The organism is Asticcacaulis sp. (genome assembly GCF_047605585.1).
Taxonomy (GTDB): domain Bacteria; phylum Pseudomonadota; class Alphaproteobacteria; order Caulobacterales; family Caulobacteraceae; genus Asticcacaulis.
Genome location: NZ_JASGFK010000002.1, coordinates 629,877 through 687,547 on the forward strand (window position 1 = coordinate 629,877; position 57,671 = coordinate 687,547).

At 55.4% G+C, this 57,671-nt stretch carries 48 protein-coding genes and 2 tRNA genes (2 of these 50 cut by a window edge); 22 read left to right on the plus strand and 28 right to left on the minus strand.

What is annotated here, in order from left to right:
- The 10 genes from QM647_RS08740 to QM647_RS08785 form a co-directional block, all read right to left on the minus strand.
- Positions 1 to 498, minus strand: partial view of a lysophospholipid acyltransferase family protein gene (locus tag QM647_RS08740; RefSeq protein WP_414995122.1) — the 5' portion only. 246 nt of this gene lie to the left of the window's left edge; 498 of the gene's 744 nt are visible here — the first part of the coding sequence; its start codon is at positions 496 to 498; the stop codon falls past the left edge of the window.
- 72 nt (positions 499 to 570) lie between these two features.
- Positions 571 to 1,629, minus strand: coding sequence for a GGDEF domain-containing protein (locus QM647_RS08745; protein WP_414995123.1), 1,059 nt, complete (start codon positions 1,627 to 1,629; stop codon positions 571 to 573).
- Between the two features lie 131 nt (positions 1,630 to 1,760).
- Positions 1,761 to 3,227 (minus strand): DEAD/DEAH box helicase, encoded by a 1,467-nt coding sequence (locus QM647_RS08750; RefSeq protein ID WP_414995124.1) that lies wholly within the window; start codon positions 3,225 to 3,227, stop codon positions 1,761 to 1,763.
- 183 nt (positions 3,228 to 3,410) lie between these two features.
- Entirely contained in the window at positions 3,411 to 5,489 is a 2,079-nt protein-coding gene (parE, locus tag QM647_RS08755; RefSeq protein WP_414995125.1) for a DNA topoisomerase IV subunit B, read from the minus strand.
- A gap of 138 nt (positions 5,490 to 5,627) precedes the next feature.
- Positions 5,628 to 6,278, minus strand: coding sequence for a TorF family putative porin (locus QM647_RS08760; protein WP_414995126.1), 651 nt, complete (start codon positions 6,276 to 6,278; stop codon positions 5,628 to 5,630).
- A gap of 352 nt (positions 6,279 to 6,630) precedes the next feature.
- Complete coding sequence (locus QM647_RS08765; RefSeq protein WP_414995127.1) at positions 6,631 to 7,332, minus strand: TorF family putative porin; 702 nt, start codon at positions 7,330 to 7,332, stop codon at positions 6,631 to 6,633.
- A 271-nt stretch (positions 7,333 to 7,603) separates the two neighbouring features.
- Positions 7,604 to 9,007 carry an ammonium transporter gene (locus QM647_RS08770; RefSeq protein ID WP_414995128.1) on the minus strand — a complete coding sequence of 468 codons (1,404 nt, stop codon included), beginning with the start codon at positions 9,005 to 9,007 and terminating at the stop codon, positions 7,604 to 7,606.
- 381 nt (positions 9,008 to 9,388) lie between these two features.
- Positions 9,389 to 10,795 (minus strand): type I glutamate--ammonia ligase, encoded by a 1,407-nt coding sequence (gene glnA / locus QM647_RS08775; RefSeq protein ID WP_414995129.1) that lies wholly within the window; start codon positions 10,793 to 10,795, stop codon positions 9,389 to 9,391.
- A gap of 62 nt (positions 10,796 to 10,857) precedes the next feature.
- The gene (locus tag QM647_RS08780; RefSeq protein ID WP_018080099.1) at positions 10,858 to 11,196 is read right to left on the minus strand and encodes a P-II family nitrogen regulator; all 339 of its coding nucleotides are present in this window, start codon (positions 11,194 to 11,196) and stop codon (positions 10,858 to 10,860) included.
- Positions 11,197 to 11,787: 591 nt separating this feature from the next.
- Positions 11,788 to 12,294, minus strand: a complete 507-nt coding sequence (locus QM647_RS08785; protein WP_414995130.1) for an antirestriction protein ArdA — start codon at positions 12,292 to 12,294, stop codon at positions 11,788 to 11,790.
- Positions 12,295 to 12,562: 268 nt separating this feature from the next.
- On the opposite strand from QM647_RS08785, the gene QM647_RS08790 reads away from it, so the two are divergent.
- Both QM647_RS08790 and QM647_RS08795 read left to right on the plus strand, forming a co-directional pair.
- Positions 12,563 to 14,977 carry a DUF4238 domain-containing protein gene (locus QM647_RS08790; protein WP_414995131.1) on the plus strand — a complete coding sequence of 805 codons (2,415 nt, stop codon included), beginning with the start codon at positions 12,563 to 12,565 and terminating at the stop codon, positions 14,975 to 14,977.
- 235 nt (positions 14,978 to 15,212) lie between these two features.
- A complete protein-coding gene (locus QM647_RS08795) occupies positions 15,213 to 19,844 on the plus strand; it encodes a hypothetical protein (protein ID WP_414995132.1) in 4,632 nt (1,543 codons plus the stop codon).
- Positions 19,845 to 20,006: 162 nt separating this feature from the next.
- Here the strand turns inward: QM647_RS08795 and QM647_RS08800 are convergent, their stop codons facing one another.
- The 5 genes from QM647_RS08800 to QM647_RS08820 form a co-directional block, all read right to left on the minus strand.
- Complete coding sequence (locus tag QM647_RS08800) at positions 20,007 to 21,116, minus strand: Fic family protein (protein ID WP_414995133.1); 1,110 nt, start codon at positions 21,114 to 21,116, stop codon at positions 20,007 to 20,009.
- Between the two features lie 449 nt (positions 21,117 to 21,565).
- Entirely contained in the window at positions 21,566 to 21,892 is a 327-nt protein-coding gene (locus tag QM647_RS08805; protein ID WP_414995134.1) for a ribbon-helix-helix domain-containing protein, read from the minus strand.
- Complete coding sequence (locus QM647_RS08810) at positions 21,889 to 23,025, minus strand: hypothetical protein (RefSeq protein WP_414995135.1); 1,137 nt, start codon at positions 23,023 to 23,025, stop codon at positions 21,889 to 21,891. The genes QM647_RS08805 and QM647_RS08810 overlap by 4 nt, the downstream gene beginning before the upstream one ends.
- Before the next feature lie 256 nt (positions 23,026 to 23,281).
- The gene (locus QM647_RS08815) at positions 23,282 to 24,565 is read right to left on the minus strand and encodes a type II toxin-antitoxin system HipA family toxin (protein ID WP_414995136.1); all 1,284 of its coding nucleotides are present in this window, start codon (positions 24,563 to 24,565) and stop codon (positions 23,282 to 23,284) included.
- Positions 24,562 to 24,909 (minus strand): helix-turn-helix domain-containing protein, encoded by a 348-nt coding sequence (locus tag QM647_RS08820; protein WP_414995137.1) that lies wholly within the window; start codon positions 24,907 to 24,909, stop codon positions 24,562 to 24,564. The genes QM647_RS08815 and QM647_RS08820 overlap by 4 nt, the downstream gene beginning before the upstream one ends.
- A 378-nt stretch (positions 24,910 to 25,287) precedes the next feature.
- Between QM647_RS08820 and mobQ the strand changes: the two genes are divergently transcribed.
- Both mobQ and QM647_RS08830 read left to right on the plus strand, forming a co-directional pair.
- A complete protein-coding gene (gene mobQ, locus QM647_RS08825) occupies positions 25,288 to 26,280 on the plus strand; it encodes a MobQ family relaxase (RefSeq protein WP_414995138.1) in 993 nt (330 codons plus the stop codon).
- Positions 26,270 to 26,746, plus strand: a complete 477-nt coding sequence (locus tag QM647_RS08830) for a hypothetical protein (RefSeq protein WP_414995139.1) — start codon at positions 26,270 to 26,272, stop codon at positions 26,744 to 26,746. The genes mobQ and QM647_RS08830 overlap by 11 nt, the downstream gene beginning before the upstream one ends.
- 18 nt (positions 26,747 to 26,764) lie before the next feature.
- Here the strand turns inward: QM647_RS08830 and QM647_RS08835 are convergent, their stop codons facing one another.
- Complete coding sequence (locus QM647_RS08835; protein ID WP_414995140.1) at positions 26,765 to 27,160, minus strand: hypothetical protein; 396 nt, start codon at positions 27,158 to 27,160, stop codon at positions 26,765 to 26,767.
- A 174-nt stretch (positions 27,161 to 27,334) separates the two neighbouring features.
- Between QM647_RS08835 and QM647_RS08840 the strand changes: the two genes are divergently transcribed.
- Together QM647_RS08840 and QM647_RS08845 are read left to right on the plus strand one after the other, a co-directional pair.
- Positions 27,335 to 28,285, plus strand: a complete 951-nt coding sequence (locus tag QM647_RS08840) for a hypothetical protein (RefSeq protein ID WP_414995141.1) — start codon at positions 27,335 to 27,337, stop codon at positions 28,283 to 28,285.
- Positions 28,286 to 28,300: 15 nt separating this feature from the next.
- Positions 28,301 to 28,495 (plus strand): hypothetical protein, encoded by a 195-nt coding sequence (locus tag QM647_RS08845; RefSeq protein WP_414995142.1) that lies wholly within the window; start codon positions 28,301 to 28,303, stop codon positions 28,493 to 28,495.
- 148 nt (positions 28,496 to 28,643) lie between these two features.
- Here QM647_RS08845 and QM647_RS08850 read toward each other — a convergent pair whose 3' ends face one another.
- Together QM647_RS08850 and QM647_RS08855 are read right to left on the minus strand one after the other, a co-directional pair.
- A complete protein-coding gene (locus QM647_RS08850; protein WP_414995143.1) occupies positions 28,644 to 29,186 on the minus strand; it encodes a hypothetical protein in 543 nt (180 codons plus the stop codon).
- On the minus strand, positions 29,183 to 30,763 hold the full coding sequence (locus tag QM647_RS08855; protein ID WP_414995144.1) for a type IV secretory system conjugative DNA transfer family protein: 1,581 nt from the start codon (positions 30,761 to 30,763) through the stop codon (positions 29,183 to 29,185). The genes QM647_RS08850 and QM647_RS08855 overlap by 4 nt, the downstream gene beginning before the upstream one ends.
- A gap of 89 nt (positions 30,764 to 30,852) precedes the next feature.
- Here QM647_RS08855 and QM647_RS08860 point away from each other — a divergent pair, with 89 nt between their 5' ends.
- From QM647_RS08860 to QM647_RS08870, 3 genes are read left to right on the plus strand one after another with little or no spacing between them, the layout of a single operon-like run.
- The gene (locus QM647_RS08860) at positions 30,853 to 31,086 is read left to right on the plus strand and encodes a hypothetical protein (protein ID WP_414995145.1); all 234 of its coding nucleotides are present in this window, start codon (positions 30,853 to 30,855) and stop codon (positions 31,084 to 31,086) included.
- Positions 31,076 to 31,870 carry a hypothetical protein gene (locus tag QM647_RS08865; RefSeq protein ID WP_414995146.1) on the plus strand — a complete coding sequence of 265 codons (795 nt, stop codon included), beginning with the start codon at positions 31,076 to 31,078 and terminating at the stop codon, positions 31,868 to 31,870. Before QM647_RS08860 ends, QM647_RS08865 begins: the two co-directional genes overlap by 11 nt.
- Positions 31,870 to 32,322: a hypothetical protein gene (locus tag QM647_RS08870; RefSeq protein WP_414995147.1), complete on the plus strand. Its 453-nt coding sequence runs from the start codon at positions 31,870 to 31,872 to the stop codon at positions 32,320 to 32,322. Before QM647_RS08865 ends, QM647_RS08870 begins: the two co-directional genes overlap by 1 nt.
- Before the next feature lie 28 nt (positions 32,323 to 32,350).
- Here QM647_RS08870 and QM647_RS08875 read toward each other — a convergent pair whose 3' ends face one another.
- Positions 32,351 to 32,947: a tyrosine-type recombinase/integrase gene (locus tag QM647_RS08875; protein WP_414995148.1), complete on the minus strand. Its 597-nt coding sequence runs from the start codon at positions 32,945 to 32,947 to the stop codon at positions 32,351 to 32,353.
- A gap of 272 nt (positions 32,948 to 33,219) precedes the next feature.
- Here QM647_RS08875 and QM647_RS08880 point away from each other — a divergent pair, with 272 nt between their 5' ends.
- Together QM647_RS08880 and QM647_RS08885 are read left to right on the plus strand one after the other, a co-directional pair.
- Entirely contained in the window at positions 33,220 to 33,612 is a 393-nt protein-coding gene (locus tag QM647_RS08880; protein ID WP_414995149.1) for a hypothetical protein, read from the plus strand.
- Positions 33,603 to 34,001: a hypothetical protein gene (locus QM647_RS08885; protein WP_414995150.1), complete on the plus strand. Its 399-nt coding sequence runs from the start codon at positions 33,603 to 33,605 to the stop codon at positions 33,999 to 34,001. The genes QM647_RS08880 and QM647_RS08885 overlap by 10 nt, the downstream gene beginning before the upstream one ends.
- 1 nt (position 34,002) lies before the next feature.
- Here QM647_RS08885 and QM647_RS08890 read toward each other — a convergent pair whose 3' ends face one another.
- The 4 genes from QM647_RS08890 to QM647_RS08905 form a co-directional block, all read right to left on the minus strand.
- A complete protein-coding gene (locus QM647_RS08890) occupies positions 34,003 to 34,860 on the minus strand; it encodes a hypothetical protein (protein ID WP_414995151.1) in 858 nt (285 codons plus the stop codon).
- A 463-nt stretch (positions 34,861 to 35,323) separates the two neighbouring features.
- The gene (locus QM647_RS08895; RefSeq protein WP_414995152.1) at positions 35,324 to 40,663 is read right to left on the minus strand and encodes an RHS repeat-associated core domain-containing protein; all 5,340 of its coding nucleotides are present in this window, start codon (positions 40,661 to 40,663) and stop codon (positions 35,324 to 35,326) included.
- A gap of 303 nt (positions 40,664 to 40,966) precedes the next feature.
- Entirely contained in the window at positions 40,967 to 41,278 is a 312-nt protein-coding gene (locus tag QM647_RS08900) for a hypothetical protein (RefSeq protein ID WP_414995153.1), read from the minus strand.
- A complete protein-coding gene (locus tag QM647_RS08905) occupies positions 41,278 to 41,499 on the minus strand; it encodes a hypothetical protein (RefSeq protein ID WP_414995154.1) in 222 nt (73 codons plus the stop codon). The genes QM647_RS08900 and QM647_RS08905 overlap by 1 nt, the downstream gene beginning before the upstream one ends.
- Before the next feature lie 461 nt (positions 41,500 to 41,960).
- Between QM647_RS08905 and QM647_RS08910 the strand changes: the two genes are divergently transcribed.
- The 3 genes from QM647_RS08910 to QM647_RS08920 all read left to right on the plus strand — a co-directional run bounded on the left by QM647_RS08910 (position 41,961) and on the right by QM647_RS08920 (position 43,542).
- A complete protein-coding gene (locus tag QM647_RS08910) occupies positions 41,961 to 42,155 on the plus strand; it encodes a hypothetical protein (RefSeq protein WP_414995155.1) in 195 nt (64 codons plus the stop codon).
- A 260-nt stretch (positions 42,156 to 42,415) separates the two neighbouring features.
- Positions 42,416 to 42,874: a hypothetical protein gene (locus QM647_RS08915; protein WP_414995156.1), complete on the plus strand. Its 459-nt coding sequence runs from the start codon at positions 42,416 to 42,418 to the stop codon at positions 42,872 to 42,874.
- A gap of 14 nt (positions 42,875 to 42,888) precedes the next feature.
- Positions 42,889 to 43,542 carry a hypothetical protein gene (locus QM647_RS08920; protein WP_414995157.1) on the plus strand — a complete coding sequence of 218 codons (654 nt, stop codon included), beginning with the start codon at positions 42,889 to 42,891 and terminating at the stop codon, positions 43,540 to 43,542.
- 214 nt (positions 43,543 to 43,756) lie between these two features.
- On the opposite strand, the gene QM647_RS08925 is transcribed toward QM647_RS08920, so the two are convergent.
- Positions 43,757 to 43,840 (minus strand) — tRNA-Leu (locus tag QM647_RS08925).
- 53 nt (positions 43,841 to 43,893) lie between these two features.
- A complete protein-coding gene (locus QM647_RS08930) occupies positions 43,894 to 45,288 on the minus strand; it encodes a tyrosine-type recombinase/integrase (protein ID WP_414995158.1) in 1,395 nt (464 codons plus the stop codon).
- Between the two features lie 293 nt (positions 45,289 to 45,581).
- Here QM647_RS08930 and QM647_RS08935 point away from each other — a divergent pair, with 293 nt between their 5' ends.
- Positions 45,582 to 46,820, plus strand: a complete 1,239-nt coding sequence (locus QM647_RS08935; protein ID WP_414995159.1) for a dicarboxylate/amino acid:cation symporter — start codon at positions 45,582 to 45,584, stop codon at positions 46,818 to 46,820.
- On the opposite strand, the gene QM647_RS08940 is transcribed toward QM647_RS08935, so the two are convergent.
- Positions 46,817 to 47,605, minus strand: a complete 789-nt coding sequence (locus tag QM647_RS08940; protein WP_414995160.1) for a hypothetical protein — start codon at positions 47,603 to 47,605, stop codon at positions 46,817 to 46,819. The genes QM647_RS08935 and QM647_RS08940 overlap by 4 nt on opposite strands.
- Positions 47,606 to 47,880: 275 nt before the next feature.
- Between QM647_RS08940 and tig the strand changes: the two genes are divergently transcribed.
- Positions 47,881 to 49,224, plus strand: a complete 1,344-nt coding sequence (gene tig, locus QM647_RS08945) for a trigger factor (RefSeq protein ID WP_414995161.1) — start codon at positions 47,881 to 47,883, stop codon at positions 49,222 to 49,224.
- Positions 49,225 to 49,283: 59 nt separating this feature from the next.
- Here tig and QM647_RS08950 read toward each other — a convergent pair whose 3' ends face one another.
- Positions 49,284 to 49,745 (minus strand): GyrI-like domain-containing protein, encoded by a 462-nt coding sequence (locus QM647_RS08950; RefSeq protein ID WP_414995162.1) that lies wholly within the window; start codon positions 49,743 to 49,745, stop codon positions 49,284 to 49,286.
- A gap of 228 nt (positions 49,746 to 49,973) precedes the next feature.
- Between QM647_RS08950 and QM647_RS08955 the strand changes: the two genes are divergently transcribed.
- Positions 49,974 to 50,606, plus strand: a complete 633-nt coding sequence (locus QM647_RS08955; RefSeq protein WP_414995163.1) for an ATP-dependent Clp protease proteolytic subunit — start codon at positions 49,974 to 49,976, stop codon at positions 50,604 to 50,606.
- A gap of 57 nt (positions 50,607 to 50,663) precedes the next feature.
- Here QM647_RS08955 and QM647_RS08960 read toward each other — a convergent pair whose 3' ends face one another.
- Positions 50,664 to 51,344: an HAD-IB family hydrolase gene (locus tag QM647_RS08960; RefSeq protein ID WP_414995164.1), complete on the minus strand. Its 681-nt coding sequence runs from the start codon at positions 51,342 to 51,344 to the stop codon at positions 50,664 to 50,666.
- Between the two features lie 275 nt (positions 51,345 to 51,619).
- On the opposite strand from QM647_RS08960, the gene clpX reads away from it, so the two are divergent.
- The 5 genes from clpX to QM647_RS08985 all read left to right on the plus strand — a co-directional run.
- Positions 51,620 to 52,879 carry an ATP-dependent Clp protease ATP-binding subunit ClpX gene (clpX, locus tag QM647_RS08965; protein WP_414995165.1) on the plus strand — a complete coding sequence of 420 codons (1,260 nt, stop codon included), beginning with the start codon at positions 51,620 to 51,622 and terminating at the stop codon, positions 52,877 to 52,879.
- Positions 52,880 to 53,160: 281 nt separating this feature from the next.
- Positions 53,161 to 55,554 (plus strand): endopeptidase La, encoded by a 2,394-nt coding sequence (gene lon, locus QM647_RS08970; RefSeq protein WP_414995166.1) that lies wholly within the window; start codon positions 53,161 to 53,163, stop codon positions 55,552 to 55,554.
- Positions 55,555 to 55,926: 372 nt separating this feature from the next.
- On the plus strand, positions 55,927 to 56,202 hold the full coding sequence (locus QM647_RS08975) for an HU family DNA-binding protein (protein ID WP_414995167.1): 276 nt from the start codon (positions 55,927 to 55,929) through the stop codon (positions 56,200 to 56,202).
- Positions 56,203 to 56,337: 135 nt separating this feature from the next.
- Positions 56,338 to 56,413, plus strand: a tRNA-Val gene (locus QM647_RS08980).
- 671 nt (positions 56,414 to 57,084) lie between these two features.
- Positions 57,085 to 57,671, plus strand: the 5' portion of a protein-coding gene (locus QM647_RS08985; RefSeq protein WP_414995168.1) for a hypothetical protein. It continues 226 nt past the right edge of the window; 587 of the gene's 813 nt are visible here — the first part of the coding sequence; its start codon is at positions 57,085 to 57,087; its stop codon lies off the right edge, out of view.

Consider the following 57,671-nt stretch of genomic DNA (forward strand, 5'->3'; position numbering starts at 1 on the left):
GTGCCAGACGCCGGAGCGATAGCGGCGATAAGTGCCGGGCGCATTAAGATGGCCTTCGGGGTAGATCAGGATATGGCGGCCGTCTCGGGCCGCGTCGGCGGAGCGGTTGGTCAGCGCATTTCTGGCTTCGATCCCACCGCAGTTATTGACCACGATGGCGCCGAGCTTGGACAACAGGGTGCTCATCAGCGGGAATTTTTCGAGATGATCGCCGGTAACGAAGGCTAGGTCGTCAAACTGTGAATAGATGCAGAAGCCATCGCCCCAGCTGTGATGCTTACAGGCAAAAATCAACGGCTGATCGGGGATATGCTCGCGGCCACGCACTTCCAGACGGATGCCGGCAAAGATCCGCATGGCCTGGACCATTCGGCGGGTATAGCGGCGGATAATCCACTGCACCGGCTTGCGGCCGGGAAACAGGGTCAGGACCAGCGCCATCAGGCTGTAGACGATAGACAGGCACCAGTAGGCGACGGCGAAGAGAAAACTGCGCATGGCGATCCCACAAAAAGACAACCAATTTGAACACTGTTCAAATTGGTTGTCAATGTGGATCGGTCAGTCAGATCAGGCGGCGGAAGAGGCCGATGTTGTGTCTTCGGCGATGGTGACGCGGTTGCGGCCAGCATTCTTGGACATGTAAAGCGCCTTGTCGGCCCGGTCGAGCAGGTCGAAAGCGTCTTCGCCATATTCACGCTGGGCCACACCGGCGGAGATGGTCACCGTACCTAGGTCTTCGTTGGTGGAACGGCGCTTGAGCACACGCGAGGCGATTTCCGTGCGTGCCTCGTTAAGCAGTCTTTCGACCGTATCGCTGGTTTCGCCGGGGAAGAGCAGGCCGAATTCCTCGCCGCCATAACGGGCGGCCAGGCGCGGCGGCCGGCCGATGCGGGCCAGAACAGAGGCTACATAACGCAGGACCTGGTCGCCGGTCTGGTGCCCCCAGGTATCGTTGAAGCGCTTGAAGTGGTCGATATCGATGACTGCCAGGGTCAGCGGGGCACCTGGATCGTCACCTTCGCAATGGCGATCGAGGGATTCGTCAAATGACTTGCGGTTGGCCAGATTGGTCAGCGCGTCGGTCATGGCCTCCATACGCACCTGATCCAGATGCTTACGCAGGCGATTGACTTCGCGGGAAGATTCGGTGAGGCGGCCTTCGAGCAGGGAATGATGATCGAGGACCGTGGTGGTGGCTTCGGTCAGGCTGTCAATCAGGCCCTTAAGGGCCAGTGCATCGACTTCGCTCATCGAGCGGCGGGCGCCTTCCAGGGTTTCGCCGTAGGTCTTCTGTGCTTGCTGGGCTTCGACAATCACTTCGGTGATGGAGGCCAGTTCGCGCGTTAGCTTGAGCCCGGCGTCGCGGACTTCGTCGTTCAGCTTCAGGCGGGCAATGAACTTGGTGGCCAGGCTTTCAGAAACGTCTTCGGTAATGGTTTCGCCGGCAGCGACCAGTCGCATGATTTCCTGCGCCAGAGGGGACTCCGGATCACCGGCGACGTAAAGCCAAAGCTCGTAATTCAGCGGGGTGGGCCATACGCCATGATCCTGCATCAGGCGCAAGGCTTCCGCAGCCAGCGCATAGGCGGCAGGACTTCTTACGCTGATCTCTATGTCGTTGTTCATTCGTTCACAGGCCCCCTTTCAGAGACCGTCCCTGGCGGTCAGACGCCAACTGATTCTCAATTGGCTTTTCGCACCTTAGACAAATTTCTCTGACAGGCGGTTAACGGCGTTCGTCAAAAAAACACAGTATTTTATGCCTTTGGTCCCGATGAGCGCATCAAAAAGGCCGGTACGTGGTCACCGAATGGTGTGTCGGACTCTGCTTTAGTTTTTGATTTTTCAGGCTTCTTTTCTTTTGATGCGGATGCATGCACTGACTTTTCAGTTGCAGCGGGTACCTTGGCCGGGGCTTCAATAATTTCTGCGCTTTCCGGCTTTTTTTTCACTCTTTTCGTCTCAACCGGTGTTTCAGGGATTACATCGGCGGTCTTAATCTTGTGATCACGTTCAGGACGGCCGCGACTACGGCCCGATTCGCGACGCGGCGGACGTGAGGAGGTACGGGGTGCCGAATCCAGGGCACTGTAATCGACCTCCAGATCGAGCGTCGCCGGCTCTTTCTTGATGAGCTTGACGACCTTGTCATAATTCTTTTCGTCATGCGGTGAGAGCAACAGGTAGGTCTCGCCGGTTCGCCCGGCGCGGCCGGTGCGGCCGATGCGGTGGACATAGTCATCGGCATGGATGGGCGCGTCGAAATTGAAGACATGACCGACTGCGGGGATATCCAGGCCACGCGCGGCGACGTCCGATGCCACCAGCAGAGTCAACTCACCTTTGCGGAAAGCGTCGAGCGTCTTCATGCGCAGGGCCTGATCGAGATCGCCATGTATCGGTGCGGCATTAAAGCCATGTACGTTCAGGGATTTGGCGACGATATCGACATCGGTCTTACGATTGCAGAAGACGATACCGTTCTTGATATCCAAAGTCTTGAGCAGGGCGCGCAGGGCAATGCGCTTGGCCTTGGCATCCTTGTGCGGCACGCGCACGACATACTGGGTGATGTTCTCGTTCGTGGTGGCGGGACGCGCCACCTCGATGCGAACCGGATTCTTCAGGAACTGCTCCGTCAGGCGCGTGATTTCCGGCGGCATAGTGGCCGAGAAGAAGAGGGTCTGGCGTGTTGGCGGGGTCAACTTGAAGATGCGCTCGATGTCGGGAATAAAGCCCATGTCGAGCATGCGGTCGGCTTCATCGACCACCATCAGGGTGGCGCCGTTGAGCATGACCTTGGAGCGTTCGAACAGGTCGAGCAGGCGGCCCGGCGTGGCGATCAGCACGTCCACGCCCTTGTCCAGCTTGGCCACCTGGTCGGCCATGGAGACGCCGCCGATCAGTAGCGCCCAGTTCAGCTTGTGGTATTTGGCGTATTTCTCGAAGGCCTCGGCCACCTGGTCGGCCAGTTCGCGCGTCGGTTCCAGCACGATGGCGCGCGGCATCCGGGCGCGGGAGCGGCCCGCCGCCAGCTTTTCAATCAGAGGCAGGGTGAAGGCGGCGGTTTTGCCTGTGCCGGTCTGGGCAATGCCCAGTACATCCAGGCCCGTCATGGCGACCGGAATGGCCTGTGCCTGGATGGGGGTAGGGGTATCGTAACCGGTTTCGGCAACGGCTTTGAGAATCTGTTCGCCAAGGCCCAGATCGGAAAATTTTGTCATGACACTCTGTTATTTGAATGCACATTCAATCCGGCAAGCGGTCTTGCGGGTATGAAAATGCGGCGCGCCGATCGTGGCGCAGAGAAGGGCGGCCGGTGTCCGCAAAAACGAACACGCATGAACCGGTTCGGGTTCATGCGTGTCTGATATCAGAATTTGCCGTAATTAACAGGTTTTTTTGTTTTACACGTCCAGCTCGTCCGCAACGAACTCGGCGTGGTCCTGAATATAGCGGAAGCGCAGTTCCGGCTTACGGCCCATCAGGGTTTCCACCAGATCCTCGATATCCTCTTCCTCATGCGGCAGGGTGACGCGTGCAAGGGTGCGCGTCTTCGGGTCCATGGTGGTTTCCTTGAGTTGGGCTGGCATCATTTCGCCCAGACCCTTGAAACGGCCGATTTCAGGTTTCTTGTTCTTGAAATATTTGGCGATCAAGTCGGCGCGATGCGCGTCATCGCGGGCATAGTGCACCTCTTTGCCGTGGCTTAGCTTGTATAGGGGGGGCATGGCCAGGAACAGGTTGCCGTTACGGATCATGCCCGGCATAGTACGGTAGAAGAAGGTGATCAGCAGCGATGCGATGTGTGCGCCGTCGACATCGGCATCGGTCATGATGATGATGCGTTCGTAACGCAGGTCGGCATCCTTGAATTTGGCACCCGGCTGCACGCCAAGGGCCAGGCCCAGGTCGGACAGTTCCGCATTGGCGCGCATCTTGTCTCCGGTTGCCGAGGCCACGTTCAGGATTTTTCCGCGCAGGGGCAGGATGGCCTGGGTGTTACGGTTACGGCCCTGCTTGGCGGAGCCGCCGGCGGAATCGCCTTCGACGATGAAGAGTTCCGTACCCACCGCGTCCTGACGGGCGCAATCCGCCAGCTTGCCAGGCAGGCGTAGCTTGCGCGTGGCTGAAGCGCGAGCCACTTCCTTGTCTTTGCGGCGTTTCAGGCGGTCTTCCGCGCGCTCAATGATGAACTGCAGGATGCGATCGGCCTGTTTCGGCGCCGAGGTCAGCCAGTGGTCGAAGGGGTCGGCCAGCGCCTTTTCGACCAGGCGCTGGGCGTCATTGGACGACAGGCGGTCCTTGGTCTGGCCTTGGAATTCCGGATTGCGGATGAAAACCGAGATCACAATGCCGGCCTGGGCGGCCACGTCTTCCGCCGTGATCAGGCCCCCGCGCTTGTCACCGGTCATTTCGGCATAGGCTTTGAGCGAGCGTGTGAGGGCGGCGCGCAGGCCGGCCTCATGTGTGCCGCCATCGGGCGTGGGGATGGTGTTACAATAGCTCTGACAGAAGCCATCGTGCTCACCAAAACCGGCGCCGGACCATACCACGGCCCATTCGACTGCGCCGGCTTCACCTTTACGCTCGACACGGCCGGAGAAGATATCTCCCAGGGTTTCGGTGTCCTTGACGCGCTCAGCCAGATAATCGGCGAGACCGTTCGGGAAGTAGAACTTGTCCTCGGCCGGCGTCTGGTCGTGGATCAGGTCTGGCGCGCACTTCCAGAAAATTTGCACGCCGCGGAACAGGTAGGCCTTGGCCTTGGCCATGCGGTAGAGTCGGGCAGGTTTGAAATGCGCACCCTGGCCAAAGATTTCCGGGTCCGGCAGGAAGCGTTCCAGTGTGCCCTTCTTTTTCGAAGGTCCTACCTGGATAACGTCTGTCAGCTTGTGGCCCTTGGAAAAGCTCTGTTGCCATTCAAAACCATCACGCCAGACGGTGACTTCCAGCTTTTCCGACAGGGCATTGACGACAGAAATGCCGACGCCATGCAGGCCACCTGAGGTTTCATAGGCCTTGCCGGAGAACTTGCCGCCGGAATGCAGCATGGTCATGACGACTTCGAGTGCTGACTTGTCCGGATATTTGGGGTGCGGATCGACCGGAATGCCGCGGCCATCGTCGCGAACGCTGAGATAGCCGTCCTTGTCCAGTTCGACCCAGATGGCCTTGGCGTGGCCGGCGACGGCCTCGTCCATGGCGTTATCGAGCACTTCGGCGAACAGGTGGTGCAGCGCCTTTTCGTCAGTGCCGCCGATATACATGCCGGGGCGTTTGCGCACGGGCTCAAGGCCTTCCAACACTTCGATGCTGGAGGCGCCATATCCGCTGTCGACGGTGACAGGCTGAATGGGTTTTACGGGTTTTGGCTGAGGCACCGGTTGGGACGGGGCGGCAGGCTTCGCGGCTTCCGGTGAAGCGGACGACGGCTTTTCGGGCTCATCCCCAAAAAGCGAGGATTGCGGAATATTGGAGGTCATGACTCTAGCATGCGGTGATTCGGCCGTACTTCATAAAGAGCCGGTGTCGAAGCGGCAATAAAAAAAGCCGCATACCCGAAGGTATGCGGCCAGACGTTTCTTTGCCCTTGGCCAGGCTTAGAATACAATCTTGAAATATTAGAACGACGCCTTGATCGTGGCGGCGAAGGTTGAGGGTTGCTTCGAGGCATCAGCCCAACGCAGGTCCAGACCCAGGGTCTTGTTGATGGCGTAGGTAACGCCGATGTTCTTGGTGGTGTAGCCGTACATTTCGTAGTTGCCCAGGGCGCCCGAAACGGACCACTTGTCGGTCAGCGGATACGACGCATTAACTTCATAGTACGGATCTTCGAGGGTATCGGTGTCGAGGTACATGACGGCGCCGATCGTGCCCTTGCCCATCGGGTGGCTGACGCCAGCCTTCAGCTCGCTGATCACGTCGCCGCCCGAACCCGGATAGGTGTAGGCAATGGCGCCGAAATCGAAGGCAAAGTCGCCAGCGGTAGGAGTCAGGCCCAGATACAGGTCGAGTTCGGTGTCGGCACCGTTATCACCATAGTCGAAATCGACGTTCGACATCCAGGCGCCGGCATAGAACAGGCCCTTCTTGTAATCGATACCGCCTTGCAGCGCAGCATTGTTGTTCGTTTGGGTCACACCGCGCCAGACATAGTTGCTGGTGACGGCGATGTTGTAGCTCAGGCTGCCGGCATCGTCTTGAGCCATTGCAGCCCCGCCGGCGAAGAGTGCGCTGATGGCGACAGCGGCGACAAGAAGAGTCTTTTTCATGATCATATCCCAATTTAGTTGTTGGTGCCGGTTGATTACGTTCGGCTCAGGAGGATTTGCGTTACGTTCGGTAAAACCATGATTAATGTAGCAAGTTTTTGGCATGAGCAAAGTCCCCTCATGTCATTTAGCAACGCTTTGATGTATATTTACCACGTTCGTTTCAATGATTTAATCGTCTCGAAAACGCCTTTGTATCACCTGAAACACCATATTTTATCTGGCGAAAAACGGGCTGTCATAATTCTGAAATCAAAAAGTCAATTAAATCATGAAATAGCCGCAGAAATTTTCGGCGCATGCTAAAAAAACGGAGGCCGCATCCGAAAACGCGGCCTCCGCATACCATTGACTAGAAGCTTGCCTTCAGGGTGACGGCCACGCGTGGTTTGTAAGGGCGATTGTACGGCGAATATACCTTTGCCTCGGGGACGTTGGTATCCGAAGCGCGAACATCCAGGGAAAGGGCCGGCGAAATGGCATAAGTCACGCCGAGATTTGCCGTCGAATATTTGGAGCCTAAGAGTGCCGATTCGCCAACAGCCCCAGACAGGCTGAGCTTGTCGGTCAGCGGGTAGGAGCCGTTGACTTCATAATAGCCCGACTCGGCCCAGGTGACATTGTCATAGAAGGCTGCGCCGATCGTGCCCTTGAAGAGCGGGTGGCTGACGGCAGCCTTCACTTCCGAGAAATCCAGTTCCTTGGTGCCATAGTTATAGGTGTAAAGGCCGAAGTCGAAGTTGAAGTCCTTATAGGTCGGCTTCACGCCGCCATAGACGTCAACTTCCAGGTCCTTGGTGCCCTTGGAGTAGTCCCACTTTACGTTGGACGCCCAAGCGCCGACGTAGAACAGGCCGTGGCTATAATCGACGCCGCCCTGGATAGCCGGCAGGTTCGATTCAGTCGACGATTGCGAAACGCCGCGGAAGACGTAGTCGCTGGTAACGCCGACATTGTAGCTGATGGTGCCGCCGGCGAAATCAGTGGCGGAGGCCGAACCGGCAAGAGCGGTGATGGCGAAGATGGCCGATGCGGCCAGGAGCATGTTTTTCATTTTTATGTCCTCAGAGTGAGTTTGTGTGCCAAACCCCATCCGAGACGTTTCCCGCGCCAATTATGGTTGGAAATATTATGGCGCGAAATCAGGTTACAGATTTGTGACAGTCCTTCCAAGCGGCTGTGACCATAAAACAATTAACAGTGATATTTCTGCACTTACCGCGCCTGGTAAGCCAAATTTGCTTATCCACAGGCGAATTCTTAAAAGAAAACGGAGCGCCTTACGACGCTCCGTCTCTTTTGTGCAACTGATTGAGATTAGGTACTTAGTGATCCATCACTTCGTCATGCAGCGAGGAGTCGAGACCGGCTTCTTCCTGCTCAGCCGTCACGCGGAGACCCGTCGTGAACTTGCAGATAACAAGGATGATGAAGGTGCCGACAGCGGACCAGGCGATAGTGATGCCCAGACCGATAAGCTGCTTCATGACAGAGTGGCCTTCGCCCAGCGAGTTGATCGTCGGATCGGCCAGCCAGCCAGTCAGGACAGCGCCGAGGAAGCCGCCGGCGCCGTGGATGCCGAAGGCGTCCAGGGAGTCGTCGTAACCGAGCAGCTTCTTGATCCAGACGGCCGAGAAGTAGCAGGCGGGACCAGCCAGCAGGCCGCAGATCATCGCACCGGTCGGATTGACGAAACCGCAGGCCGGAGTGATGACGACGAGGCCGGCAACCATACCCGAAAGGATACCGATCAGCGACGGCTTGCCGCGGAAGATCCATTCAACGACTTTCCAGGACACACCAGCCACGCAGGTCGCCAGCAGGGTGTTGAGCAGGGCGACGGAGGCCACGGCGTCACCTGTCCATTCGGAACCGGCGTTGAAGCCGATCCAGCCAACGAACAGCAGAGCGGCGCCGATCATGATGTAGATCGGGTTATTTGCCGGCATGGAGTCCGTGCCGTAGCCCTTACGGCGACCGAGGAAGATGGCGGCCACAAGACCGGCGACACCAGAGTTACAGTGAACGACCGCACCACCGGCGAAATCGAGCACGCCGATTTGCGACATGATACCACCGCCCCAGGCCATGTGACAGATCGGGGCATAGACCAGGATCGACCACAGGATCATGAACAGCAACAGGCCGGAGAACTTCACGCGCTCAGCAAACGCACCCGTGATCAGGGCGGGCGTAATGATGGCGAAGGTCATCTGGTAGGAAATCCAGGTGTATTCCGGAACCGCTGCCGTGGCGCCATAAGCCGTATCCGGGCGAACCGCCTTGAGCATGAAGTTGTCGAAACCGCCGAAGAACTTGTTCAGCGTTTCGGCGGGAATGCCGAACATGGCGGTGGAGACGGTGCCGAAGGCCATCGAGTAGGAGACAACCCACCAGACGATGGCGACCACGCAGGTCACCGCGACCGATTGGGTGACCGTGGCGATGATGTTCTTGCGACGGACCATACCGCCGTAGAACAGGGCCAGGCCGGGCAGGGTCATCATCAGCACCATAGCGGTACAGAAGATGAGGTAGGTTGTATCCGCCTGGCTAAGCGCAAGGGCTTTCTGGGAAGCCAGCAAAACCGGCGCCGGGGCGGCGGATTCGGTCGCTTCCGAGGCGGCGGTCGATTCCGCAGCGGAAGCCGCTTCGGAGGTTACGGCTTCAGCAGAGGCCGCAGCCGACTCCTGAGCCAGGGCATGGCTGGCGACGGGTGCCGTCAGCATGAGGGCAGCCGCCGCGGCGAGCGCTCTCGTTAATTTAATCCACGTTTTCAAAGTATCCCCCTTGGATAGCGGATATTGCACCTGCTCACAGTGCAGTGACTTCAAAGTATCGCAAAGAGGTTTGTGGGGTTAACGAAGCGTCAACGAGGCAGATGGTCGCGCTTGCGTCATTTATGTGTCGAAAATGGCGGGAATGATCGGAAATGGTTGGTTTTTAATATGGTTTCATGTGAAACTATTGTAATTTCAAATGAAACTAAAATATGTAATACAATTTTCGAAATAAATTCTTGTTCGCACGTGTAGCAGAAAGCAAACAGGCCACCCGGTATGGGTGGCCTGTAAGTCTTTAGTTTCAAGCCGTTACGGCTGAAACTTATCTTAGCACTTGTAGTACATCTCGAATTCGATCGGATGCGGACGCAGTTCCAAATTCATCACTTCTTCCATCTTCAGTTCGATGTAGGAGTCGATGAAATCGTCGTCCATCACGCCGCCTTTCTTGAGGAAAGCGCGGTCCTTGTCGAGGTTTTCCAGGGCTTCACGCAGGCTACCGCAGACTTCCGGAATGTTCTTTTGCTCTTGCGGCGGCAGATCATACAGGTTTTTGTCAGCGGGAGCGCCCGGATCGATGCGGTTCTCGATACCGTCGAGACCAGCCATCAGCAGGGCGGTGAAGGTCAGATAGGGGTTGCCCATCGGGTCCGGGAAGCGGGCTTCCAGGCGCTTGCCTTTCGGCGACGACACCCACGGAATACGGATCGAAGCGGAACGGTTGCGGGCCGAATAGGCCAGCTTGACCGGAGCTTCATAGCCCGGCACCAGGCGCTTGTAGGAGTTGGTCGTCGAGTTCGAGAAGGCGTTGATGGCCTTGGCGTGCTTGATGATGCCACCGATGTACCACAGGCAGAGATCCGACAGACCGGCGTACTTGTCGCCGGCAAACAGCGGCTTGCCGTTCTTCCAGATCGACTGGTGAACGTGCATGCCCGAACCGTTGTCACCGAACATCGGCTTGGCCATGAAGGTCACCGACTTGCCGTAGGCGTGGGCGACGTTCTGGACGACGTACTTGTAGAGCTGGGTACGGTCGGCCATGGTCAGCATGTCCGAGAACTTCAGGCCGAGTTCGTGCTGGGCCGGCGCCACTTCGTGGTGGTGCTTTTCCGGTTCCATGCCGAGTTCGCCCATGACGGCCAGCATTTCGCCGCGCAGGTCCTGCGCCGAGTCAACCGGGTTGACGGGGAAGTAGCCACCCTTCGGACCAGGGCGATGGCCCATATTGCCCTCCGGATAGACCTTGGCCGAGTTGTGCGGCAGTTCGGTCGAGTCGAAGGCGTAGCCGGTGTTGTCCGGCGAGATCGACCAGCGAACGTCGTCGAACATAAAGAATTCGGCTTCCGGGCCGAAATAGACGGTGTCGCCAACGCCGGCCGATTGCGTATAGGCCAGGGCCTTCTTGGCGATCGAGCGCGGGTCGCGGTTATAGGGCTCGTTGGTATCGGGGTTCACGACATCGCAGAACACGAACAGCGTGGTCTGTTGATAGAAGGGGTCGATATAGGCCGTCTTCAGGTCCGGACGCAGCTTCATGTCGGATTCGTTGATGGCCTTCCAGCCGGCGATCGACGAACCGTCGAACATGGTGCCGTCATTCAGGAAGTCGTCATCGACGAGATCGATGTCGAAGGTCACGTGTTGCATTTTGCCGCGCACGTCGGTGAAACGAACGTCGACATACTTGACGTCCTTTTCCTTGATGAGCTTGAGAATGTCTGCAGATGTCATATTTGACGCCCCATTAAGCCTGTAATTTTAAAGTGTGGGGAGGGTGGTGCCGCCGGCGGTGATTAAACCGCCTGCGGGCCGGATTCCCCGGTTCTGATGCGGACGACGTCGAGGACATCGCTCACAAAAATCTTGCCGTCACCAATCTTGCCCGTGCGGGCTGCCGTCTGGATGGCTTCCAGGGCGGCGGGCGCGAGGTCATCGGCAACAACCAGTTCGATCTTGATCTTCGGCAGAAAATCAACAACGTATTCGGCCCCGCGGTAGAGTTCCGAGTGGCCTTTCTGACGACCATATCCCTTGGCCTCCAGAACGGTCATGCCTTGTACGCCGATTTCCTGAAGGGCTTCCTTCACTTCGTCGAGCTTAAAGGGTTTGATGACGGCTTCTATCTTTTTCATGAGCAATCCATAAAACTGTAGACCGTTCAGTCCCGTAACTTGTTTGCATTGCGCAAGAATGCAAGCGCATTTCCGGCACACGAACTCACATGGCTGTAAAACTTGCTTACGATACGTGAACGGTGGGTGTCGCTGCCTTTACCGGCAGGTGTCGCGAAATTCAAAAGGAAAATGCGTTTTAACGCGATTTGACCACATATAAAGAGAAAATTTACCCGACTCGACAGGTGAAATCGCTCTTTGGTAGAGAAGTGGTTTCCATTGCAAGGAATTTGCAATCAAAAGCTCTTTATTTGCAACCAAAATGCTGCGCTGCAGTGTCGTATAATTTTGTATCGTTTTGATGACGGACTTGACGGCAGCGGTGCTTTCCGTCAGACAGCGCCTCCTCGGACCTGCGTCCTCAGGCGTTCGGGGTGGCAACGAACTGGCACATGCGGATGTGGCGGAACTGGTAGACGCACTGGGTTTAGGTTCTGATTGAACGCTTAAAAAATATCACAAAATCAGCTATTTGCAAGAATTTTGATTTTTTATGTGTCCAAAACTGTGCCCAAAACGGGATTGGACACGGGCTGAACGCCCCGCTTCTCAGTCACACCGATAGATATAGCTGGCGCCGTCAACGGTGGTTTGGGCGTAGTCCATGCTCAAATCGCGGGCAATGGCCTCATAATCAAGATAGTGGGCGATGGCGGCAGGGATTTCCCCGAACAGCCCGTCGTCTATAAACAGCACAGCCAGATCGCGCAGGCTGTCGCACTCATATAGATCAAGATCGATTCGGCTCGGATTGTCGCGGCCCAGGTCGAAACGATAGCCCACTTCACTGACAGCGATGATGACGCGGATTTTGTCATCGTCCGCCCATTCTTCCACGGCTTCAAAGAAAGCCTGCACGTCCCCTTGGTGGACGCCCAACGCGCCAAACAGATAGCAGTCGATCCCGTCACCATCGATGAATTGGATTTCAAATTCTTCGACCGGCTGGCCGAAGGCATTCACCGCCCTAGCGGCATGGTCAGCATATTCCTCCGAACTCTTAAAATAGAAGCCGGTGGCGCTGATATCATAGGGTTGAGCATGAAGGATGGTCATATCGTCCTCGTAGGAATGGGTTGCGTCATGCAACCCTGGCTCCCGCCGAGGGTGGGGGTAGCAACTGCAAGGGCGGCGCATGGCCGAGGGGGATCGCCCGGCCTGCATGAGCGCCAGCGAGGAAGGTTGGGGGTGTGGCCATACGCCGTTCATCGCAGACCCTTGCGGGCGCGTGGGGCAACGCCCCTAGTTGTGAATATTACGCGGGCCTAACGTCGCAAAAGCGCAATCATTGCGCGAGAAAGCGACTAGGTATAAGCAAGGCATTATGACACCCACTAGAAATAACCACTATGTACCGCAATGGTATCAACAGGGATTTTTTGAGCCAGGGCGCGATTCCTATAACTATCTTGACATAATGCCGCCCATGCGCCGCCTGCCGGATGGGCGCACCAAAAAAGTTAATGGTCTATTCAAGTCAACCACAACACGATGCTTTGTTCAGCGAGATTTGTATTCGACGTTCTTCGGAACGACCGTGAACGACGAAATCGAGCGGCGCCTTTTCGGGGACATTGATACCCGAGGAGCTCGCGCCGTTAGAGCATTTCAAGGAAGTGACGTAGCCGAATGGCATCGCCATTTCCAAACGCTATTCGAGTTTATGGATATTCAAAAGCTCCGAACACCAAAAGGGCTAGACTGGCTTAAAGGCGAATATCCTTCACTCGACCAGAATGACCTAATGGTCGAGATGCAAGGCATCCGAATGATGCACTGCTCGATTTGGGCCGGTGGCGTGCGTGAGATTGTTTCCGCTGAAGATGCGGCTGTTAAATTCATCGTCACGGACCATCCTGTGACTATTTACAATCATGGAATTTCCCCTGAAGCCAAAGAAAATAACTACCCTAATGACCCGTCAATTACCCAAAAAGGGTCGCAGACCATATTCCCTTTGAACCGAAATTTTTGCCTCATACTGACCAATCTTGAATATGCAAAAAACCCGGACTGCAATCCTCTCGAAAAACGTACATTTGCACGAAAGTATCACTCCGCGCTGACGAGGACGGACGCTTTTATTCGGACGCGCAAATTGACGGACGAAGAAGTTCGCCAAATCAACTATATCCTTAAAGCACGTGCCAGCCGTTATATCGCTGGTGAAAATAAGGATTGGCTTTACCCTGAGCAAAACACTGTACCATGGCCAGAACTTCGCAAGACCTTACTTCCGCCTGAGAGCGAACTGTGGAGATTTGGCGGTGAAATGTTCGTCAAATACGAAAGCGGTGAAGTTCATTATCAGGATGAATTTGGCAGGAGCGAAAAAGAGCGAGAGTTTCTTAAAAAGGAGGTTCCCCAGAAACCATTGCGCCCCCGCGATGAATGCGGTTGTGGGTCTGGGCGGGCATATGCCGACTGCTGCCAACAGAAGCCTGTTGCGTTGCGTCCAACTTGGTCGGCTCGCAGTATCCGCGAGCGGAACTTAATGTTTTTGAACGGCATCGGCAACGTGCTTGAACTTGACGCAAGCAAAGACTGGTTGACAGTACGCCGCGAATTAACTGATGAAAAAATCAGTCTAATTTACCACCTGTACGAGGGACTTTGGCCCCTAGAGACGGACTTGTTTCAACTCCTTCCAAAGCCAGATGGTAATTTCCGGGGCGTCTATACCGGCAACATGCATCCACAAGCGATGACGGACTTCGCATTTGGCGCTTGTTTGTATTTTGGCGAACTAATCATCCAACATCCGTTCATCCACGCCGGAGTGATGAATAAAAAATTCAGCCCAATTGAACATCCGTCGGCATATAGGCAAGAATTTCTCAAATCTCTCTTTTTGTTCATAAATATTATGCCGTTGGTTGAGGTAGGATTAGTCAACCTGATCCCTGACCCGATCGACTTTGACTATCACCTACGCGACCAAATGATGCATATGGCCAAAGACCGCAACGCATTGGAGCGTTCTAAGCCTGGGGAGGATCCTCGTGGTTTCGAGCTGGCAAAGCAAGATGCGGAGCGTAGTTGGTTGTCTATGCCGGAAAAGTTGCTTCGCTCTCAAATAAAGAAGACATCGCCTGAGATTGAAGGCAACGAACTGGATAACGTCATCAAAGCGCGAGCACGAATGCGAGAGAACGACCCGCTTTGCCCCTTGCAAGATTGGGAGCTTTCGAGTGGTGACGATGGCGGGCAAATGTCGATGATGAAGATGGTGCCGAATTTTGAGATCGCCATGTACTTGGCGCAGGCGACTGGTGCGTGCATTGTCACGGACAACATATTGCGCTGGAAAGAGATTGAGAGAGCCGTTGTCCGGCGACTGTTGATGGGGCCGCCAAACCTGCCCGCGCTTTCCAAAAGCGTCGCCGCTTCTACATTTGCCTTCCCCCACGATACAACACGCATGGAAGGTATCGCCGCCAATAGGTTGGTCGCAGCTTATCCCAAACTTTTTGGAGCCGCATGCAAATACCTAGGTTCCCTCGAAGAGCGCGGCCCAAAGCCAAATGTCGAAGCTAGCCTCAACGCGATGTTCAACCGCACCCATGCCGCCGCTCAAAAGTTCATCGAGCGGGAGGTAGGTAATGATAGCAGAGCCGAAATGGCGTGCATTTTTCCCGCTGGGGGCATCCAAGATAATACCGTCAACCGCCTTTTATTGATGTCGAATTCTGAGATTTATTTGCGAAGTGTTCCGGGAGCCTTTCACATCAGACGATAGTTGATACGTCAACTCGACCTTATTCTTCCGCGCTCTTAAAATAGAAGCCGATGGCACTGATATCACAGGGTTGAGCATGAAGGGGGGGATATCGTCCTCGTAGGAATGGGTAGCGTCATGCAACCCTGGCTCCCGCCGAGGGGCAAAGCTCCTAATGCAGCTCAACTTTAATCTGCGTATGGGGTATTCTCTCGGGCGATCTTGAACTACGAAAGAAACCTGCAATGGTTGGGGCATGAATCAAACTGACATTGAAGCGACGGACGCCAACATTATCGAGGCTTCTTTGGACATCCTTCTGCGCGCTCTTGTGGCCTTAAAGGCCACAGGTGCAGACGGCTTCGAGGGGCTCATCGCGGTTGTGCTGGGAACCATTTCGGGAGAGGAATTTCGTCTGGCGGCCTCCGGCTCGCAGCATGGTCTCGATGGTGGGGCGATTCATTCCAAGAGCGAAATAGCTTTCGAAGCTAAGCTTTACACAGGTACCATCAATAAGATTGATGTCATTTCCAAGGTGGGAGAGGTTGGTGCAAAAGGAAGTACTGACTTGTGGGTTTTGGGGGCAACAATTCCCATCAGCAAACAATTGGCGGATACCATCAGTAGTCTTGCCGAAAAACTGGGCCTGCCGATACTGATACTGGATTGGGAAGCGAACACTTTACCCCGGCTGGCCATTGCCTGTGTCGCCGCAAAGGATTCGACCCTGGCGTTCCTGCGCAAGAATCTTAAGGATAAGGTGCTGATTGCCGGTGCTGAAAATGCTCTAAAAGCGATTGCGCTACATTCTGAATTTTTCGCACGTTTCGAACACATCAAGGCCGAGTTGCGCGGTCCCACGGTTGGATTAAGCCTCGCTCTTAAATCGAACCGCCGATGGCTGGAGGGTGTGTTTTCGGATAAGCGGCGATCAAAGCAATTGTTAGGGCAGATGCTGACGCCCCTGGCCGATGTCGGCATGCCCGTGTTGCCGCGTGAGGAGGTCACAGGTGCCTTGATGGCGCAACTACAAGTCGCCGACGACTCTATTCTCGCCATCATAGGCGACGAAGGATGTGGCAAATCCTGGTCGCTTGCACAGAGCGTTATGGCGCTGCCAAAGCGGCCGCTTGTCATCATTATTCCCGCAAAGGAAATAAAGGATACTGGTTCGTATCAAAATCTGGAAAACCTGTTCATCGGCCGTCTTCTGGCGCAGACTGGCGACACGTCGGACGACAATTCTAGACGATGGAAACGCCGGCTCTCGGCTTGGAGGAAAGAAAGCAAGGCCAGTCCCAATCTCATTGTCTGGATCGACGGGCTAAATGAAAATACCAGTGTTGATTGGCATCGATGGCTTGATGGGGCAAGCAGCGAGCTTCACGAGATAAGAGGTAAACTGGTATTTACCAGCCGACGGAAATTCTACGCCGACCATTTGGAGCGCTGTATCGTCGCGCCGGTGAACGTGGTTGTCGTGCCCGAATGGTCAGACGGGGAGCTGGATGCCCTCCTGCTCGAAAGGGGTATTTCATCCACCCAGATATCCGGAGAGGTTCGCGCCTCGCTGCGTAACCCCAGAATCCTGGGCATAGCGTTTAATCTTTTTGCCACATCACAGATCATCGACTTTCAAGAGCTTTCAGTCAGCCGCCTACTTTTCGAGTACATCCACACCCGCAGCCTCGATGACCGATTGGGTGAGGCAAGCAATATCTTCGCCCGTCGCCTCGCCAAACATGCCGAGGCCACGCTGGAAAAGGCCAACCGGCAGGAAACAGAGGATCTCACTCTTTTTGACATTGCGAGCTTCGCCGGTACGACGAGCTACAGCCTTTCCACCGAACTCCTCTACGCGTCGGAAGGACAGTTTTACAAGCCACGCCCGGACGCGACTTCTTACGAGTTGTCGGATCACGGGCTAAATCTGGCTCTTGGTCTTGCTATGGTCAGGGAACTGGAAAATGCCGAGGCGAGCGGCCGCGACGTCAGTGACAAATTACAGGAAATTCTAGAGCCGGTAGAGGCGCTGGATCGCACGGCTGACGTCGTGTTTAACGCCATGATCGTGGCCTGTGTCGATCCCGGAAAGAGCGACGCAGTGCGTGTTCCGCTGATCGTGCAGTATCTAAGACTCCAGAATACCGATCAGACGCTTTATCCGGCATTTGCGGCAATTGGTCGGGTAGCGGCGTCAGCGTGTATGCAGGCTTTTTACCAGATGATGATTTCGGCGGAAAATCGCCGCGATACTGACTGGCTTCTTTCCGCGCTGCGCCGTCACCGTCAGTATGACAAGAACTGGGAGATCATCAGCCGCTACATCAAGGAATGGCTCCGTCAGCATTCGCTCGACCCACATTTGGGCACCTTCCCAACTATGGACCAATCTGAGAAGCAAGAAGCACAGGAAAAAGCGGCGGCGAAGCTCGCAGAAAAACTGACTGCTTTGACGCCAACAGAACAGGAGTATGTAAATCGCAATTTGGTGCGTAACGATGCTGTTGATACAGCCTTCTTGATCGAGAACGCGTTCCTGTTGCTTGCTGGAATGCCTTTGGCGGATTTTGCTGACTCGCTTGTTTCCTGGGTTTTAGGGAGAAATTTGAATTCCAGCATCCATGCGCGCGAAGACGGTTTCGACTATTTGATCGGATTCAATCGCGAAGACTGGATAGCCACACGAGACGCACTGCTAACCGCCGTTGCGCCTTTCGATAAGCCGGATGTTTCCCGTACCGGGCTATGGACGTTGGTGCATGTCTGGAGAGCAATCGACAGTGAAGACCTTGCCAGTAAGGCAGAGGCGTTGACCGAACCGCTCTTTCCGGAGGAACTAAAGCCTTACCGTAAAGGCTGGCGGTTGATCGAAAATTACTGTGAAATCGATCCTTGCGATCCGGCAGAGTCTGCGCCTAACAACATTTCCCGGGCAGTCGAGGAATTGATCAAGGCCGACTTCAGCCAACTTTATCGAGGGCTTTTCGTAACTCAGGAGAATCATTTGCTGGAGAACACGAGCACCGGGTTAGCTCGTTTTGCTCCGACCTTTGCTGTCGAGACTCAGCGACGTGTAATCGACATAATATTGGGATTGGACGCTCTCAGCTTCCGGTTGGCGGTCCACCACCTGGAGGCCGTATCTCCGATCCTGAATGCCGACGACATAGCGCGTTTGCTGGACAAGGCGAGCCAGTTTTCAGTTGCCGAGCATCAGACGGATGAACCGTCGCGTTATCACTGGATTGCATCGCAATTTGCGCTTCTCGGCGCTATGCCACATCTGTCGGGCGGCGAGCAACTTGCGGCGCTCATGGACTTGCCGCCGCATGGAGCGATCCTGTTGAATACGACAGCGCTGTTTGTCGCCGCGAGCGAGCAGGCGCTTGAGGCCGCGTTTGAAGCCGTGCGAACAAGCAGTCGCACGGACAACCAGATGACCATCCTCAGCTTCGCGCTTACGTCCGACACACCACTTTCACCGCGCTCTCAGGAAATCATTTCCGAATTTATGAGCCATTCCGACAACGCCGTGCGGTGTATCGCCTTCCAGGTCGCGGTCCATTTCAAAGATCCGACCTTGATCAAGGCTGCCGTTGACACTGGCTGGGCGGCTTCGATGAAGGAGCGTCAGGAACACAAGCTTGAAATATTCTACGGTTCTCAAGTCATGATCGAAGCGGCGCGGCTAGGCCTTCTTTCAGTTGCGAACGTTATCGAAAGGATTTCACCGGAACTTTATGGCTACGCGGCAAAAGCGTTGGGTGTTGAAGCAGTCCAACGGATTGCGCGAATATTAGATACGGCCATCCAGAAGGCACTTTGCGCCTCCATGCCCTTCAGTCCGCCGGTCGCCGAAGAAAATATCAACGCTAAGAAGCCCGATGGCTTCCGCTTCCTGTCGATCAGCGAGCCGGAGGAAAAGCTTAGCATCGAAGAGCAGTTCAAGCGGTTCAATGAAAGCGCTGAGGATTATTCCGCGCGGCAAAAACGTGCGCAGGAATCGTTCAACAGGTTCCTGACAGCGATGACGCAGCAACAAGCGGCACTGATTTGCACCTATTTAGGCAGGACGCCCATCCGTGCGGCGTATGAAGCTTCCCCGGCGACCGTACTGGCCTGGGCCGACGCCTTCAACGACTTGCCGGAACGCAAACGTTCTCAAATACGCAATATCGGTCTGGCCGTTGCAAATGCTATCTCAGGCGGCGCGCCGGAGAAAGCGTTGCGCCTCTTCGAACAACTGGGCCCCAGCTTAGAAATTCTTAAACTGACCTACGGTACGGCAAAAATTCCGGCGCAGACCGTATACGTCTGGAGTGCCGCCGACAATGCGGTGATGGATGGTCTGCGAACGAGCCGGTTGAGCCAAGCCGCAAGCAACCATGAAATTGCGGAAGAAATAGCTGCGGCGCTAATGGCCGGAAAGCTTGGCTTCCTTTTGGAATACATCAAAGAAGCGCTCACCAGCGACGTGCCTGTCGTCGTCGCTCGCGCCGTGACGGTATGTGGTTTCCTCGACAATAATATCTTCGCTGCCGAAACCATCGAGCGCTATGTTGCACAAAAAGGATTGGTCGGCGATGCTGCCCGTGCCGCCCAATATGCCTACGAGCGCAACATGTGGGCTCGGCACTGGTTCGATTTGATGTGCAAGGCCGATGAATCGCAGGATTATTGGCGTTACAGCACGCTCTTTCACAAGATCATCGATTTTCGATACGATTTATGGGAGGCCGAATTCCCACGAACCGGCAAAATCATTCGGCGGTTTGAACCACTGCTCACAGACGGCATCAAAAAACGTATCGAGAAATGGAACAAAAAACGGTCGGAAAAGCTTTTCGCCATGAATGTTCCGCATGGATTATATTTGTCCATTTGACCACTCGGTGGCTCACGAAGCGGGCGTCAAACGTAGAGCATTAAACAGCGAGCGGTGAACCGCGCATCCATAATTAGGTTCCTGCGGTGTGGCTGTTTCCGCCCCGAAAGAGTATCGATGGAGTATGTTCGATAGGTGTTTCGCTTGCATCGTTGTTTTTAATTACCCAACAGTCTTTAGCAGGGAATATCGTGTCGATTTGCGTTCACCCGTTCGGATCAACGCTTCCATTTCGACCAATGCTGTAAGGTCGCGGGTGGCGGTTGCGGATGGTGCCCCAGTGATGCTCATGTAGTTGGCGGCGCTGAGCCCCCCCTTGAAACCATCCGGCCCTTCCGCGAACATACGTAGCAGGGCTTTTTCCTGCCGGGTGTTGAGTTTGCCGCGCAGGCGCCCGAACATCTGGGATTTGGCCAGGATAAATTCGATCTGGGCGAGTGTGCGCTGTTGCGATTCTATGGTCTTGTCGGCAAACCAGATTAGCCAATCGGTGATATCGAGGGTTTTACTGGCGCGTTCTAACGCCGCATAATAGTCCTTGCGATGTTTCAGCAGGGTTCCGGCCATGCCAGTAATGACCGGAATGGATAGGCCCTGGGCCAGCGCTTTTTCAGCGATGGCGCGGCCGATCCGACCATTACCATCCTCGAACGGGTGGATGCTTTCAAACCACAAGTGAGCAATGCCGGCGCGAGTGACAGCGGGCAACGGTCGTTCGCCACCTGGAGCCGTCCGAGCGAACCAATCAAGGAAGCGTATCATTTCGGCGGGAACTTGCGCCGAGGGTGGGGCCTCATAATGCACCTTCGGGTCATAGATCGCGCCGGAGACAATCTGCATCGGTTCTGTGTCTGTGCGATAGCAGCCGATGTCGGTAAGATCGGCACGTCCGGTCATGAGTTGCCGGTGCCAGTTCAGCATCGTCTCTTCCGTGAGCGGTGCGGCAAGATGGCGGTAGAGATCGACCATCATTTCCGCAATACCGGCCTCGGCGGCTGTGGCGCGGCGTCGGTCGGCTGCAAGACCTAGCTGACGCTGGATGGAGGACTGGACACTCCCACGGTCAAGATGCTCGCCCTCGATAGCCGAAGTATCAACGGCCTCATGACTGAGAATTTCAATGCTAAGGTTCTGGCGGTCTGAATCGGCCAGGTGTTTGGACGCACCGATGGTAACGCCCGCGCCCTCGATAAAGGCAGCCTCGCTCATGGCGAGTTTACGCTCGTCCCAGTGAAAATTAGGCCAATCTTCCTGCTGCCAATTCCAAATCATGATCGATAAACATCCCATTTATAGATCAAAATATGCCATATTATGATCTATAAATCCACTCTTTATAGATCATCCTTTAGCCACTACGCCATGCGCGGGTTCAAAAAGGGTGCGTTGAGCGCCTTGGCCGGGCGCGGGAAAGCCCCCGCAGCTTTGTTGGGAGCTTGCCTACACGAAGCTCATGCACGAGGTAATTAATTCATGGCGCGTTCGGTATCTCGGCCGACGGAGGTCGGCGTCAGTTTCTACGCGCATGAAGATGCGCGTGGGAGGGCGAAGGCCCGGATACGGCGAAGGCCATCACCTTTGGCTTTCTTTGATGTTGTTGGGTTAATCAGGCAACCCCGGCACAAGACATCTATCGCTGCAGGTCGTCAATCTGGCGTGCGCTATTGCCCTGCTGACGGCGGGCTTTTAGGCGCTTCATGATCTGATCGGCAGCGACACCCTTAGACGGATCGGCCAGATATTCCTGGTGGCCGGGGGATCACTTCTTCACGCAGCCACTTATCGATCGCTGCGTCCCGCTCCATCAAGGCGCGGATTCCGTCACGCATGAATTCGCTGACAGAAGCATAAGCGCCGGAGCTGATTTTATCCGCGACGGCGGCAGCCATGTCATTCGGCAGCGTGATGCTGAATTGTTGTGTGCTGCGCATGATCGGGCCTCCATTGTTTAGACCAATGTCCCCGGCGCCGTTAGTTTCGTCAGCTCTGCTGCTGCAAAATACAGCCAATAGTGATTGATAACGATAAGATTTATCGATCAGGTTCAACTCAGGAATGTCATTAAATCGAGATCGCTGGGGGAAGGGACCGGCTTATCGAGTATCCGGAAAACGTCTTTTGGGCTATCGGATAGGGGATCAAGCTGTCGGAGATAACCCTGTACTGACAGTGTGAGTTGTTTAGCCTTAGCGGCCAATTTTTCATCGTTGCTTGCTGCTTTTGCAAGGGCCGACAAGAAGCTCCGGACCAGTTCCGCCTGGCGCCGGTCACTTGCCAGTTGATGCAAGCGCTCCCAACGCGCGTCATCGTAATGCTTTTGATAAACAGGATGGAGTTTCCTATCCAATTCTTTTTGAAATTGCGTCGATTGTTTTTCACGCTCGTTGCGGTTCCTCACTGTTTCGGCCGCGATGACCTCCATGGCAATAACAATGGCGCCAAGTTGAGATTCCAGCGATTGATTTTTGGTATCCTCCCATTTCTGCTCGCGTCTGTATCCGACATTGATGGCAAATCGTAAATTGCCAGAAGGTACGAGCACCTGCCGCCAATTCTTGCCATGGGCAACGTTCCATGGTTGGGCGAGTTCTTTGGCGGAGAGGAGGACGCGGCGTTGGAAGGATGGCTCGTAGATAGTGTAGGTGATGAGTTCGTCGCCGACGAGGAAGCTGCGTGAGAATGTTTCATTTTTGCTGAGTTGTAGTCGATGGCCCCGTTTTTCCATGCATTTAAGGAACGCATCTTCAATGCAGTGCGTTCGCATTTGGAGTTTGGATAAGGTTGCCTTCCCACCGGATTCTGCAAGTCGCGCGGCGATTTGTGGGTGGGGGTCCTCTAATGTCAGCGCCACAGAAAGATGGGGTAGGTGTGCCGCTGCCTCAGCGACGGCACGTTTGATCAGCACCCTTAAAGGCGGGCGCGGTTGCTGGTAAGGGGCAACCTTGACGGATTGAGGCGTTTTTGGTGTTGGCGCTGGAAGGGGCGTTCTGTCGGGTGCTTCTCCCTTTCTGATGCGAGACCAGTATCCGCTATCAGGGCGCGGTACATGCAATATATGATCGCAGATACGCCTAATTTCGCTGGCTTTGGTTCCGAGATCTTGCGCTACTTTTGTCAATGGCACAGACCAGACCAAATCATGAAGTTGGGTGCGGGTGACCGGCTTGCGTTTACTATCCATGCTTCCCTCCGAGGAACGAGAGGGAAAGCTGACAACAAAGCCTATATATGCCAACAAAAATCGTACTGACTTGTATGCTGACGGTGGCTAGTCAATTGGGTAGCCGATGGCACACCCAATCCGACTCAATTAGAGAGGTCATCGGTTGACGTAATGGTTCATTTTCGGCGATGAAGGCCGAAGTTTCTGACTTCTAAACCTCTTGGCGCGTCTGTATTGGAGAAGCATAGCCGCGCGTAGGAAGATGCGCGTGAGCCTAATCCGCTTCCAATATATCCCGACACAAGCCTGCGCGATGGGTTAGCTTTTCCGAGAAACCAGCCAAAATTGGATGGTCAAGGCCGGAGGCCTCGCCATGCGATACCACTTGCGCAATGGTGTTCGGCAATGCGCGCGCCAGTTCCCTTAGCCGCGCAATCAGCAGGCCTTCATCCACGCGCGCCTCCTGCGCAAACCTGCGCCATTGTTTCAGGCCGATATCGAGCAGGTAATATTCGCCGCCGATCTTCATCGACAGCTTGGCGCGGCGCAGGTCCACACGTTCATAGGGCAGGATGCTGCCGATATCGTACAAGGGAGCCAGCCGCACCTGCGGCCCATCGGCAATCAGGAGGGAATAGTTCTTGGCGTGGGCGTCCGTCCCGCCGATGAACCAGTTTAGGGCCAGCGCATCAAGAAAAGTTGCCACATCTTCTTCCGGTGCTGTGGATTGGGTGCGCAGCAGTTGGATGATCTTTGCTGCATCCGGCCCACCCTCATTCTGGTATTTATTGTGGGGCCGGATACCCAATGCCTGGCACATGTCCTCCTGATGCAGGCGGATGATATCGTTGCCCAGGGCAACGCGGTCATACCGCTCGACGACGATGGCCGGCTCATCCCCAAAGCGCCGGACTTCGGTGCCGGCGGTGGGGAGGCCCAGGTGCCGCGCAAGGGTGAGGCACAAATGCTCATTTTCGGCATGGCCATCGAAATCGGCGGTGGGCGGTTTCAGGATATGGGTGGTGGGAATGCGGCCGCTCGGTACGCCCCAGCGTCCCTCCGCATACAGCAGAGCCGTTTTGGGCTGCGCGCCAGCGAGACTGAACTGCCCATGATCGCGCGGCAGACGCCAGGCTGCATGATCTTCACGCAATGCGCGCAGCCGGGCGGCTAGTTCCTGTTCCGTGAGCCATTCCACGCCGTCCAACTCACCAGCGCGAACAGCCTCGACCCGTTCGGGAGTAATAAATTGTATCGCCCCTGCGCAATCCTCCCCGACATGCGAAATCAGAGCAAAGACATTGCGCGGCGATACCTGAAACCGTGTCGCCCAGCGTTGCAGGACATGTTCGTTGTCCGGCAGCAAACCCCACAGGAAGGCTTCCACGACCTCGCCATGATGCTCGGCAGCGGCAAGCGGCATGGAGAGCGACAGGGGAAACGCTCCCTCCGCCTCACGCCAGGCCGGTGCATAGGTAAACACCAGTTTGCCACCGGCGCGGCGGTAGAGGCGACCCATTTCATGGTCGTTGAGCAGGCAGACAAGTTCCTGTGTCATCGCGTCCCCTTATCTTCGGATGGCTCAAAGGAAGAAGCAATTTCCCGCGCACGCTTCAGCACGTCCGTCAGTGCGATGCGCGCGCGCGCGTTATCTGCGATGGCAGCCTCTAACGATGCGGTTTTGGGCGTCGCATCGAATGGGTGAACATCAAGGCGCAGATCGAGGGCGTTCAGGACGCTTAGGACCAACGCCAGTTCCGCCCGGTCATGGCCTTTTTCGACGGCGATGATCCATTGGCGGCTCACGCCGACGCGCCTGCCAAGTTCTTCCTGGCCTATCTTCAACCGTTTGCGCCGGTCTTTGATTGCCGCGCCAATGTCCGCCGGTGTGCGTAAAAACATACGCGCCTCCTGTTATCGTTCGATGACATTATATATAAGTCATCGTTCGCTGACAAACAGATAATGTCAGTGAATGCTGACATATATTAATCTGCGATATTCACGCGCTGGATGCCAAGGGGTGCGCTGAACGCCCTTGGCTGGGTACGGGAGAGTTCCCGTGACGATGATGGGAGGGAACCTGAAGCGGCGGCTTAGATGACTAGCATAACACACTGCTAATCTTAACTTTTGCCAACAACAATTCGCACACAGGTTGTTGATCTTCGTGTAATGATCAACCAATGATTGCGTTTAATAATGCACACGTCGCTTGCGATGTATAAGTGCACACATGTGATCTTTCTTAACTTTTTGAGGTGGGAAGGAGTAAAGTTTTTGGCCATCTACCACCTACGGCTCAAAGTCCATTCCCGTGACCTTGGGCGGGCTGCGCGGCCGGGCGGAGCTACATGCCGATCGGTCGTTGCCGCTGCGGCCTACCGGTCCGGGGAACGGCTTTATGATGCCCGCCAGGGCAAGTGGTTCGAGTTCGATAAGCCGGATGTCATCCATACGGAGATCATGAGTCCCGTCAACCAGGAAGTGGCGCCGTGGGTATTCGACAGGCAGGAACTGTGGAACCGGGTGGAGGCATCCGAAAAGCGGGTGGATGCCCAACTGGCCCGTGAGGTCGAGATTACCCTGCCGCGCGAACTGACCAAGGAACAGCAGGTGGAGCTGGTGGGGCGGTTTGTGCGGGACCAGTTCGTGAGCAAGGGGATGGTGGCGGATGTCGCCATACATCGGCCACTGGCTGCGGATGGGCTGGACCAGCCGCACGCGCATATCCTGCTGACGCTACGGCGGCTGGATGCCAGCTCACCGACCGGGTTTGCGGCGACGAAGGAGCGTGACTGGAATGAGCGGGAGGATATTGCCCGCGCTGTGGCGGAGGCGCGCAAGCGATTCAATGACACGGGGCTTCCGGCCGACCATGCGGCGCTGGAGGCGGCGGAGGCACGGCGCAATGTACATGTGTGGCGGCGGGAATGGGCTGCCTATGCCAACCAGGCGCTGGCCGATGCCGGATCGGAAGCGCGTATCGACCACCGGACATTGGAGAGGCAGGGCATATTCCGGGTGGCGGAAATCTCGCTCGGCATCGCGCGGCATATCGAGAAGGCTTACGACTACCTGAAAGAGCGGATCACCCAATGGGTGGCCATTAAGAAGCGGGCGGACCTTTATGAAGAGGTCGAGCACTACAAGCAGCGCGACCCCGTGAAACTGACCGATTTCGTGCTGCAACTGGCCGATATGGCCGAGGGCTTTGCCGCATCGTTCCGCAAGCCCTCGCAAGATATTCCGGAGGTTCCCCTTGACCGATGATTTTGATGCGATTTTCGGCGCCCGTCCGCGCCAGAGTTTCACGGAGCGGCTGGGAGCGCAGCCTGCCCAAACGCCATCGTCACCACCGCAGCAGCCTATTCAGCCGGATGCCGATGAAGAGAGCGGCATCTACCGCCCTTATGGGTTTATGCCCTCAAACACGGTAGGAGAAAATTGCGAGTTGCGGAGCTGGATGAATGGCACGGACCTGCCGCAGGGACTTGTGTTCCAGTACCGCTTCCTGATGGAAGTAGGCTATGTAGGCGACGAGATGTTGAAGCTGGTGTTTCCGGCTTCCATTGTAGTGATCGAGGGCAAACGCCTCACCGACCTGCGCCAGAAACTGGCGCGGCGCATGGTGACGTTCGTGCAGCAATATCACCCCAAGCGATGGGCGGTAACGCCAGCCAATGACACGATTGTGGAGCGTATCGAGGTGATGCGGCCAGATGGACGCTTAAAGTAGTAGGGAAATCCTGATCTTCTAGCGGAATCGGTCTTGGCCCTGGTAATCTTGCAAATTTTTTTCGTCTTGAAGTCGTCTCGAAAAATTTGATCTTGTAGCTGGAATATTTTGTGTGAGTTCATCACCTTCGGGCTTCTCTTTTGAGGCCAGCTTTTCATTTTCAGTCTCAGCACTTTTATATGCCAAAATGCTGGCCACAACTCCGGCGCCAATGGAAATGATTATATTGAGCGGGCTTTTAAGAGCGCTTTTAAATTCGTGCCATTTATTTTTACTCTTATCGTAGGCTCTTATTGGAATTCCGACGACATGTGACACTGCATTGTACGTCATTATGCCAGCGCTAAATAATGACCCGACAGTAATTCCTGCCAGTGCGGGAGACTTCGGTTCTTTGTTCGTATCAGATTGCATATGATTATTATTGCACATTCCCATGTCGGCGGATGTTACATTTGAATGACATTCATATTTGTAGCCGTTTTTCGTGTCCTGCATGCAACTTATGAAAATTATATCCCTCCGTAGGTTGAGCGCTAAATAAGCAAAAGATAGCTTCTCGTTTAAGGGCACGTGGGAGGGGATAAAATGGACCCGCTGAGTATTATTTCCGCTATATCACTGGTGGCCAACCTATTGATGGCGCTGGGAAAGAATGAAAAGCGGCTGGAATTCAATTCGCTGCGCGATAAATACGGAGAGGCCATCGCAACTTTAAATGCGCAGCATAAAAGCACCCTTGATGGATATGACGCCCTTGGGAAGGAGCGCATTGCTTGTTTACGCCGACTTTTAAAAAGAGTCCTGACGGTGGCGCGCCGTGTCAAGAAACACGAAGCTTTTGACGCCAGTTCTGGGTGGTTTAGAGGGAAAAAAGAAGACGAATTGGAAAAAATCTACGAAGCTGCAAAATCAATATATATGCCGCCAGAGATATTGGCGGATAGTCTGGTTACCGCTGGAAATATAATTGGCGGGCTTATTCAAGGGTTTCAGTTTTTAGATAAAATGCATTGGGTGAGCACTCCCATATTACACGAGAGTTTGCGGGACGCTATATCGCAAGCCCCTATTGATGGCGCTCCAGACATAGCCGGTCAGATGGGCATTCTCGGCGATATTAATGTCGGCGATTTCATCACGGACGCGTTTCTAATTATTGGCGCTTTAAGATTTTTCGATAATTTTTCAAAAATCGGCGAGATGAAAGAAAAGATAAACGATCTAGAAAAAGACTTAAGTAAGTTAAGAGATGTGACGGGTCGTCTTCAAGCTATTGAGCATAGATCAAATAACATTAGAACCAACATCCAAGAGACTGCCTATCAAGCATTTAAATGGTCATTTGTTTCAGAAGAAATTTTTAACAATCACCTATTCATGAGTGGGGCTGCCAAGAAAAATTATTTCCGCAATTTTGAGATGGCTGTTCGCGATTTTTGGACGATGCTCGAAGTGCCCATGTTCGATGAGGATGGGGCATTAAGCAAAGCCCCAATTGGCCCTCTCATTCTGCCTGCTGTACCGGCTTTATTCTAATCTAGAGGAAAAAAGATGGCGCAAGATAATAGCCAGCCGCAAGGCAAAACGCAGAAAGAAATCTCGAAGGAAATTCAGTCGAGACTGAAAGAAGCCTCTGACGCTGCTAGAGTTCTTAAATTAGAAAACCGGGAAATCCAGTCTGAAATAAAACACCTCCGCTCAGAAGCGCGGAAGCTGCTTTCAAGACGTTTAAAATCAAGGAAGTAAATATGAATTGGTGGGTGGCAATTTTACGCTCAAGACTAATAAAGAAACTCTCCAACCTCTCAGAATTAAACGGGGTAAATACCGATTTGAAAATGGAGAGGGAGCATTATAAGCGGCTACTGCAAGAGCTAAAAGAAGGTAGCTTTTTCTAAGGACGCGGCAGAAAAAGTTGAACGCAATGGTTTGGTAATGCACCGTATATTTGAGAAACTGATGCCGACTGCATCGGTACGCGTGGACACACTGCCACCACCATTTCCCGCTGCGGCATGGCACGTTTTGCTCTTTTGACTATACGCAACAGCAGCGATGCCCAGCCAAATAGACTGCCTATCCAAAACAACCCCACTGCCCAGCCGATGCCGCCGTCATGATTGGTGAGCGTCCATGCGGCGGCGCATAGCCATGCAGCTATGCCAATTGGCCAACGCAACCACCTGACCGACACGGAAGTGGGCTGCCTTGGCGGTTTACCGCTCATGGCTTCCCATTCCCGTTGCCATTTCCGGTAGGCAATGACCCGACGATTGCTGGCAGTGCTGTAGCCCATTATGCCGAGCATGAGCAGCGCAGGCAGGCCCCAGCCCTGGACGTTCAGTGCCATGATGCCGGTGATAACCGTGATGAAGCCGAGCATGAAGAACATGAACGGATTGCCGAACAAGCTGGCGAAGGCATTGGGCTGTTTCATTGCTGGAAACTCACATGCAGGTAATTACGGCGACTGCCGGCGAATGTTTTGCCCGCCTGGAACCACAGGCCGCCGACCTGGCGGTGATTGGCGGGACCGCCGGTGCGCAGATGGCGGGCGAAATGCGCTGGTTCGACCTCATAGTCCATCGTTTCGCTATAACCGTGGGATTGGGTTTCGCTGTAGCTGGTGCCGCGATTACGGGCCCAGCTATCTCCGGTTCCGGCGTTGCTGCCGGAACTGAAACTGGAGGAGGAGCCGCCCCGGCTGTCGGAAGAAAAGCCGGAGGAAGTATTGTAGCCCCGGTTTTCGCTCTCGCCGCTGTTCATGCCCTGGGAGCGGCCAAGGGACTCGCCTTCGTTGTAACTGCGGCGGCGCTGAAGGCTGCGGCCGATGGTGTCGGCGGCCCAGCGGTTGGTTTCGGGATCGGCATTGTTATGGAAGATCTTCGTCACGAAATTGGCCAGCAGCATGTCGGCCTTGGCCTTGGCATTATCGCCGCCCATTTTGGCGTAATAGGTCGGCAGGGATTGGGTGAGATAGACTGTGCAGGCGCGGGCCGAACGGCAGGTGGATTGATAATCGGTATCGAAGGCGTTGACGAAATACTGGCTTTCGTCGGCCCAGAGGAATACCGGGCGCTCGCGGTGTTTTTGTTCCAATCCATTGCGGGATAGCACGGCGCGCTGCCACATGAACTTGAATAGCTGCTGGGCGATGATGCCGTCCTCATTCCAGGTGAGCGCGGACATATCCATGATGATGATTGCGCCGTGGAAACTCATTTCCGGGACCAGGGTCGTTTCGGTGCAGAAGGCGTTGTAGAGGCGGCCACGGTTGAAGCGGTCGAGCGCAGTAGAAAGCGAGATAGCGATATTGGAGCGGGTTTTGTTGTCGAGCTGGCCGTATTCGTCGCGCCAGTAGCTCCCGGCCTTGTCGAACTCATCTTCGGGGATGGGATGGACGGGTTGTTTACGGGCGCGGGAGAGCGCCTGGAACATGAAGGAACTGTTCTGCCAGTCCTCGTCACGGATTTGCTGGTGGCTGACGGGCGCGGAAGCGACGAAGCGGATAATATCGGGAATGCGGATGGTGCCGGTGGCGGCGTAAAGGATCGGCAGGCAGTTGCGCAGCACCTGGCGGGTGGCGTCCTCCCAGAAGGCTTCGCCGCCGCGCCCGGCGTTGGGGTTGGTCAGCCGGGCGGCATCGAGAATACGCATCAGGCATTCGACCACGCTGCCGATGCCCTGCGGCCCTTGGCGGGCCAGTTCATAGGCGATGAAGTTGAAGCCGCCGCCACCGCGATCACCGAACAGGATGACGGAATTGGCGCGGCCATTCTGGCGGGCGTAGTTCAGCCAGAGTTCCACTTCATCGGGCTTGGCGGCCAGCACCAGGCCACCCATGCCGGCGCGCAGGTAGGCGCTGGCGAGCGCTTTGCCGGAGCCGGAGGTTTTGCCGGAGCCGATGCCGCCGAAGATATGCACGCCCTGGCAGGCATCGCGCAGGGTGAAATAATCGCCGGAGGACAGGCGCAGCAGGCGCGTGTCGAGGTTGGTGATGTGGTCCTTGAACATGGCACTTCCCTTGCTGATACACGGCATGGGCGTATCTATGCAAAAGACTCGCCTGAGTGTTTCGTTTCATTTCGGCACAAGGAGTGGCGATGTTGAGGGAAATGTTTGAAGCCTTCGAGGCGGCGATTGGCGATATCCGTCAAAAGCTGGTGGAGGAAGCCTGGTTCGGCCGGACGGTGACGGAGCGGCCAGCGGATGCGCCACCCGTTGTGACGGGATGGGACATGCCGCGCGCGGATTTTGAGGCGCAATGGGGTATGGATCGGCAGGGGGGGAATGACCCGGCGCCGGGTGAGCTTGAGGGGATGGATCATGGCCGATAGCAGCGGGATGATAAGCCGGGAGGATTTCGAGGCGCGGCAGGCCCGGCAAAGGGTAGACCAGAACCGGTTGCTGACCATGCTGACCTTCTCGACCGAGGATGAGGCATTAAAGGCCGCATGGCGCAAGGACGCCACCGGCAGCATCGGCCAGTTGTTGGAAACCGGCAACCGGTTGAACCGGGAAAGCTGGCAGGCAGCGATTGATATATTCAATGCAGCCAAGGCTGATATCGACCTGTCACGGCATGTATTGCACCGGCAGGCAGCCGAGGTGGAGCAGGCGCTGGCACCTTATGCCATCGATATGGATGGGATGGCGGTGGAGATCAGCGGCACGCTAGAAGGCGATATGGTGTACCGCCAGCTTCCGCCCAAGGACATCTGGCAGACGCTGGAATATAGCCGGGGTGCGGGCAATGCGCTGGCGCGGGCGGCGACGGGGAACGGCTCATGGCAAGTGGCGTTGGCCGTCGCTGTGTTCAGCGGCGTGATGATGCTGGCCAATCATCAGCGGGACTTACGGCATTTGAAGGAACTGGAAGGGCAAATCGCCGTGCAGGCGGAGGCCGTGCGCGGCGATATCAAATTCATCGACACGGAACTGTTTCAGCGGATGCGGCCGCAGTTCAACAGGCTGGTGGCGCTGATGGCCGACCTGCGCGACGGGCTGGCAGGGTTACGGCAGGTGGAAGCGGATGACGGCGATGGTCGCGAGGCCGCCTTATACCTGGCCAGGCATTACCGGGAAGCATCTTATCTGTTGCAGATGAAAGCGGGGAATTGATGAGGGGTGATGATGACGGCCATGCCACATTATTGAACGCTGCCCGCGCGCGAGGATCGCAGATGATGGGTGGCGTGCCGCTGCCGGGGTTGGACCATTTTACGGTCTATGCCGGATTGATCGGCAGCGCCCTGGAACTCGGCAAGCTGTTCGCCACGGCGGAGCGCGATATGGCGGTGATCCAGCGCCACCATGAAATCAGCGTGGCGCAGATCAGCGGTGCGTTTGCCGAGGTGGAACAGGCCATGACGGCGGATTTTCAGCGGGATGAAAGCCTGAAGGCCAAAACCTTCGACGCCATCACGCAATTGATCGCGGCGGGACAGTATGAGATTGCGGGGGAGTTTCATAAACGGCTGATCGACGGGTTCTCGCGCCCCTCGCTGGAAGCGATTTTGGAGCACCGCAATGTGGCGGCTGGGGCGAGCGGGAGCCGGTTGACGCTGCGCTGAGGCCACACCTAAAGCCGCAATCGGGCAGTCAGTTTTCACCAAGCTGACGCCACATGCGTTGCATCAGACGGCGCGCATCTTCGCCAGTAGCGTGCTGGTAAATGGCTGTGGTTGACGGGCTGGCATGGCCCAATAGCGATTGGGTGGTGACAAGCGGCACGTTTGCCTGCAAAGCACGCACGCCGAACTGGTGGCGCAGCCCGCGCGGCACTGCTTGCGGGCCGCTGATATCTGCGGCTGCCATTGCCTTCTTTACATGCCGCCATGCGGTTTGTCGGCACCAGGACCATAGAGGAGCATCCTCCGGCTGGTTCCGGCCGCACCGCTGTAGTTCGCTTATGAGCCATGCTGGCACCGGCACGGCGCGGAACACGCGCTTGCGCCGTTTCAGGGTGCGAAAAATGATCTGCCGCCCTTCCACATCCAAGCGGCGCGGGGTGACTTCCAGCGCTTCGCTGATACGGCAGCCGGTGAAATACAACAGGCAGCAAAACAGATGGGTGGATTTATCCATTTCTGCCGCAGCGCGCAGAAAACGTCTGCCTTCGCTTTTACATAGATATTTACGTCGTCCATCCTGATCGAACAGGGCGGCTTGTTCGCCATGATCATATACAATGCTCACTGTGCCTCCTTGCAGCGCCCGGTGGCAACAGAATGCTAATTTTGTTGCAACCCATCGGGCCAGAAATTCAGGCTGGAAGCCAGTTACAGAGTATTGCCGCATTTCGCGCGCATACTATGGCCTCCATGAAAACCTTCATGGATTCAAAGCAGTAGATAGCGCTTCGGCGCAACAAAATTAGCATAATGTTACGTTTTCGCTGTCGAGAGGCGGCGTGGGAGGGCTGTTTTCCTGTGGTTGCCGATTTCGGCCTCAGCAACAGGAACTTCAACATGCAAACGAACCAAATTGTTATGCGTCCGATGGAATGGGCACCGCTGCCGGATATTGAAGATGTGGAACCGCTCAACGACATGGATGCGGATTGCCTGAGTGAGATTCAGGCCGTTTTGAAAAGGCACGGGAAGCAGGATCGTTTCGGCGTTACCCTTATCCATAAACATTTCGACATGGCGGAAGATGAGGTGTTGCTGGAACACACTCACCTGGAAGATCGACGGCTAGTGCTGGCACCGGTTAAAACGGACGCGGCCGATGTCGTTCGCAGCGTACAGACGGCATGGATGTTCAGCGACAATGGGGGCGAATTAATGCGGGCCTGCTACCGCCGCTGTTTCCGCAACATCCAGGGCAACCACTCGGACGGCGGGCATTATTGGGCCTGATGATGAGACAGCGAGCTTTGCTCGGTCTGTCACTGGCGGCAGTCTATGGGGGCGTGCTATTTGCACCCGTATCTGCCGCCGCACAGACCGTATCGAGAGAGAAAACCGAGGCAGCTTATCAGTTGGCTCTGAAATGTTTTGTTGCCAATGGACGCGCATATTCGTATTGGAGTGATGCCCATGACGAGAAACGGGCCACCTATTTTGATATCCGGGCAAAACATAGTTGGGACGTGGCGCTCCGTCTAAGCAAACAACTCGGAATTTCCTCGGATCGTTTTGAAGCCGATGTTGACAAGACAACCGACCGAGAATTGCCACTGATGGTGAGAAACACAGAATATTTCACCCAGGTAGCCAACGAATGTAAAGCCTATGGTCTGATGTAGACTAGCAGCGGCCGAGCGCCGCTGCTAAAGATGCATCGATTGTGACGCCGTGCCCTGTCTGGGATTGATCGGCAACAACAACGCCTGCGTTTTTAAGGTTTGCTGCTGCTTCTGAATGATCTGCCTTTTTCGGCAATGCAGCCGACATCGCCGCGTCTACATTGCGATTTTGTTCATCTGACAGAGAGGCGCTAAGGTTCGTAGCGCTCTGGTGCAATCGGTCAAGCGAAGGACGATATTGCGGGCTGCGGTCAGCACCATGTGCACCCGCATCTTTCAATTGTTCTTCTGCCAGTTTCGTGGCGACTAGGTTGCCTTCCGTTGTGTTCTCCGCTTGGGCCTTCTCAATCGCCCGCTGACGTGCCGCTTCACGCTCCCGATATTCCTTCTCATCCTCCGGCGAAGCGAAATGCAGGTACGGATCGAAGATGCGCTTTTCATAGAAATCATGCATGAAATCTTGCGTCGTCTGCCGTGCGGCGGCACTGGCGGTGGCGAGTTCGGCCATGCGGTCGGCGGTGCCGTTCACCCCGGCCATCGTGACGAGGCTTTGGCTCTGGTTTGCAAGGTTGCCAGCGGCGGCCACTGAGGTGGCTACCTCGGCCTGCACCTGCCGCAAAGCCGATAGCGGCACGGAAGGCAGGAAGCGGCTGAGCGAACTGAGGATTTGAAGCTGCCCGCGCATCTCTTCCGCCAGGGCAGGATTGCTATCGAGCAGGCCCGCGCGCCGAAGCTCGGCCAACTGCGTTTCCAATGCGGCTTGGGCGCGCTCGATTTGCCGCTCTAAACTGGCCCGCAAGCTAGCTTGCGCTTCATCCGGCGAAGCCGGATGAAGCGATGTGTCAGCATCATCTGTCAAAAATGGCGTTATAGATTACCTGTGTCGGCATGTTGATGTTGGTAAAATTATACCAATTTAACGATTAAGAATTGGTTAATTGTTGGCGCTCAAATAGTTATGTCGCCATAATCGGAACTTACTAAAAATGACTCGTAATTGTCAGAATCATCTATAAATTCCACTGCATCAGAGCTGAATTCCAATACTAAAGATTTACTATCTTTTGCGTACGCCCTGCATACATCTTCACCAATTAAATTTAGGGCAGATGCAGAAATTTGCGAATATTTATCGCTTTTTATATTAACGCTCTTTAGATAAATTGAAGACCAGCAGCATACGCAAATTGAATTGCTAAATCGTAATTGAATATCGTTTTCCCCAAAACATATCTGCAGCAATTTCTCGCCCACAAATAATTGAAATGGGAAGTCATCTTTTATTCCGTACATTAAATCTCACATCCTTTATATTATTACAATTAGTAAGCCTCTGATGAATATAAGGCAACTGAGATAAATGCACTAATATATTTAGGAAACAAACCAAAGCTAGACATTTGAAAGTTGCTCTCGGAAGAAACCGTATGCTGAGGCTGTAGAGCGAATGAGGGTCTCTCATTCATTGGACACTGTCCTTCCGGGTAAGGAACATGCGTCCGTGCGCGGGCTTCTGCACGAGAAACATTTGATGGAGGTTTACCGGTAGATGGATCAACTGGCTGACCCCATTGATTGTATTGTTTCCAATATCCGTTCGGATACTGTTCTGTTGGAGGCATCGACCGATGATAATATCCATCTGGTAAAGAGGCTGGTGGAGTTTGAGGAGTATTCGTCGGCGGTAAAAAATTGGGGGATGGTAAAGGAGCGAAGCCACTTGGGTCGATTAGGTTTAAGGGAGTTGCCTTCGCATACACATAAAGATTCAACCCACCCAATTCCCCAATCGGATCACGGTTCAACCAGCGCGCATGTACCGCGTCATAGGCGCGATACACAGCCAAATCCAAGCTGCTGTCATTGTGATGGAAGAGTCCCGCAAAGCCATAATCGCTATCCAGCAGGCCACCGACTTTCGTCCGATTGCCATAGGGATCATATTCATATTGCGCCTGGATGACCGCCGAGCCGTCGACCAATTGACGAACGCTGCCGAGGCGATCCACGACGTAGTAAAGCGCTAACGTCCCTTGTATCTCGCCCTGGTCGAAATATTGCTTGCTGGCGGGCGCATTGGTTTTGCTATTGTCGCGCTCCAGGCAGCGGGTCATGCCGCACCAGGTGTAAGCATGGTCGGCGGTGACGATCCCGGCCACCTTATCCACGATCCGCACCAGGCGGCTCAGGCCATCGTAGGTGAAATCGCTTTCCTTCAAACCGTTCGTGTATTTGACGAGCCGGTTCGCACCATCCCATTCATAATTACCGGTATCCAATGCCAGCGGGCTGCCATTGGCATCGTAGGTGCCGGAGGTCAGCGCATTGGTGGCCGTATAGGACAAGGCTTTGGAGGCCCCGTTGACCGTCATGCCGGTGATATTGGAAGCGGCATCGTAGTCATAGACGTATTGAGGCGAACCCGGTGTTGAAATATCGGTGCCGACAAAGGCCGTCCGTAGGCGGCTGGCCTTGTCGTAATAGTAACTTGTGACCTGGGCGGTAGGCGTGCCACCGCCGGAACTGGAATTACTGGAACTGGAACTGCTGCTCGCGCTCGAACTGCTGGAACTGGCGCTACTACTGCTGGAACTGCTGCTCGATCCACCGCCGCCGCCGCTACCTCCACTAGTGCCTCCACCGCTGCTTCCACCGCCACCGCAGGCGCTGACGAAGGTCATAGCAAAAATGGCGGGAATGACGAAGGCAACCCGCCAGCGGCGGCTGAGGGTGAAGGCAAAGGAGGCGATAAGCGCAATGAGCGCCATGCCCATCGACAGGATGAGCGGCCAGCCTATCGCCTGAACGCGGGCCATCAGGGTCGGCCCTTGCATGGCGGCAAGCGCCCATTGGCTGCTACCGCCATTACCGGTCAAGCCGGATGCGCCGCCTGTGGAAGCTCCATCGAGCGCGGCCAGCCTTTGGCCCAGGTAGATTTGGGTAAAGCGTGTAACATCATCGTTTGCATTAAATTCATAGCCGAACTGCGAAATAACCGTGCCGCCGATGCTGTAGGTCATCCGCTGGAGCAATTCATCGCCAGCGGGGCCATAATAGGCCAGATCCAGGGCCGGGCCATGGGTGGAACGGATACTGCTGACGCGGGCGGTTGCGTCGGTATAACCGTAATTGAAGGTGTCGAGACCATTGGCGACGGCCTGGACGCGCCCCAGCGCGTCATAGGTGGTTGTTTCTACCGCCCCGCCGATATTGCGGCTGACAACCCGGTCGAGTTCGTCATAGCTGTAGGTAATGCTGTCGAATGATGTGGTGCCTGCAACCGGCGTGGTCACGGTTTTCAGGCGATTGGCGCCCAGGCTGCCTACAGGATAGTAAATGTAGGTCGATGTGCCCGTGCCATCGGTCATGCTGGTGGGACGGGTGTATTGAGCATCATAAGTGAAGCTGACCTTGGGCGCATTCGTGTAGGTGACCGAGGAAAGCGAATTGTCGATATTATAGGCATAGGCTGTGACTTGTCCCAAGGCATCGGTGGCGCTGGCAAGACGACTGGTGGAGGGTTCATAGGCAAGGGATTGCGTGGTGCCATCGGCATAGGTTTTCTGCGTGACGCGATCTTCGTTATCGTAAAGCCACCCAGTGTCATGGCCGTTGGGATCGCGGATAACGGAAAGGAAGCCGCTCGGCGTGTAGGCGTATTGGGTGATCTGGTTGAGCGGATCGATTACCTTGATGAGTTGGCGGTTGGCGTCGTGGGTCAGTTGGGTCTGCTGTCCCAGCCTGTCGGTAATGGTGGCAAGGTCGAGCAGGTTGTAGGTGAACCTGCTGGAGGTGCCATCGGGGAAGCTGACTTTGGTAGGACGATCTGCGTCGTCATAGGCGTAGCTGATGGTGCCGCCAACTGGATCGGTGGCGCTGGAAATACGGCCCACGATATCGTGCGTAAAGGTGTAGGTTGCGGCGGCGAGCGGACCTTGCACCGAGGCAAGGTAATGGTTGGCGTCATAGCTGTAGGTAGTGCTCTGGCCGAAGGCATCGGTAAATTTAGTCAGTTGGCCGACTACGTTATATTCGTAGGCAATGGTTTGGCCGTTGGCGAGTTTGATTTTTACCGGGAGGTGCTGACTGTTGTAGGTGATGGTGGCGAGGGTTTTGCCTGCGCTTGTGTTCACGATAGAAGTCAGGTCAACGTCATTGCTGGCGTAGTTATAGGTGATGATGCGCCCTTGCGGATCGGTCAATTGCGTGACTTTGCCGTAATCGTTGTATTTAAAGGTCTTTAGCTGGGTGGCTCCGTCATCCAGAACCCGGCCGATATGTAGCGGCGTATTGGCGCTGCCGGAAAAATTCGCCTCTGTCTGATCGGGATAGTCGAACCAGACACGCCGTTCCAATGGGTTCTTGATGCTTTCGATGTTGCGAGAGGTCGAGTTGCCATCGGGTGTGTGCGCCCAATGGATAATCCGCGCCATCGTTGCATTGAGGCTACCAGACGGATTTCTTGCCGCCCTGGTCTGGGCTGGGTTCCAAATGTAAGTATTTCGGTATTGAAGGTAGAGATTTTCCGTGTTCATGCCGTTTGGGGCTACGGAATCGCTGCTATAAGCCGCTTCATATTGATTAAATTCAACCGCGCTTTCTTCACCAAAGGGGTCGGTGATATAAATCCAGCGAGCGTCGCCCAAGGACGCATTATTGGTGGAATCGGCGAAATTGAACCGGGTGGTGCCGTAGGGCGTGGTAAGGCTGTCCACGAAATCGCCCGCACCGTAGGTGAAACTGGAAGTGATGCCAATGGTGTCAGTGATGCTGATAAGCTGGCCGGCGCTGTTATAGCCGAAACGAGCGGAGCGGCCAAAAGGGTCCGTCACTTTGGTGATTTTAAGTGGATCGGTGTTCTCGTAGGAAAGTGTCGTCACCTGACCGATAGCATCGGTGATGGCCGCAATACGCATCTGGGAGTCGTAGGTGATCGTCACCTTGTTGCCTTGCGGGTCAGCAAACTCGGTCATGAAGAATTTATTGCCGTAGGCCACGCCGAAGGTTTGTGAGGAGCCGTCTTTCAATAAGCGCTTGAACCCAGTGGAATAGCCCTGGGAGTCCGTTGTTCGAGTTAGAACGGCTTGGCTGTAAGGCCCGGCTTTGGAGGTTTTTGCCGACATGCTCGGCATCGTGTAAGGCTCGACGCCGCCGCCACGCTGGTAGAGTTGAGCGGTAAAATTTGTACCTATGGTATCTGTAACGTAGCTAAGCCAAGTAAACGTCCATTTGGGGCCGATATTGACGTAATTAAAAATACCGGGCTGTTCCACATCGCGGTGGGAATAATAGACATTCAGATCGATGGCGGGGCCGATGGGGGGCTTATAGCCAAGAGGCCTGTCGTGGAGTGACAGGCTGACTGTCATCGGCTCTACATTCCAGGTGGTGCAGCCACAGTCATTATTTTTGTCAGCGCTATCCGAGACTCCATTGGGATTGCCAGCGTCGTCGCCCGTTCCGCTTGAAGGAAATGCTGCTGGCGTGCTGTCCGGTCCGCTGGCCTGCGCGTCACGATTCCCGCCCGTGTCGCCGCGGCCCCAGATTTTGTTTCCCTCCGCAACGCTTACGGAACGCCAACCTTGCGGTAGCGGGCCAGCAGGGACAAGAAAGTAACCGCTCGCTTCGGTGTCGAGAGTTTGGGTGGAGAGGCGCAGGTCGCTGCCGAATGTGGAATCCTGAATCAGATAGCGCCCGTTTTCTTCGCCGACGATGGCAGCGTAATGGCCCATTTTCCAATGCGCGACGGCGGGCATGATGATCTTCGCGCCGGGTGTGCGATAGGCCATCTGGTAATTCATACCGGCGGTAACCGACATGCGCTGCACCATCGGCAGCGACAGGCCATTCGGCGTTGAATGGGCGTTATAGAGGGCTTTGACCGCTCTCGGGTCGGGTTGCGCGGTCTGATGCAGTAAAATCCTTAGTAGGGCCAGCGGCCCGCAACGGAAGGAGAGTTGGGGCCACTGCTGCATATGAGCGTAGCCGCGCGAAGAAAAGCTGACCAACTCGGCCGAAGTTCCACGAATGTTGCGGGTTTTGATCTCGGCTAAAAGAGGCCCCAACTCCTCCTTGCGTCCGAGATAGGCCTGGTATTGGGAAAGTTGTGCAACGGCCATATCACCGATGGCCCGGCCATTCGGATCGGTAAAATCCTTGCTGAGTGCCCAAGCGGATTTGAAGGTTTCCATCGCCAAGGAGAAGTGGCCGGTTTCCCGGTAAATGATGCCGAGGTTTATCAGCAATCCAGGTCGCCAAGGCGACTCTGGGTATTTCTTCAAGAAAGAGAGAATGGGCTGAACGTTATCGCGCTCACCTGTGAACTGCATAATATTTTCGTAAGCGGTCAGAGCCTTTGCTAGAGCTTCGTTTTCAGTCCGAGTTGTCCTGCCAACAGGCACCAGCGGCTCCTGTAGCAGAGCCGCGTGTAAAAACTCGCTGTCCGTTGGATGCGAGGAAAAGTGAAGGCCGGGCAATGGTGCGGTTACATCAGGGGCGCGACGATTCACTCCACCTTGAAACGCAAGATCAATAGAGTTGATGAGGCCGCTGCCTGGCCCCGTGATCCAAAGGGCGAACACGACAAAGAGCGTGGCCCCGCCCAAAGCGATGACGATAAACTCTGATTGAACGCGATGGAAAAAATACTGTACTCGCCCCATTACTATGCCCCTCATAAAAGCCTGTCGCCTGACTGGCGATGGCGTTTCACATTCAGAACTGGAGCGCGAAGCTTACTGATACCCCGCAGCTACAGCAGGCGGTCCCTAATCAGCATTGCTTCTTGGGGAAGATCTTGAAGACACCAGTTTATCGGTAACATGGAACTATTGTACGGATAAGTGGTGTCGCATCTAACGGATGCTATCGCAAAAATTTGTGGCTGCGCGGTCACATCTATTAAACTGATGCTCTCTGCAAAAGCGGGCATTTCAGCGCCGGAAACCCTCAATTTTGATGTTCTGTTAGAACAGCGATAGCTGCCGTCTGTGGTCTTGCGCTTCTCTCCATTCTGGCGCGTTAGCGGTGGCGTCAAGCCAAGCCAGGACGTAGGCCACGGGGCCGTCCAGTTCCACTACAGCACTGGGATGGATGAAATGCGAGCGGTAGCCCGTTTCCGTGATCGGCAACGGCATTCGTCTGGGTGTGATACTTTCAATTTGCAAGTGTGCATATCCCGGCCTCTTACAGTTCATCCAATTGGCCTCGTAGGTAACTGACAGGGTGATGCCCTGCCAGTCGATGATGAAGGTTTCAATGGTGCGTTCGGTTGTCATTACAGGCCTCCCGTGGTGGCTGCGCGCTCGGTGATGCGGCGTATGACGATGCGGCCCTGAAGCGGCACGGCATCGCAGGCGATACTGAAGCCGTTGCCGTCCTGATGCAGCCAGGCGGCACCAATGGGCGTCCAACTGGAATGCTCGCCGTCGCCGGTGACACGGTAGAGGCGATGGGTTGGTTTTTTGCCGGTCTGTTTGGTGGGGTGGGATTTAGCCATGTCGATCTCCTTGCATTTTCGCCGCGAACCATTCGCGGCTTCATGGGGAGCCAAAGGCGCAGGCTATGAAGGCGGCAGTCATACCCCGTGTAGCGCCCGTAAGGGGGCGGAGTTGCACAAGCCCACAGGGTGCGGAAACGAGCCGGGTTGAATGCTGCCGGGCCTGGGCCATCACGCTCACATCGAAGTCCGCTATGGTTCCGTGCATGTCAGGGAACGCAGCATGGTATCCTCAGCCTGCCAGCAGGCATGATCCATCGTTTCAGCCGTTTCAGTATTCTCGGTGTTTAAGCGCGAAGATTGCAGCCTTGGCTTGGTATAGCGCCTCGGTCGGCTTGGGGCGGCAAGCGCTGGCGCGCTCCTTCTCTGACGTTGCGGTCGTACCGATGCCGCCGCCGCCCATCGGCGCAGGTTCCCGCGCATGGCCGCGATAGTCGCGGCTTACACAAAGGAGGAACACCATGAAACCACTGACAACCATCGACATGGATAGCTGCACGCTGATTGAACTGGCGGTGCTGTTCGGCTTGATCGCGGCGGAACGCTGGGCGGATAAGGTTGCGCATGATGAGCGCCCGGCCAGTTTCGCAGGCCGGGAAAAAGCCCGCCGTGCGGGCGGGCTCGGTGTCGCACGCTTTCTTGTGAACGGGCACTAGGAGAGGACGGCATGAACTATACTGACATCAGTCTGCTAATTACGGCCATCGCCAGTCTGATCGCGGCACTGGCGCAACTGGTAACAGCGCTGTGGCGCTCACCCTGAAATCAGCAAAGGCAAAAAAAATTTACCAATACAATTATAGCGTTAGTACAAATTGCGCAAAAACACTTTCGGCTAGCGTTTACAAGGCTGGTTTTTCGTGCCTAGCGTGTATTGCGGCATGTCTCCATGCCGCCTCATAATAAGGGAACAAACATGATCAAGACATTAGCGAGTCTTATTGCGTTGGCTAGCGTGCTGTCTGGTTGCTCTGGTGTTTACCAAACCGAGATTCTGGATGGAACAAAGCTAGCCGTGGGGACTAAACTCGACGGCATTATCGTTCCGATGAATAAACTTTACAAAGAAACGACGGTCTTAATGGAGGATAAAGATGGCGGTACGGATTGTGAACACGTCACCTCTGTAAAGTTAGTCACGTACCCGAATTGGCAAACACCACTACTTATCAGTTATAAACCGGGCCTCCTGGAAAAATATAGCTTGCAAGTTGCTCTCACAGATAACGGTGCACTGAAATCGCTCAATATCGACTCAACTCCTGACAATGGCGCTACGATTAAGAACTTGGCGGAAGCTACTAAGGCGAAAGCACTGGTCGGTACGAAACCATGCACAGACGGAGCGGAAACGAGCGTTGTGCCGTATCAATAGTTTGGGAGTCAAAAATGAACGACATAAAAGAATTGGAGGATTATATTTCGAGCTTAGGTGGGTATGATCTGCAAGAAATTGATCTGGGGAAGGTTGAAGTGGTGGGATGGGAAGGATTTCCAACCCACAAATGGGGGTATCGCAAACCGAATGCAACAAAGCCTGAATCACCTCACTACGCTGAGGTGATCATGCTTAACCCAACTGCCAATCAAGTTGCACGTTGGATTGTGACCGCGATCACTGATACTTTTGGCGCGTTTGATATGGCCAAAGCCAAAAAGATTGCTGATCACTGCTTGGACCAATCTGGATTCCAATTTCCTGTTCGGGGAGTGCATCTCGAACAGGAACCATATCTAGCATACGCATTTTTTGATGGTGTAACTGTATGGGTTGATGGTTGGGATGAGGCATGGCCTCACGCTCCAATTGACAAACGACATCTCGATCTGGCTTTGAGTGCGACGTATTCCGACATTAAGGAGGCCTACAAATGGGCGCGGATTCAAGGCACGGGACGTGCTGATTATACTCATGCTGGAGGCAGAGCGAATACGGATGGAAAGAACTGGCTTAAAGTCGTTCGCGATTGCTATCAGCAGGCGTGGGGTAAGGATGCCAATTTTCTAATGTTGGCGGAAGTAAAATCTTATTTTGGTGCCTAGTTTAATTTGCGTGGTCCGCGCATAGATTGCTTATGGTTAGCTCAAATTACTTGCAACAAGACTTTTCGTTGGCGATGTCCGCGCCACGTTCGTTGCGCTTAAGGCCACCGGCTGTCCCGTTCGGGCAGCCTTCGCGGGAAAGTGGCAGGGCGGTTCCGCCTTTTGCCCAAAAAAATAATGGCCCGGCGTGTCCACGCTGGGCCAAAATTTTAAGTGGTGCGGCTGGAGGGACTCGAACCCCCACGCTTTTGGCGCTTGGACCTAAACCAAGTGCGTCTACCAATTCCGCCACAGCCGCAACGTGACAGGCTTCATATAGAGTTGAAGCGCAGTTGAAAAGCCTAACCTTATTTATAGTTGGGTATGATTGTCCGTACCGGTCGTTTTTTTCTGTTTTGCCGCGTCCCGCTGGCGTTTAGGCCGCATCACGTTGATGGCGGCGGCGTCGAGACGGTCTTTGATGTGAGAGGCATAGTGTTCTTCGATCATTTGGACGCTAGTGCGGCAGTTATTGGCGATCATGTGGATGCTCGCACCTTCCATCAGCCGGGTAGAGATATAGGTATGGCGCAGACTGTAAGCGGTACGGCGCTTGCCATCCCGGTCGAATTTTAGGTTCTGCTCTTCCAGAATTTTGTTGAAGGCGTCCCGATTAAAGGTGGGGAACACACGAAGGAACGGAAGTTTCTTGAGGATTTCAGCCTCATCTACCGAATCGATTTGTTCTTGGAATCGCTTTTCAATTTCGGCTTTGTTGAGATGCGGGTAGGTCTTTTGCAGTTTCTCGAAGCCAATGGCTTCAAGGCGCAATTCATGAAGCCGTCGCTGTTTCAAGCGGGTGAATGGATGCACTGCCCGGTGGGTGCTCTTGCAATACCCCACACCGGTTTTCCCGCGCACGTCGATCACAAGGATGGTTTCGCGCGTGGCGTAATCATCTTCGATTTTCACGTCACGCATTTCGAGGCGAAGCGCCTCGTCAGGACGAAGGCCAGTGTTGGCCATGAAAAGCACGAAGTCATGTAAGTCCTCGTAATGGGACTTCCAGCCTGGGCGCGTTCCGTCTTTGGCGCGTTCGCTTGTGGCCGTGTAGAGCTTCTTATATTCTTCCTCTGAGAACCATGCCCGGCGTCCCTTCTTGCCCTGGGTCATATAGGGCGTGGAAAGGCTGGGAACGAACGGTATCCAGCCTTTGCCTTCGGCAAATTTGAGAACTTGCCGAATATGGACGATTTCATGAAGCATGGTGCTGCGGGCAGGAGGTCTGCCCGCAATCTCCGGCTGGGCCGGTTCATCATCCGTAGCTGGCTTGGCAGGAACGAAAGTTTTGGCAATCGTGTCCTCCGCGCGTTTCACGCGGTAGGACTGCACAACGCCGCGATTGATGGAAGTCAGCGGCATTTTGCCAAAATAGGGAAGGATGTGGGCGTTAAGTCGTATCTCAAGGCCTTCCACATATTTCGGGCTGCGCGTGCTGATCGCCAGCACCTTGATTTCACGCAGATACTCTTTTGCCGCATCGGCAAAAGTCCGCTCCTTTAGCTTTGGCTCAATGATGCCTGCGGCCAGTTGGCCGCGCAGACCTAAATACCATTCTTCGGCGGCTATCTTGGCGCTGCTGAAATTCTCCTCGCCGGTGGAACTGCGATAGCGCTTGCCGCCCACGCGGGCGGCGCACTGCCATACGCGGCTGTTAGCCCGCTGATAAACCTGAAGTTTTCCATCGAACATACTGTGGGTTGTCATTCTGCCAGCCCTCCCATCTGCTGTGTCCGGCACTGTGACCAGAGTGTGTCCAGACATGATAATGGAGGATTGGTAAAAAAGTGTTTGATTTTATATAGTATTTTATCCATTTTGGCCTCGCGGTACTGGATTTAGGTTCCAGCGCTGCAAGGCGTGGAGGTTCGAGTCCTCTCATCCGCACCAGAGTTCGATCGCACCAGTCTATCACGCATTTTGGTTGAGATTGAAACAGGGCTGGCGCATCACTGACGCCTCGGCTAGTGTCGCGATCAGATACCGCTCAGGGGCCGTGCATGAAGTCGAAATTCGCGTTGTTTATTCTTTTCGCCATGATCGCCGGCATAGGCGCCGGCTGGGCCAGCCACGAATATCTGGCGGCGGAAAACTTGACGACCGCGACCATGATTTTCGGCCTGCTGACCAAGATTTTCATCACCCTGATCAAGATGATCATCGCGCCTCTGGTGCTGTTCACCCTGATCGCCGGGATCGGACATATGGAGGACGCCGCCTCGGTTGGCCGCGTCGGGCTTAAGGCCCTGGGCTGGTTCCTGGTGATGTCGGTCGTGTCGCTGGTCATCGGAATCCTGATGGTCGAATGGCTGAAACCGGGGGTCGGCATGAGCCTGCAGATGGCGGGCGAGGCGATCAAGGCACCTTCCACCGAAGGCTTCACGCTTGAAAAGTTCATCGAACACCTGATCCCGTCCTCGATCATCAAGGCCATGGCCGATAACGAGATACTGCAAATTGTCGTGTTTGCCGTTTTTGTCGGCACCGCCATCTCGATGCTGGAAAAGAAGTCGCCGCGTGTCATGGAACTGGCGGAAGAGGCCTCGGCCATCATGCTGAAGGTGACCGAGATCGTCATGAAATTCGCACCCTTCGCCATTTTCGGCGCCCTTGCCAAGACAGTCAGCGAGCAGGGACTGCCGATCCTGGTGACATATGCCAAGTTCATGGCCGGATTCTATGGCGCCATGGGTGTGCTGTGGATCTTGCTGATCGTGGTCGGGTTCCTGTTCCTGGGCGCCCGGATGCTGCGAGTTCTGGGGGTTATCCGCGAACCGACCCTGCTGGCCTTCTCGACCGCCAGTTCCGAGGCGGCCTATCCGAAACTGCTGGCCGGCCTGCCGACCGTCGGGATTTCGCGCAAGATCGTGTCGTTCGTCCTGCCGCTGGGCTATTCGTTCAATCTCGATGGCTCGATGATCTACTGCACCTTCGCCACTCTCTTCATTGCACAGGCCTATGGCGTTCATTTTACCAACGGCCAGATCATCATGATGCTGTTCCTGCTGCTGATCACCTCCAAGGGGATCGCCGGTGTGCCCCGTGCCTCGCTGGTAGTTATTATGGCGACCCTGGCCTATTTCGGCCTGCCGGCGGAATGGATAGCGCTGGTACTGGGCGTGGATCACCTGCTGGATATGGGGCGCTCAGCCACCAATGTCTTGGGCAACAGCGTCGCCTCGGCCGTGATCGCCAAGTGGGAAAAGCAACTGGATGTCGAAGAACCGATAAAGGTCTAGGTTGCCTTGTCGAAATGCGGCTCGGGCGGCGGCGCGGCCGTGAAACGGTAGAGGGGCAGGTTCAGGGGCTTGGGTTGTAGCGTATCGCGATCTACCCATTGCGTTGCCTGCATCTGCCACTTGCCGGCGGTGTCCCTATATATATCGGTCTTGAAGTAGCGGGCGAAGCTGTCATAGGGGCTGGCGATATCCGGCCCGTCATTATGCCAGCAGGTGGCGGTAAAATGCGTGGCGTCCTGCCAGATCATCCCCTTGCAGTGCGCCGGAAAGACCACGACATCGCGAATCTGAGGCCAGTTGGCCAGGGTCAGTGAGCCCTGTGTCTTGTCGGCGCGATCGAAACCCGAAGCGAGAATACGCCCGTCCGGCGAGACCGAGGCTTCTTCGCGCACGAGATATTTGTCGCTGTTGGGCAGGACCAGATAGGTATTTTCCGAACTGGCGAAATGACAGGTGACGTCGGCCACGGGAAAGAGATTGTCATCCTCGCCGCGCAGTTTCACCACGCCGGTCAGGAAATAGCGCTGACAGCCCTGCGGATCATCGCGATAGGTGGTGACCTCCTGACCGTCATGAAAGAGTGTGAGGGCCTTGTCCTTGCGAACGGCCAGGCCGGGATTGGCGGCAATCAGCGCGGCCTCTACCGCCAGGGTGCGCTTTTCATCGTCGGAGCCCTCAAAGGTCGGGTCCAGGCCTTCGGCGCGTTGCGGCGGCGGAGATGGCTTGCAGGCCGCCAGCAAAGTGGTGGTGGTGAAAATCAGGCAAAGGAACGGGGCAGGGCGCAAGCGGACCTCCATCAGGGTGCCGATACCTTATGCTGGCCGCATGCAAAAAATCAGGCAGGAAATCGCTGCGCCCGCGGGATTGATTGCCGTTGACGATGAAAATGGCGCACGCGGGTATATTTCCCGACTTAAAAGTTGACCTCGCCCGCAATCATGCCATAAGGGCACATCTTTTGGCGTCCCAGCCTTGGCCGGGGCGCTTTGTCGCTATTATTAACCGCCCGTGCGGGCCTGACGAGAGGTCAGGGGCCAAACCGGCATAAGGTAACTGATCGATGCAAGTCGTTGAAAAACTGAATGAAGGCCTGAGCCGCGTCCTCGAAGTCACCATCGCCAAGGGCGATCTGACCCAGAAGCTGGACGCCAAGATCGCCGAGATCGCCCCCAAGATGAACATCAAGGGCTTCCGTCCGGGCAAGGTGCCGCAGGCCCATGTCCGCAAGATGTACGGCAAGGAACTGATGGGCGAAATCATTCAGGAAACCCTGAACGAGACGACTGAAAAGGCCATGAAGGACGCCAATATCCGTCCGGCCAGCCAGCCCGAACTGAAGCCGATTGGCGATATCGAAGGCGTGATCGACGGCAAGTCGGACCTGGCCTATGAAATCGCTGTCGAAATGATGCCGATCTTCACGCCGGTCGAGCCCGCCTCGATCGAGCTGACCCGTCCGGTCTATGAGCCGACCGAAGCCGATATCGACGAAGCGCTGAAGACGGTGGTTGCCGGCTCGAAGCAGTTCGAAGCCAAGACCGGCAAGTCGGTCAAGGCCGCTGATGGCGACAAGCTGATCATCGATTTCGTCGGCAAGCTGGGCGATGAAGTGTTCGAAGGCGGTTCGGCCGAAGGCGCCGAGCTGATCATCGGTTCGGGCCAGTTCATTCCGGGCTTCGAAGAGCAGCTGATCGGCGCCAAGAAGGGCGAAGTGAAGACGCTTAATGTCACCTTCCCGGAAAACTATGGCGCCGCCAACCTGGCTGGCAAGGCCGCGACCTTCGAGACCACCGTCCAGGACATCCTGGCGCCGAAGGAAGGCGAAGCCGATGACGAACTGGCCAAGAGCCTCGGTCTGGAAAGCCTGCAGGCCCTGAAGGACATCCTGAAGACTCAGCTGCAGCAGCAATATAATGCCGCTTCGCGTTTCAAGATGAAGCGTGCCCTGCTGGACATCCTGGATGAAAAGCACAGCTTCGAACTGCCGAAGCGCATGCTCGACGCCGAGTTCCAGGGCATCTGGCAACAGGTCGAGCAGGACAAGGCCAATGGCCAGCTGGCCGAGGAAGACGCCAACAAGTCCGAAGCCGAGCTGAAGGACGAGTACATGAAGATCGCCGAGCGCCGCGTGCGCCTGGGTCTGGTGCTCGCCGAAATCGGCACCCGCCAGAACGTCCAGGTCACTGACCAGGAAGTCAATCAAGCGATCATGCAGGAAGCCCGCAACTATCCGGGCCAGGAGCGCCAGGTCTTCGAATTCTACACGAAGAACCCGGGTGCCGCCGCCCAGATCCGCGCGCCGATCTACGAGGAAAAGGTCTGCGACCTGATCTTCTCGCTGGCCAAGGTCACCGACACGCCGATCAGCAAGGAAGACCTGCTGAAGGAAGAGGAAGAAGCTTAAGCTTTTCTTCTAAAAGCGATTTTAAAGAGGCTCCGTAAGGAGCCTCTTTTTTGTTGCCGTCAGGCCAGCGGGCAATTGAGCTGAGTTTGCCAGTCGCCGGGAATGTCCGAGTCGGACGGGCCAACGGAATAGACTTCCCAGAAATCGCCGGCCATTGTCAGGGCCTCGCTTCTGATACAGGCCAGGAAGTCGCCCCAGCCATGCGGCAGGCCATCATAGTTCCCACGATAGACGGTGCGAGCCAGGCGTGTGGCGCGCAATTCACCGGGCATGACCCGTCCTTGTGGCTTCACCTCTTTCGCCACCGGCAGGCATGTTGCGAAATCAAAGGTTTGGTTCGGAATCCTGAAGTGGTGCGTGAACCAGGCGCCCGTTGGCTGAATGCCTTGCTCTGCCAGAACTTGACGCAGTTCGGCCAGGCCGGCGGTTATATGGCTGCGGACTTCGCTGGCAGGAATGACAAGGCGTATAGAAGCGATTTTCTGCGCCGGCACGTTCAGGATTTCTGGGGCATCGATCATGTTTCTCTCCCTGTGATCGGTCGGCATAGGAGCACAGTGCGGTCGTAGATACAATTTCGCCTTCGATCCGATTGTATCATATGTCCGGATCTGAGTGCTTAATCGCCACTTGAAATCCGCGGGGTAAATTGCCAAGTTGAGGCTTGGCTGGATCGCATCCACTTACGGTTAAGACATTGACCTTATAGCTGCGGACAGCTTCAAATTTATTCCAGATAAGGATTCGTGATGCGCGACCCTGTAGACCACCTGACCAGCTACCTCATTCCCACGGTCATTGAGCAATCCAGCCGTGGTGAACGCGCCTACGACATTTATTCGCGCATGCTGAAGGAGCGGATCATCTTCCTGACCGGCCCGTTCGAAGATGGCATGGCGACTTCAATTTGTGCGCAGCTCCTGTTCCTCGAATCGGAAAATCCGAAGAAGGAAATTTCGCTCTATATCAATTCACCGGGCGGGCAGGTGACCTCGGCCCTGGCGATCTATGATACGATGCAATACATCAAGTCGCCTATCTCGACGGTTTGCATGGGCATGGCCGCTTCCGCCGGGTCGCTGATCCTGCAGGCTGGCGAGGCCGGTCAGCGCATCTCGCTTCCGAACTCGAAGATCATGGTTCACCAGCCTTCTGGCGGTGCACGCGGCATGGCCTCGGATATCGAAATCCAGGCCGAGGACATGCGTAAAACCAAGAAACTGCTCAACGAAATCTACGTCAAACACACTGGCCAGACCTATGACACGATTGAGAAAACTCTCGATCGCGACCGTTACATGACGGCTGACGAAGCCAAGGAATTCGGCCTGATCGATCATGTGTACGAGAAGCGCGCCGAGGCCGAGAAAGAAGCCTCGTAAAACTGGTTTCTTGCGGTATGCAATTGAAGGTGCCCGGAGTGATCCGGGCGCCTTTTCTTATGGCTTCTGTGTGAAGACGCGATAGTGACCGTGGCGTGCAGCGGCCAGCATTTCCGTATCACCGGCGGTGTCGCCATAGGCTGCCTCCAGGTCCAGACCGTCCCCGAAGGCTTCATGCAGGCGGCACATCTTTTCCTCGCCACGGCAGTTCAGGCCGGTTAGTTCGGGCAGCAGTGTTCCGGCTTCGGAAAATTTCAGCCGGGTGCCGATGATCCGGTCGGCGCCGATCAGCCGTCCGAAAGGTGCCACCAGCAGTTCCGGCGAGGCGGTGACGATGACGCGCAAACGATCGGGCTGATCATGTTCGGCCCAGGTCTTCAGGGCATCCGGTCGGAACAGACTCTTGCCGGTCCGGGTGACGAAGGCCTTGATGAGGATTTCCAGGTCTGCCTGCGAAATGTCGCCCAGCAGCCCGTGCAGCAGGCGTGCCTTCAATGCGCCGCGATCGCGTGTCCGGGCATAATCGAGCAGCATCTGCGGCTGGAAGGTGAGCGCGCTTGCGATTTGCAAGTTTCCTTTTGCGGCCTGCAAAAAAGCCAGGAAACTGTCCTTGCTGGTCAGGGTGCCGTCAAAATCGAAGGCGACAATTTTCTTTGCCGTCTCGTTTTTCGCCGCCAGCGTGGCCTTTGCGCCGCGCTTTACGGAACCTGCGGATTTTTTTGCGATTTTAGTCAGCATGAACGGTAAAAACTTTCAAAGACGAACGGCATGGCTTTTATTCGCTCGTTCTTATCCCATATAAAGATAGTTAAGCGACGCATAGATGGCCATGGCCGGTTGAGGCATGGTCTAAACTGTGCATAAATACGTATCGATACGTTGGATGTAAGGGGTATCTGTGCCAAAATCAGCCTTTGTTAAGGCCTGCGGCGGTAGGATATTCTATAATTCGGGCCGGCGACTCATGTTACGCGAGTCGTTCTCCAAGCCGGCCACTTGAGGTGAAGAAGCATATGACCAAAGCCGCGACGGGCGACAGCAAAAGCACTCTCTATTGTTCTTTCTGCGGAAAGAGCCAGCACGAAGTGCGTAAACTTATCGCCGGACCGACCGTGTTTATCTGTGATGAATGCGTCGAGTTGTGCATGGACATCATTCGCGAAGAGCACAAGATAGCCTTCGTGAAGTCCAAGGACGGAGTGCCTACGCCGAAGGAGATCCGCGAAGTGCTCGATGACTATGTCATCGGCCAATCCCAGGCCAAGAAGGTTCTGTCGGTCGCGGTTCACAACCACTACAAGCGCCTGAATCACGCCCAAAAAGGCAATGATGTCGAACTGGCCAAGTCCAACATCATGCTGATCGGGCCGACCGGTTCCGGTAAGACCCTGCTGGCCCAGACCCTGGCCCGCATTATCGACGTGCCGTTCACCATGGCCGACGCCACGACGCTGACCGAAGCCGGTTATGTGGGTGAGGACGTGGAGAACATCATCCTGAAGCTGCTCCAGGCGGCTGATTATAATGTCGAACGTGCCCAGCGCGGCATCGTCTATATCGACGAAGTCGACAAGATCTCGCGCAAGTCGGACAACCCGTCCATCACCCGCGACGTGTCGGGTGAGGGCGTGCAGCAGGCCCTTCTCAAGATCATGGAAGGCACGGTCGCCTCCGTGCCGCCGCAGGGGGGGCGCAAGCATCCGCAGCAGGAGTTTCTGCAAGTGGATACGACCAACATCCTGTTCATCTGTGGCGGCGCCTTCGCCGGATTGGAAAAGATCATTTCCGGCCGCGGCAAGGGCACGAGCATCGGTTTCGGCGCCACGGTGAAGGATCCGGAAGATCGCCGCACCGGTGAAATCTTGCGCAATGTCGAGCCGGACGATCTGATGAAATTCGGCCTGATCCCGGAATTCATCGGCCGTCTGCCGGTCCTGGCGACGTTGGAAGACCTTGACGAGCACACCTTGGTCAAGATCCTGACCGAACCGAAGAACGCCCTGATCAAGCAGTATCAGCGCCTGTTCGAAATGGAAAACGTCACCCTGAATTTCACCGACGAAGCCCTGCTGGGCGTTGCCCGCCGCGCAATCCAGCGCAAGACCGGCGCGCGCGGCCTGCGCTCGATCCTCGAAGGCATCCTGCTGGAGACTATGTACGAATTGCCGACCATGCAGGGCGTCGAGGAGGTGGTCATCAATGGTGAGGTCATCGAAGAACGCGCTCAGCCGCTGCTGATCTACGCCGAAAAGCGTTCCGGCGGCGCGGCTTAAGGCTTGCTTTTAAACTGCAATTAAAGGCGCGGCTCCGGAAACGGAGCCGCGTTTTTTATGACGTTACTCCAAACTAACGCGTGCAGGAGCCATGATCCTGCACGCGTCTTGAAACTGCGGCAATCTATCCCACATTCATTTCAAGGCGCCCGAAGAGACTAAGCGGACTTATCCCCCCTTAATTCCCCTGGACGGCGCGATTTGTTTTAAGACTCTGTTGAGCATGAGAGCCTAGGGTTTACACTGGAGCATCCGGCGGCTGAGTCTGTGAAGGAGTACCTATGCTAGACGTATTGACCATCCCCGTTCTGCCGCTGCGCGATATCGTGGTGTTTCCGCATATGGTCGTGCCGCTGTTTGTCGGCCGCGAAAAGTCCGTGCAGGCCTTGGATGAGGTGATGAAGGGCGACAAGCAAATCCTGCTGGCGACCCAGAAGAATTCCTCCGATGACGATCCCGCCGTCGATGCCATCTATGAAATAGGTGTGCTTGCCAATGTGCTGCAACTGCTGAAGCTGCCCGACGGTACCGTCAAGGTGCTGGTCGAGGGCAAGAGCCGGGCGCGCATCAAGCGCTTCGTCTCGACCGAGGCCTATTACGAGGCCGAGGCCTATCCGCTGGATGTGCAACTGGATGAAGGTCCGGATGCCGAGGCCCTGCAACGCGCCGTGGGTGAGCAGTTCGAGAACTATATCAAGCTGAATAAGAAGATTCCGCCGGAATCGCTTAACGCCATCGCTGAAATCACCGATGCCGACGTGCTGGCCGATTCCATCGCCGCGCACCTGGTGGTGAAGATTCAAGACAAGCAGGATCTGCTGGAACAGCTTTCGGTCAGCAAGCGACTGGAAAAGATCTATGCCTTGATGGAAGGGGAAATCTCCGTCCTGCAGGTCGAGAAGAAGATCCGCTCACGCGTCAAGCGCCAGATGGAGAAGACCCAGCGCGAATATTACCTGAATGAGCAGATGAAGGCCATTCAGCGCGAACTCGGTGAACAGGACGAGGGCAAGGACGAACTGGCCGATCTTGAAAAGAAGATCAAGGGCACCAAGCTTTCCAAGGAAGCCCGCACCAAGGCCATGGCCGAACTGAACAAGCTGCGCCATATGTCGCCGATGTCAGCCGAAAGCACGGTCGTGCGCAACTATCTCGATTGGCTGCTGTCCATCCCCTGGGGCGCCGCCAAGCCGAAGGCCATCGACCTGCAGAAGGCCGAGGATATCCTCGAAGCCGATCACTACGGTCTGGAAAAGGTCAAGGAACGCATCCTTGAGCACTTGGCCGTTCAGGCGCGCATGGGGACGCTGAAAGGTCCGATCCTGTGCCTTGTCGGTCCTCCGGGCGTCGGCAAAACCTCGCTGGGCAAGTCGATTGCCAAGGCGACGGGCCGTGAATTCGTGCGCATTTCGCTCGGTGGCGTACGCGATGAATCGGAAATCCGCGGTCACCGCCGCACCTATATCGGCTCCATGCCTGGCAAGATCATCCAGAACATGAAGAAGGTGAAATCTACCAATGCCTTCTTCCTGCTCGACGAAATCGACAAGATGGGCTCGGACTGGCGCGGCGATCCGGCGTCTGCCCTGCTCGAAGTGCTCGATCCGGCGCAGAACTCGACCTTTGCCGACCATTATCTCGAAGTCGATTACGACCTGTCGAAGATCATGTTCGTCACCACGGCCAACAGCCTGAACATGCCGCAGCCGCTACTCGACCGGATGGAGATCATTCGCATTCCCGGCTATACCGAGGATGAAAAGGTCGAGATCGCCAAGCGCCACGTCCTGCCGGTCCTGATGAAGGAACACGGCCTGACAGCGGAAGAGTTCGTGGTGCCGGAAGCGGCGATCCGCGACATCATCCGCTATTACACCCGCGAAGCCGGGGTGCGGTCGCTGGAACGTGAACTGGGCAATCTGGCGCGCAAGACGATCCGTGACCTGGCCAAGGAGAAGGTCAAGTCGATCACCATTGATGATGAGCGTCTGGCCAAATATGCCGGCGTCAAGAAGTTCCACTATGGTGCCACGGATGAGGTCGATCAGGTTGGCATCGTCACGGGGCTCGCCTGGACCGAATTCGGCGGTGACATTCTCACCATCGAAGCCATCAAGATGCCCGGCAAGGGCAATATGAAGGTCACCGGTAACCTGAAGGAAGTCATGAAGGAGTCCGTTTCTGCGGCCAATTCCTACGTCAAGGCTTTGGCGCCGAAGTTCGGCATCTTGCCACCGGTGTTCGACAAGACCGATGTCCACGTCCACGTGCCGGAAGGCGCTACGCCGAAAGACGGCCCTTCGGCCGGCGTCGCGATGGTCACTGCCATGGTCTCGGTTCTGACCGGCATTCCGGTGCGCAAGGATATCGCCATGACGGGTGAAATCACCCTGCGCGGTCGTGTCCTGCCGATCGGCGGCCTGAAGGAAAAGTTGCTGGCCGCCCTGCGCTCCGGCATCAAGACTGTCCTGATCCCGAAGGAAAACGAGAAGGACCTCGTTGACCTGCCGGCCAACGTCAAGTCGGGCCTTGAAATCATCCCGGTCAGTCTGGCGGAAGAGGTCCTGCGCCACGCCCTGGTGAAGCCCCTGACGCCAGTGGAATGGATCGAGCCGGTTATTGCGGCGGCGTCTGCTCCGGTTGTGGACGATGGCGACGCGGCGACGGCGCACTGAGGCCCCGACCTGGTAAAATGATATGCCCCGGCGAATGCGCTTTCGCCGGGGCATTTTTTTATTGTTGCGACAAACGGATGAGAGAATCAGTTCCTTTATCCACAAGGCTTTGCGCGGAAAAGTCTGTGCCATAACCGTACAGTCGGGTTCAATTCAGAGCTTCAAAGCGTCTCCATGGCTTCAAAAGGATGTGAAAACGCGCAAACCCTTAAAAAAACACGGTTTGCAGTGCAATAAACGGCATTTATTGCTTTGACGGGCGCGCGTTTTTGTAGTCTCTATCGGCCTCACCCGTTAACGACTCACGGCAAGGGCCGCAGCGTTAGGGGTAAGCTTAGCAACTGATCCCATAACGGGTAGGGAGAGAGATTTATGACGAAAGCTGAACTCGTGGCCGCCATCGCCGATCAGGCCGGTCTGACGAAAGATCAAGCCAAGAAGGCGCTCGACGCTTTCACCGACAGCGTGGTGGGCGCCCTGAAAAAGGGTGACGACGTCCGCCTCGTTGGCTTCGGCACCTTCCTCGCCGTCAAGCGCGAAGCCGGCACCGCCCGCAATCCGCGCACCGGCGAAACCGTGAAGCGTCCGGCTTCGGTCACCGCTCGCTTCCGCGTCGGTGAAGGCCTGAAGGGCGCCCTGAACGGCTAATGGCCTCTGATCCAGTTGGATCAGATGACAGACGCAATGAGGCGTTTCCGTATCTGGGGATTTAAACCCTCGGATATGGAAACGCCTCTTGACTTATGGAGGCAGGCTTGGCAAAGGCTTCCTTCCCTTGGAAAGGGGCGATTAGCTCAGCTGGCAGAGCGGCTCGTTTACACCGAGTAGGTCGGCGGTTCGATCCCGTCATCGCCCACCAAATACTTGAATTAAATCAAGCGCTTACCGAAAATCGATAGAATGGGCCACCGGGTTGCCCCGATGTGTATCACCACACAATCCCGGAACAACCTTTTTATCCTGTAGAATCAGACACTAAGGCATCAGAGAGTGTTGCCCCGTTTTGTAGCACCAGAGTGCCAAGCAGGGGGCGTTCGACTGTTTGGTCATCGTCGGCCGACATCATCTCCAAAAACGGCTGTCAAACCATCGGTTCACGGTTCGTCGAAACCGTCCAGGATGGTGGATGCACATCGGCCGGAATATGACCGGTGCGCATCATCAGCACAGAAGCATGGGATGTTCGTCCTGGGACGATCCTTCTGTGTTCGTTGGAAAGTTCCTTCACGCCTTTAACCCATTATTGTGAAAACGCACTTCGTCAGATCGTTGAGGACCGGACGATGGGCTGATGCTGTCCGGATGATCAGGGTAACCGTATCTGCTTTCCCGCAGCTAACATTATAAGAGTCTTATCAGAATTGAATCGAAACGACGACTGCTGCCACTCGTGATAGGGGGGAGGGTTTGCGTAACCGTGTTTTTTTTAACACATTTGGTCGAAGATAGCCAAATGGTTAACGCAAACCTCTTTGCCATCGTCTACAGCTGAATTACATTGATGGGTGGCATTTCAATCTGGGGGGAGTAATGGTTGCGCAATTCGAAGTGAGGCGTCGTCAGGCTTTGGGGCTTATTGGTTTGGGGGGACTTGCAGCTTTGCCAGCCCGTGCAGCCACAGCAGATAGTGGGGGAGGGAGCGGGGTCTTTGCGAACAGCGCACTTCTCACCTACGAGCCGATCACACAGACGAGAGCCGAAAATGTAAGTTTTTCGAGAAAAGATGCGACGGGTGTCAAGAAATTTGGCTCCTACGCTTGGGACGATTTGTCGGTAGAAGAGACGAAAAGCCTACTAAGCAATCATAGTCAGTGGGTGTCAATTGTATCTAAGGATGCTTTTGCTAAAGGAAACGCCGCTACCATCGTTAAAGGCGAATTGTCGGTTGGTGATCACACCGTTATCGTAGATTTCCTTAGATACATGACTGAATCCGTGCGGGGAGAAAAGGGCGAACTACTTGGACGGTATGTTGTCGGTGTGGGGCTTCGGACTCTCTGCGATGTGAACGTCCAAAAAGGTAAGGTAGAAGCATCATTGGTGGCTCTCGCTGCGCAAGCGGAAGCGAACAACGCACATGGGCGGATCAGATTCGATTCAATCGGCATAAACTCTGA

Coding starts and splice junctions, on each gene's coding strand:
- QM647_RS08745 (WP_414995123.1), bottom strand. CDS start 1,629: ATGAACAACGACATAGAGATCAGCGTAAGAAGTCCTGCCGCCTATGCG.
- QM647_RS08750 (WP_414995124.1), bottom strand. CDS start 3,227: ATGACAAAATTTTCCGATCTGGGCCTTGGCGAACAGATTCTCAAAGCC.
- parE (WP_414995125.1), bottom strand. CDS start 5,489: ATGACCTCCAATATTCCGCAATCCTCGCTTTTTGGGGATGAGCCCGAA.
- QM647_RS08760 (WP_414995126.1), bottom strand. CDS start 6,278: ATGAAAAAGACTCTTCTTGTCGCCGCTGTCGCCATCAGCGCACTCTTC.
- QM647_RS08765 (WP_414995127.1), bottom strand. CDS start 7,332: ATGAAAAACATGCTCCTGGCCGCATCGGCCATCTTCGCCATCACCGCT.
- QM647_RS08770 (WP_414995128.1), bottom strand. CDS start 9,007: ATGCTGACGGCACCCGTCGCCAGCCATGCCCTGGCTCAGGAGTCGGCT.
- glnA (WP_414995129.1), bottom strand. CDS start 10,795: ATGACATCTGCAGACATTCTCAAGCTCATCAAGGAAAAGGACGTCAAG.
- QM647_RS08780 (WP_018080099.1), bottom strand. CDS start 11,196: ATGAAAAAGATAGAAGCCGTCATCAAACCCTTTAAGCTCGACGAAGTG.
- QM647_RS08785 (WP_414995130.1), bottom strand. CDS start 12,294: ATGACCATCCTTCATGCTCAACCCTATGATATCAGCGCCACCGGCTTC.
- QM647_RS08790 (WP_414995131.1), top strand. CDS start 12,563: ATGACACCCACTAGAAATAACCACTATGTACCGCAATGGTATCAACAG.
- QM647_RS08795 (WP_414995132.1), top strand. CDS start 15,213: ATGAATCAAACTGACATTGAAGCGACGGACGCCAACATTATCGAGGCT.
- QM647_RS08800 (WP_414995133.1), bottom strand. CDS start 21,116: ATGATTTGGAATTGGCAGCAGGAAGATTGGCCTAATTTTCACTGGGAC.
- QM647_RS08810 (WP_414995135.1), bottom strand. CDS start 23,025: ATGGATAGTAAACGCAAGCCGGTCACCCGCACCCAACTTCATGATTTG.
- QM647_RS08815 (WP_414995136.1), bottom strand. CDS start 24,565: ATGACACAGGAACTTGTCTGCCTGCTCAACGACCATGAAATGGGTCGC.
- QM647_RS08820 (WP_414995137.1), bottom strand. CDS start 24,909: ATGTTTTTACGCACACCGGCGGACATTGGCGCGGCAATCAAAGACCGG.
- QM647_RS08835 (WP_414995140.1), bottom strand. CDS start 27,160: ATGCAATCTGATACGAACAAAGAACCGAAGTCTCCCGCACTGGCAGGA.
- QM647_RS08840 (WP_414995141.1), top strand. CDS start 27,335: ATGGACCCGCTGAGTATTATTTCCGCTATATCACTGGTGGCCAACCTA.
- QM647_RS08845 (WP_414995142.1), top strand. CDS start 28,301: ATGGCGCAAGATAATAGCCAGCCGCAAGGCAAAACGCAGAAAGAAATC.
- QM647_RS08850 (WP_414995143.1), bottom strand. CDS start 29,186: ATGAAACAGCCCAATGCCTTCGCCAGCTTGTTCGGCAATCCGTTCATG.
- QM647_RS08855 (WP_414995144.1), bottom strand. CDS start 30,763: ATGTTCAAGGACCACATCACCAACCTCGACACGCGCCTGCTGCGCCTG.
- QM647_RS08860 (WP_414995145.1), top strand. CDS start 30,853: ATGTTGAGGGAAATGTTTGAAGCCTTCGAGGCGGCGATTGGCGATATC.
- QM647_RS08865 (WP_414995146.1), top strand. CDS start 31,076: ATGGCCGATAGCAGCGGGATGATAAGCCGGGAGGATTTCGAGGCGCGG.
- QM647_RS08870 (WP_414995147.1), top strand. CDS start 31,870: ATGAGGGGTGATGATGACGGCCATGCCACATTATTGAACGCTGCCCGC.
- QM647_RS08880 (WP_414995149.1), top strand. CDS start 33,220: ATGCAAACGAACCAAATTGTTATGCGTCCGATGGAATGGGCACCGCTG.
- QM647_RS08895 (WP_414995152.1), bottom strand. CDS start 40,663: ATGGGGCGAGTACAGTATTTTTTCCATCGCGTTCAATCAGAGTTTATC.
- QM647_RS08900 (WP_414995153.1), bottom strand. CDS start 41,278: ATGACAACCGAACGCACCATTGAAACCTTCATCATCGACTGGCAGGGC.
- QM647_RS08905 (WP_414995154.1), bottom strand. CDS start 41,499: ATGGCTAAATCCCACCCCACCAAACAGACCGGCAAAAAACCAACCCAT.
- QM647_RS08910 (WP_414995155.1), top strand. CDS start 41,961: ATGAAACCACTGACAACCATCGACATGGATAGCTGCACGCTGATTGAA.
- QM647_RS08915 (WP_414995156.1), top strand. CDS start 42,416: ATGATCAAGACATTAGCGAGTCTTATTGCGTTGGCTAGCGTGCTGTCT.
- QM647_RS08920 (WP_414995157.1), top strand. CDS start 42,889: ATGAACGACATAAAAGAATTGGAGGATTATATTTCGAGCTTAGGTGGG.
- QM647_RS08930 (WP_414995158.1), bottom strand. CDS start 45,288: ATGACAACCCACAGTATGTTCGATGGAAAACTTCAGGTTTATCAGCGG.
- QM647_RS08935 (WP_414995159.1), top strand. CDS start 45,582: ATGAAGTCGAAATTCGCGTTGTTTATTCTTTTCGCCATGATCGCCGGC.
- tig (WP_414995161.1), top strand. CDS start 47,881: ATGCAAGTCGTTGAAAAACTGAATGAAGGCCTGAGCCGCGTCCTCGAA.
- QM647_RS08950 (WP_414995162.1), bottom strand. CDS start 49,745: ATGATCGATGCCCCAGAAATCCTGAACGTGCCGGCGCAGAAAATCGCT.
- QM647_RS08955 (WP_414995163.1), top strand. CDS start 49,974: ATGCGCGACCCTGTAGACCACCTGACCAGCTACCTCATTCCCACGGTC.
- QM647_RS08960 (WP_414995164.1), bottom strand. CDS start 51,344: ATGCTGACTAAAATCGCAAAAAAATCCGCAGGTTCCGTAAAGCGCGGC.
- clpX (WP_414995165.1), top strand. CDS start 51,620: ATGACCAAAGCCGCGACGGGCGACAGCAAAAGCACTCTCTATTGTTCT.
- lon (WP_414995166.1), top strand. CDS start 53,161: ATGCTAGACGTATTGACCATCCCCGTTCTGCCGCTGCGCGATATCGTG.
- QM647_RS08975 (WP_414995167.1), top strand. CDS start 55,927: ATGACGAAAGCTGAACTCGTGGCCGCCATCGCCGATCAGGCCGGTCTG.